Source organism: Pseudomonas canadensis (genome assembly GCF_030980095.1).
In the GTDB taxonomy this organism is placed as follows: Bacteria; Pseudomonadota; Gammaproteobacteria; order Pseudomonadales; family Pseudomonadaceae; genus Aquipseudomonas; species Aquipseudomonas canadensis.
On the sequence record NZ_CP133298.1, the window covers coordinates 403,659 to 461,329 of the forward strand.

At 61.8% G+C, this 57,671-nt stretch carries 52 protein-coding genes and 1 pseudogene (2 of these 53 cut by a window edge); 18 read left to right on the forward strand and 35 right to left on the reverse strand.

The window, feature by feature from the left end:
* The 3 genes in view from ubiB to ubiE are tightly spaced (each overlapping or abutting the next) and all read right to left on the reverse strand, a layout consistent with a single transcriptional unit that may run on beyond the window.
* Positions 1-1,127: the 5' portion of a ubiquinone biosynthesis regulatory protein kinase UbiB gene (ubiB, locus tag RB216_RS01830; RefSeq protein ID WP_028615403.1), read on the reverse strand. It extends 478 nt beyond the left edge of the window; the window shows 1,127 of its 1,605 coding nt (coding positions 1-1,127); it begins with the start codon at positions 1,125-1,127; its stop codon lies off the left edge, out of view.
* A complete protein-coding gene (locus RB216_RS01835; protein WP_028615404.1) occupies positions 1,124-1,747 on the reverse strand; it encodes a ubiquinone biosynthesis accessory factor UbiJ in 624 nt (207 codons plus the stop codon). Before RB216_RS01835 ends, ubiB begins: the two co-directional genes overlap by 4 nt.
* Positions 1,747-2,517, reverse strand: a complete 771-nt coding sequence (gene ubiE / locus RB216_RS01840) for a bifunctional demethylmenaquinone methyltransferase/2-methoxy-6-polyprenyl-1,4-benzoquinol methylase UbiE (RefSeq protein ID WP_016972732.1) — start codon at positions 2,515-2,517, stop codon at positions 1,747-1,749. The genes RB216_RS01835 and ubiE overlap by 1 nt, the downstream gene beginning before the upstream one ends.
* A 144-nt stretch (positions 2,518-2,661) precedes the next feature.
* Here ubiE and RB216_RS01845 point away from each other — a divergent pair, with 144 nt between their 5' ends.
* From RB216_RS01845 to RB216_RS01855, 3 genes are all read left to right on the forward strand, one after another.
* Positions 2,662-2,937, forward strand: a complete 276-nt coding sequence (locus RB216_RS01845; protein WP_028615405.1) for a polyhydroxyalkanoic acid system family protein — start codon at positions 2,662-2,664, stop codon at positions 2,935-2,937.
* A gap of 105 nt (positions 2,938-3,042) precedes the next feature.
* Complete coding sequence (locus RB216_RS01850) at positions 3,043-3,465, forward strand: phasin family protein (RefSeq protein ID WP_236317534.1); 423 nt, start codon at positions 3,043-3,045, stop codon at positions 3,463-3,465.
* A gap of 12 nt (positions 3,466-3,477) precedes the next feature.
* The gene (locus RB216_RS01855; RefSeq protein ID WP_308908250.1) at positions 3,478-4,443 is read left to right on the forward strand and encodes a phasin family protein; all 966 of its coding nucleotides are present in this window, start codon (positions 3,478-3,480) and stop codon (positions 4,441-4,443) included.
* 116 nt (positions 4,444-4,559) lie between these two features.
* Here the strand turns inward: RB216_RS01855 and RB216_RS01860 are convergent, their stop codons facing one another.
* The 10 genes from RB216_RS01860 to RB216_RS01905 all read right to left on the reverse strand — a co-directional run bounded on the left by RB216_RS01860 (position 4,560) and on the right by RB216_RS01905 (position 17,321).
* On the reverse strand, positions 4,560-5,180 hold the full coding sequence (locus RB216_RS01860; protein WP_028615408.1) for a TetR/AcrR family transcriptional regulator: 621 nt from the start codon (positions 5,178-5,180) through the stop codon (positions 4,560-4,562).
* A 27-nt stretch (positions 5,181-5,207) separates the two neighbouring features.
* Entirely contained in the window at positions 5,208-6,890 is a 1,683-nt protein-coding gene (gene phaC, locus RB216_RS01865; RefSeq protein WP_028615409.1) for a class II poly(R)-hydroxyalkanoic acid synthase, read from the reverse strand.
* An 89-nt stretch (positions 6,891-6,979) separates the two neighbouring features.
* Complete coding sequence (gene phaZ / locus RB216_RS01870; RefSeq protein WP_028615410.1) at positions 6,980-7,825, reverse strand: poly(3-hydroxyalkanoate) depolymerase; 846 nt, start codon at positions 7,823-7,825, stop codon at positions 6,980-6,982.
* Positions 7,826-7,990: 165 nt separating this feature from the next.
* Positions 7,991-9,670 carry a class II poly(R)-hydroxyalkanoic acid synthase gene (phaC, locus tag RB216_RS01875; protein WP_236317530.1) on the reverse strand — a complete coding sequence of 560 codons (1,680 nt, stop codon included), beginning with the start codon at positions 9,668-9,670 and terminating at the stop codon, positions 7,991-7,993.
* 249 nt (positions 9,671-9,919) lie between these two features.
* A complete protein-coding gene (locus RB216_RS01880; protein WP_028615412.1) occupies positions 9,920-10,297 on the reverse strand; it encodes a gamma-butyrobetaine hydroxylase family protein in 378 nt (125 codons plus the stop codon).
* A gap of 103 nt (positions 10,298-10,400) precedes the next feature.
* Complete coding sequence (gene hslU / locus RB216_RS01885) at positions 10,401-11,738, reverse strand: ATP-dependent protease ATPase subunit HslU (protein WP_308908251.1); 1,338 nt, start codon at positions 11,736-11,738, stop codon at positions 10,401-10,403.
* Positions 11,739-11,774: 36 nt separating this feature from the next.
* On the reverse strand, positions 11,775-12,305 hold the full coding sequence (gene hslV, locus RB216_RS01890) for an ATP-dependent protease subunit HslV (RefSeq protein ID WP_003171209.1): 531 nt from the start codon (positions 12,303-12,305) through the stop codon (positions 11,775-11,777).
* 246 nt (positions 12,306-12,551) lie between these two features.
* Complete coding sequence (locus RB216_RS01895) at positions 12,552-13,253, reverse strand: SPOR domain-containing protein (RefSeq protein WP_025858692.1); 702 nt, start codon at positions 13,251-13,253, stop codon at positions 12,552-12,554.
* Between the two features lies 1 nt (position 13,254).
* The gene (gene argS, locus RB216_RS01900; RefSeq protein WP_028615414.1) at positions 13,255-14,991 is read right to left on the reverse strand and encodes an arginine--tRNA ligase; all 1,737 of its coding nucleotides are present in this window, start codon (positions 14,989-14,991) and stop codon (positions 13,255-13,257) included.
* 110 nt (positions 14,992-15,101) lie between these two features.
* Complete coding sequence (locus RB216_RS01905; protein WP_308908252.1) at positions 15,102-17,321, reverse strand: primosomal protein N'; 2,220 nt, start codon at positions 17,319-17,321, stop codon at positions 15,102-15,104.
* Positions 17,322-17,536: 215 nt separating this feature from the next.
* On the opposite strand from RB216_RS01905, the gene rpmE reads away from it, so the two are divergent.
* The 3 genes from rpmE (at position 17,537) to RB216_RS01920 (ending at position 20,035) form a co-directional block, all read left to right on the forward strand.
* A complete protein-coding gene (gene rpmE, locus RB216_RS01910) occupies positions 17,537-17,755 on the forward strand; it encodes a 50S ribosomal protein L31 (RefSeq protein WP_010213765.1) in 219 nt (72 codons plus the stop codon).
* Between the two features lie 35 nt (positions 17,756-17,790).
* Positions 17,791-18,585, forward strand: coding sequence for a thermonuclease family protein (locus RB216_RS01915; protein WP_028615416.1), 795 nt, complete (start codon positions 17,791-17,793; stop codon positions 18,583-18,585).
* 181 nt (positions 18,586-18,766) lie between these two features.
* Positions 18,767-20,035 carry a malic enzyme-like NAD(P)-binding protein gene (locus tag RB216_RS01920; RefSeq protein ID WP_016979185.1) on the forward strand — a complete coding sequence of 423 codons (1,269 nt, stop codon included), beginning with the start codon at positions 18,767-18,769 and terminating at the stop codon, positions 20,033-20,035.
* 310 nt (positions 20,036-20,345) lie between these two features.
* On the opposite strand, the gene RB216_RS01925 is transcribed toward RB216_RS01920, so the two are convergent.
* A complete protein-coding gene (locus tag RB216_RS01925; RefSeq protein ID WP_372514792.1) occupies positions 20,346-22,805 on the reverse strand; it encodes a penicillin-binding protein 1A in 2,460 nt (819 codons plus the stop codon).
* Between the two features lie 220 nt (positions 22,806-23,025).
* Between RB216_RS01925 and pilM the strand changes: the two genes are divergently transcribed.
* From pilM to hemE, 10 genes and pseudogenes are all read left to right on the forward strand, one after another.
* Entirely contained in the window at positions 23,026-23,679 is a 654-nt protein-coding gene (pilM, locus tag RB216_RS01930; protein WP_308908866.1) for a type IV pilus biogenesis protein PilM, read from the forward strand.
* On the forward strand, positions 23,676-24,230 hold the full coding sequence (locus tag RB216_RS01935; protein ID WP_308908253.1) for a PilN domain-containing protein: 555 nt from the start codon (positions 23,676-23,678) through the stop codon (positions 24,228-24,230). The genes pilM and RB216_RS01935 overlap by 4 nt, the downstream gene beginning before the upstream one ends.
* A complete protein-coding gene (locus tag RB216_RS01940; protein ID WP_028615420.1) occupies positions 24,227-25,186 on the forward strand; it encodes a pilus assembly protein PilP in 960 nt (319 codons plus the stop codon). Before RB216_RS01935 ends, RB216_RS01940 begins: the two co-directional genes overlap by 4 nt.
* 138 nt (positions 25,187-25,324) lie before the next feature.
* Positions 25,325-26,581 (forward strand): annotated as a pseudogene (locus RB216_RS01945) (type IV pilus secretin PilQ); the annotation flags it as partial.
* Positions 26,582-26,585: 4 nt separating this feature from the next.
* The gene (aroK, locus tag RB216_RS01950; protein ID WP_028615422.1) at positions 26,586-27,104 is read left to right on the forward strand and encodes a shikimate kinase AroK; all 519 of its coding nucleotides are present in this window, start codon (positions 26,586-26,588) and stop codon (positions 27,102-27,104) included.
* A gap of 125 nt (positions 27,105-27,229) precedes the next feature.
* Entirely contained in the window at positions 27,230-28,330 is a 1,101-nt protein-coding gene (aroB, locus tag RB216_RS01955) for a 3-dehydroquinate synthase (RefSeq protein ID WP_028615423.1), read from the forward strand.
* A 10-nt stretch (positions 28,331-28,340) separates the two neighbouring features.
* Positions 28,341-29,918: an SPOR domain-containing protein gene (locus RB216_RS01960; protein ID WP_028615424.1), complete on the forward strand. Its 1,578-nt coding sequence runs from the start codon at positions 28,341-28,343 to the stop codon at positions 29,916-29,918.
* 352 nt (positions 29,919-30,270) lie between these two features.
* Positions 30,271-34,716, forward strand: a complete 4,446-nt coding sequence (gene gltB, locus RB216_RS01965; RefSeq protein ID WP_308908254.1) for a glutamate synthase large subunit — start codon at positions 30,271-30,273, stop codon at positions 34,714-34,716.
* Between the two features lie 32 nt (positions 34,717-34,748).
* Positions 34,749-36,167, forward strand: a complete 1,419-nt coding sequence (locus RB216_RS01970; protein ID WP_010213750.1) for a glutamate synthase small subunit GltD family protein — start codon at positions 34,749-34,751, stop codon at positions 36,165-36,167.
* Positions 36,168-36,364: 197 nt separating this feature from the next.
* Entirely contained in the window at positions 36,365-37,432 is a 1,068-nt protein-coding gene (hemE, locus tag RB216_RS01975) for a uroporphyrinogen decarboxylase (protein WP_028615426.1), read from the forward strand.
* Between the two features lie 119 nt (positions 37,433-37,551).
* Here hemE and RB216_RS01980 read toward each other — a convergent pair whose 3' ends face one another.
* Complete coding sequence (locus RB216_RS01980; protein ID WP_268964151.1) at positions 37,552-38,778, reverse strand: MFS transporter; 1,227 nt, start codon at positions 38,776-38,778, stop codon at positions 37,552-37,554.
* A 172-nt stretch (positions 38,779-38,950) separates the two neighbouring features.
* On the opposite strand from RB216_RS01980, the gene RB216_RS01985 reads away from it, so the two are divergent.
* Complete coding sequence (locus RB216_RS01985; protein ID WP_028615428.1) at positions 38,951-39,844, forward strand: LysR family transcriptional regulator; 894 nt, start codon at positions 38,951-38,953, stop codon at positions 39,842-39,844.
* An 87-nt stretch (positions 39,845-39,931) separates the two neighbouring features.
* Positions 39,932-40,318, forward strand: a complete 387-nt coding sequence (locus tag RB216_RS01990) for a type II toxin-antitoxin system PemK/MazF family toxin (RefSeq protein WP_028615429.1) — start codon at positions 39,932-39,934, stop codon at positions 40,316-40,318.
* 207 nt (positions 40,319-40,525) lie between these two features.
* Here the strand turns inward: RB216_RS01990 and RB216_RS01995 are convergent, their stop codons facing one another.
* The 20 genes in view from RB216_RS01995 to RB216_RS02090 are tightly spaced (at most 33 nt apart) and all read right to left on the reverse strand, a layout consistent with a single transcriptional unit that may run on beyond the window.
* Positions 40,526-40,969, reverse strand: a complete 444-nt coding sequence (locus RB216_RS01995) for a hypothetical protein (RefSeq protein ID WP_068937677.1) — start codon at positions 40,967-40,969, stop codon at positions 40,526-40,528.
* Between the two features lie 26 nt (positions 40,970-40,995).
* Complete coding sequence (locus tag RB216_RS02000; RefSeq protein ID WP_122685782.1) at positions 40,996-42,222, reverse strand: beta-ketoacyl-ACP synthase; 1,227 nt, start codon at positions 42,220-42,222, stop codon at positions 40,996-40,998.
* Positions 42,222-42,950, reverse strand: coding sequence for a 3-ketoacyl-ACP reductase FabG2 (locus tag RB216_RS02005; protein ID WP_028615432.1), 729 nt, complete (start codon positions 42,948-42,950; stop codon positions 42,222-42,224). Before RB216_RS02005 ends, RB216_RS02000 begins: the two co-directional genes overlap by 1 nt.
* A complete protein-coding gene (locus tag RB216_RS02010; protein ID WP_028615433.1) occupies positions 42,947-43,408 on the reverse strand; it encodes a hotdog family protein in 462 nt (153 codons plus the stop codon). Before RB216_RS02010 ends, RB216_RS02005 begins: the two co-directional genes overlap by 4 nt.
* The gene (locus RB216_RS02015; protein WP_068937675.1) at positions 43,405-44,571 is read right to left on the reverse strand and encodes a beta-ketoacyl-[acyl-carrier-protein] synthase family protein; all 1,167 of its coding nucleotides are present in this window, start codon (positions 44,569-44,571) and stop codon (positions 43,405-43,407) included. Before RB216_RS02015 ends, RB216_RS02010 begins: the two co-directional genes overlap by 4 nt.
* Positions 44,568-45,050, reverse strand: coding sequence for a hypothetical protein (locus RB216_RS02020; protein WP_028615435.1), 483 nt, complete (start codon positions 45,048-45,050; stop codon positions 44,568-44,570). The genes RB216_RS02015 and RB216_RS02020 overlap by 4 nt, the downstream gene beginning before the upstream one ends.
* Positions 45,047-45,781, reverse strand: coding sequence for a class I SAM-dependent methyltransferase (locus tag RB216_RS02025; RefSeq protein WP_028615436.1), 735 nt, complete (start codon positions 45,779-45,781; stop codon positions 45,047-45,049). The genes RB216_RS02020 and RB216_RS02025 overlap by 4 nt, the downstream gene beginning before the upstream one ends.
* Entirely contained in the window at positions 45,778-47,025 is a 1,248-nt protein-coding gene (locus RB216_RS02030; RefSeq protein WP_308908255.1) for an NAD(P)/FAD-dependent oxidoreductase, read from the reverse strand. Before RB216_RS02030 ends, RB216_RS02025 begins: the two co-directional genes overlap by 4 nt.
* Positions 47,026-47,058: 33 nt before the next feature.
* A complete protein-coding gene (locus RB216_RS02035; RefSeq protein ID WP_308908256.1) occupies positions 47,059-49,371 on the reverse strand; it encodes an MMPL family transporter in 2,313 nt (770 codons plus the stop codon).
* The gene (locus RB216_RS02040) at positions 49,361-50,044 is read right to left on the reverse strand and encodes an outer membrane lipoprotein carrier protein LolA (RefSeq protein ID WP_308908257.1); all 684 of its coding nucleotides are present in this window, start codon (positions 50,042-50,044) and stop codon (positions 49,361-49,363) included. The genes RB216_RS02035 and RB216_RS02040 overlap by 11 nt, the downstream gene beginning before the upstream one ends.
* Positions 50,041-50,466, reverse strand: a complete 426-nt coding sequence (locus tag RB216_RS02045) for an acyl-CoA thioesterase (protein WP_028615440.1) — start codon at positions 50,464-50,466, stop codon at positions 50,041-50,043. The genes RB216_RS02040 and RB216_RS02045 overlap by 4 nt, the downstream gene beginning before the upstream one ends.
* Positions 50,459-52,000: an HAL/PAL/TAL family ammonia-lyase gene (locus RB216_RS02050; protein WP_308908258.1), complete on the reverse strand. Its 1,542-nt coding sequence runs from the start codon at positions 51,998-52,000 to the stop codon at positions 50,459-50,461. Before RB216_RS02050 ends, RB216_RS02045 begins: the two co-directional genes overlap by 8 nt.
* Complete coding sequence (locus RB216_RS02055; protein WP_028615442.1) at positions 51,984-52,919, reverse strand: lysophospholipid acyltransferase family protein; 936 nt, start codon at positions 52,917-52,919, stop codon at positions 51,984-51,986. Before RB216_RS02055 ends, RB216_RS02050 begins: the two co-directional genes overlap by 17 nt.
* Positions 52,916-53,650 carry a glycosyltransferase family 2 protein gene (locus RB216_RS02060; RefSeq protein WP_308908259.1) on the reverse strand — a complete coding sequence of 245 codons (735 nt, stop codon included), beginning with the start codon at positions 53,648-53,650 and terminating at the stop codon, positions 52,916-52,918. The genes RB216_RS02055 and RB216_RS02060 overlap by 4 nt, the downstream gene beginning before the upstream one ends.
* Positions 53,643-55,313 carry an ApeI family dehydratase gene (locus RB216_RS02065; protein ID WP_308908260.1) on the reverse strand — a complete coding sequence of 557 codons (1,671 nt, stop codon included), beginning with the start codon at positions 55,311-55,313 and terminating at the stop codon, positions 53,643-53,645. The genes RB216_RS02060 and RB216_RS02065 overlap by 8 nt, the downstream gene beginning before the upstream one ends.
* Positions 55,310-55,855: a COG4648 family protein gene (locus RB216_RS02070; RefSeq protein WP_028615445.1), complete on the reverse strand. Its 546-nt coding sequence runs from the start codon at positions 55,853-55,855 to the stop codon at positions 55,310-55,312. The genes RB216_RS02065 and RB216_RS02070 overlap by 4 nt, the downstream gene beginning before the upstream one ends.
* The gene (locus RB216_RS02075) at positions 55,852-56,106 is read right to left on the reverse strand and encodes an acyl carrier protein (RefSeq protein ID WP_016979215.1); all 255 of its coding nucleotides are present in this window, start codon (positions 56,104-56,106) and stop codon (positions 55,852-55,854) included. The genes RB216_RS02070 and RB216_RS02075 overlap by 4 nt, the downstream gene beginning before the upstream one ends.
* Before the next feature lie 9 nt (positions 56,107-56,115).
* Entirely contained in the window at positions 56,116-56,385 is a 270-nt protein-coding gene (locus RB216_RS02080; protein WP_014716603.1) for a phosphopantetheine-binding protein, read from the reverse strand.
* Positions 56,363-57,175: a lysophospholipid acyltransferase family protein gene (locus RB216_RS02085; RefSeq protein WP_308908261.1), complete on the reverse strand. Its 813-nt coding sequence runs from the start codon at positions 57,173-57,175 to the stop codon at positions 56,363-56,365. Before RB216_RS02085 ends, RB216_RS02080 begins: the two co-directional genes overlap by 23 nt.
* Positions 57,151-57,671, reverse strand: partial view of a beta-ketoacyl synthase chain length factor gene (locus RB216_RS02090; protein ID WP_028615447.1) — the 3' portion only. It continues 199 nt past the right edge of the window; only the last 521 of its 720 coding nucleotides appear in the window; the start codon falls outside the window, past its right edge; the stop codon is at positions 57,151-57,153. The genes RB216_RS02085 and RB216_RS02090 overlap by 25 nt, the downstream gene beginning before the upstream one ends.

The following is a 57,671-nucleotide window of genomic DNA, read 5'->3' on the forward strand; positions in this document are numbered from 1 at the left end:
TTTAACGGTTTTTCAAAGATCGGCTCGCACACGGTACGGATCGCCGCTTCGAATTCGTTGAGCTTGGTTTCCGCCGGCACCCAGCCTGAATCAATGTGCAACTGCGCCACACGGCGATAGTCGCGCTTGAAGAAGGCGAACAAGTTGCGGGCCAGGTAGTCTTGGTCTTCGGGGGTCAGGCTGCCGACGATGCCGCAGTCGATCGCAATGTACTGCGGGCTCCACGGGTTCACGGTGCTGACAAAGATGTTACCGGGGTGCATGTCGGCGTGGAAGAAACTGTCGCGGAACACCTGGGTGAAGAAAATCTCCACGCCTCGCTCGGCGAGCATCTTCATGTCGGTGCGCTGGTCGGCCAGGGTCGCGAGGTCGGTGACCTGCACGCCGTAGATGCGCTCCATCACCAGCACTTTGGGGCGGCACCAGTCCCAGTAAACTTGGGGTACGTACAGCAGCGGCGAGCCTTCAAAGTTGCGCTTGAGCTGGCTGGCGTTGGCGGCTTCGCGCAGCAGGTCGAGTTCGTCGTAGATGGTCTTTTCGTAGTCGGCGACCACGTCTACCGGGTGCAGCAGCCGCGCATCGGCCGAGAAACGCTCGGCGGCGCGGGCGAGGATGAACAGCCACGCCAGGTCCTGGCCGATGATCGGCTTGAGACCCGGGCGAATCACCTTCACCACCACTTCTTCGCCGGTCTTGAGTTGCGCCGCGTGGACCTGGGCCACAGAGGCCGACGCGAGAGGCGCGACGTCGAAGCGGCTGAAGACTTCGCTGATTTTCTTGCCCAGTTGCTCTTCGATCAACGCCATTGACTGCTGCGAATCGAACGGCGGCACGCGGTCCTGCAGCAGCATCAGCTCGTCGGCGATGTCTTCAGGCAGCAAGTCGCGGCGGGTCGAGAGGATCTGCCCGAACTTGATGAAAATTGGCCCCAGATCCTGCAACGCCAGGCGCAGGCGCGCGCCACGGCTCAGCTCCAGCTTCTTGCGCGGCAACCAGCGCCACGGCAGCACATAGCGCACTGCCAGCAGGAACCACGGCAGGGGCAGGGCGAACAGCAGGTCATCGAGTTGGTAGCGGATTACGACGCGCTGGATACGAAACAAACGGCGGACGGCGAGCAGCTTCATGCGTTATCGCTTGGATCAAGGGAACGGCTTAGGCGCTCGAAGCGGGCCTCTAGGCGTTCCAGGTCGATTTTGGCCTTGTCGAGTTCACGAAAGCGCGCTTGCGCCTCACGTTCTCCGACCAGGGTGCGCGATTCTTCGCTCAGGTATTCGGCGAGGTTCTGGTTGAGGCTGGCAAACCCCTGCTGGTACCAGCGCGAACGGCTGCGCAGGTGCCCGCTGATCAACTGGGTGGCGACGGGGCCGATCCAGCGTGACAGCTCGTATTCCCAGTCCAGTTCCAGGTCCTGCAGCACGGCAGCCAGGTCCATCAGCACCGAGCTGTCGCCTTCCAGCTCCACTTCGGCGCTGTGCAGGATGGCGGTCTTGTTGCGGCTCAAGGCCAGGTGCAACAGGCTCGACGCCGGCGCACGCAGGGTGCAATCGGCGTCGGCGGCCCATTGGGCCGCGAGCATCAGGCCTTCATCGCTGGGCAGGATAAACAGCTGCAAGGCTGGGCTGCGGCAGTCGACGGCAATCACCTTGCCGTTGAGGTGCGCAAGCCGCGCCAGGGCGGTGCTGTCCAGGCGCAGCACACGGTTGAGGCCGTGTTCAACGCTGGCGAGAAGGCTGGCGAGCAGCATCAGGGCTTGATGCCGCGGTGCAGGGCGACGATACCCGAGGTCATGTTGTGGTAGGTCACGCGGTCGAAACCGGCTTCTACCATCATCGACTTCAGCGTTTCCTGGTCGGGGTGCATGCGAATCGATTCGGCCAGGTAGCGATAGCTGTCCGGGTCGTTGAGCACCAGTTTCCCTACCAGTGGCATAAAGGCAAACGAGTACGTGTCGTAGACCTTGGACATCACCGCGTTGGTCGGCTTGGAGAACTCCAGCACCAACAGGCGACCACCCGGCTTGAGCACGCGCAGCATCGAGCGGATCGCGTCTTCCTTGTGGGTGACGTTGCGCAAGCCGAAGGCGATCGTCACGCAGTCGAAATGGTTGTCCGGGAACGGCAGCTTTTCGGCGTCGGCCTGGACGAACTCGATATTGCCGGCCACGCCTTTATCCAGCAGGCGATCGCGACCGACCTTGAGCATCGAACTGTTGATGTCGGCCAATACGACTTGGCCAGTCGGGCCAACCAGCTTGGAAAACTTGGCCGCCAGGTCACCTGTGCCGCCGGCGATGTCCAGCACACGGTTGCCAGGGCGAACACCCGACAACTCGATGGTGAAGCGCTTCCACAGGCGGTGCATACCGCCCGACAGCACATCGTTCATCAGGTCGTACTTGGCCGCCACGGAGTGGAACACCTCAGCGACTTTTTCCGCTTTCTGGCTTTCCGGGACGTTCTTGAAGCCGAAGTGAGTGGTGGGTTCGGCATCGCTGCCTTTGCGCTGATCAGTCATATCGCTGTCACCAAAAGAGAATGCGGGACATGATAATCCCCAAGGCCTGCTTTGTCTTGGCAAGGCTGCAGGTAAGATGGGTGGTCACCGAGACCTTTTGCCGCATCGAAGGTATTCACGTCCCTATAAAGAGGAGTCATTGCAATGGCCCGTATAACCGTTGAGCGCGCACATTCCCTGGGTAAAGAAGGCGCGCGGGCAAAGGCCGACAAGTTGGCGCTCAAACTCAAAGAGCAATATGGCCTGGAGCCGTCATGGTCCGGCGATACCTTGAACCTCAAGCGTTCGGGGGTTAAGGGCGCGGTATTAGTCACTGAAGATTCGTTGCGCATCGATGTGGAACTGGGCCTGTTGATGTCGGCCATGAGTGGCACCATCAAGTCCGAAATCGAAAAAGCCCTGGATAAAGCCTTGGTGTGATCCGTCTGTTCTTAGGGTGCCGATTCTAATTTTACAGCCTACTTTGTGCCCAAGCCCTCAACTCCTGTGGGCCGTTCCTCCACCCTATTCTGCGTGAGGTGCACCATGGCCAAAGTTATCCTGAAGAAAAAAATCGACGCCCAGACCACTCCCCTGAGCGAGGTTAAATCCTACGCCCGCAAGATCTGGCTGGCAGGACTTGGTGCTTATGCCAAGGTCGGAAGCGAGGGCGGCGAGTACTTCAAAGAGCTGGTTAAGACCGGTCAACATGTTGAAAGTAAAGGTAAAAAAGTTGCAGTTGAACAACTTGAAGCCGCCAACAGTCAGATTGACCAAGTAAAGAGTAATGTCTCCGCCGTCAAAGGTCTGGTAGAAGTTCAGCTTGATAAAGTTGAAAAAGCTTTTGACACTCGTGTTGCCAGTGCCTTGAATCGAATCGGCATTGCGTCTAAACATGACGTTGAGACACTCTCTGCTAAGCTCGAAGAGCTGACGACATTGCTAGAACGTGTCGCGCGTAAACACTAAGGAGACATCGGGATGGCTGTTAAAAAGACTACTCAGAAAGAAGGCAGCTCGTGGGTCGGGGAAGTTGAAAAATATTCCCGTAAGATCTGGCTTGCTGGTTTAGGCGTGTACTCGAAGGTTAGCAGTGACGGCGGCAAATACTTCGAGACTTTGGTCAAGGACGGCGAGAAAGCCGAGAAGTTGACCAAAACCACGGTTGGTAAAAAAGTTGAAGCCGCCAAGGCAACTGCCGGCTCCGCCAAGTCGAGCATTTCTGACACGTGGGGCAAGTTGGAAGAAAGTTTCGACAAACGCCTCAACAGTGCCATTTCGCGACTGGGCGTGCCGAGTAAGGCAGAGTTGAAGACGCTGCACAGCAAGGTCGATACCTTGACCAAGCAAATCGAAAAACTCACCGGCGCTAAAGTGGCACCCGCGAAAACGGCTGCTGCAAAACCGGCGGCCAAGCCAGCGGCTAAAACCGCAGCGGCCAAACCGGCTGCGAAACCTGCGGCCAAGCCTCTGGTAAAAGCTGCCGCCAAGCCGGCTGCAAAACCCGCTGCCAAGGCTGCTGCTAAACCAGCCGCCAAGCCAGCTGCCAAAACCGCAGCAGCTAAACCGGCCGCCAAACCGGCTGCCAAACCAGTGGCTGCTAAAGCTGCTGCCAAGCCTGCCGCTAAGCCAGCCGCAAAACCTGCAGCCAAGGCCGCTGCCAAGCCAGCCGCCAAGCCTGCCGCCAAAACCGCTGCAGCAAAACCCGCTGCCAAACCTGCCGCCGCGAAACCAGCCGCCAAACCTGCTGCAGCCAAGCCAGCGGCAAAACCCGCTGCCGCGAAAAAGCCTGCTGTAGCGAAAAAACCAGCAGCACCCAAGCCTGCTGCTGCCGCCAAGCCTGCTACTGCGCCAACCGCTTCCACAGCCAATTCGGTTTCCGCACCGACCCCTGCTGTGACCCCGACTGCAACGCCGGCAACCCCGACGCCATCCAGTCAGTCCTGATTTTTCTCAGGATACAAAAAATGCCCGGCCTGCAAAGGTCGGGCATTTTTTATGGGGCTACTTTCAACGGCACACCACATCCAAATGTGGGAGCGAGCAAGCCCGCTCCCACAATTTCAGACGGTGTCATCCAGATATTTCAGCGCGAACTTCTCGGTTGCCAGTCGTGCCGGCGCCAGCAAATGCGGCGCCACCAGCATCATGATCTGGTAGACCACCACCTGCACCTCGCCTTCACGATCAAGAATCCGCTGGTAATCCAACGAAAACAGCAGCGTCATGGTGATCTGCTCCACCAGTTGCCCCAGGGCCTGGGTGCTGCTGGCCAACTGACCCGCCGCCTTCAGTCGCGCCAGCAAAGACGCCAGTGTCCGCTTGAGCGCCGTCAGCAAGTTGCGAATGCCCTTGGCCAGCTTCGGCAAACGTCCCGCCAGGTTCGACAAGTCCTGGAACAAGAACCGGTAATGCGCCATGCGCTCGACGATCAGGTGCAGGAACAGCCAGTAATCCTCGGCTTCCAGTTGCGCGTCCGCTGGTGGGTCGAGCAGGGGCGCCAGCTCATTCTGGAAACGCTCGAACAACCCGAGCACCAGCGGCTCCTTGCCATGAAAGTGGTAGTAGAGGTTGCCGGGGCTGATCCCCATTTCATTGGCCACCTCCATGGTCGACACATTCGGCTCGCCCTTCTGGTTGAACAACTGCAGGGCACATTCAAGGATACGATCGCGGGTCTTCATCCAGTCTTCTTAATGTGATCGTTGAGCTCAGCGCACGCGCACGTAGGTGCCGGGTGCCGCTTCCATCGGTGGGTAGTTCTGGTTGCCCAGGGCAGTAAGGGTTTCCCGTTGCACGCCCGAGCGCTGCTGGATCCACGCCAGCCACAGCGGCCACCAACTGCCGTCGACGTGATTGGCGTCGTAGTACCAGGCGCGCGGGTCGCTGCTCAGCTTGGGGTTTTCGACGTAGTTAGCCTTGGGGTTGCCCGGCGGGTTGAGGATGCTCTGGATATGCCCGCTGTTGGACAGCACGAAGCGCCGCTCGCCGCCCAGCAATTGGGTGGAGCGATACACCGCATCCCACGGCGTGATGTGGTCGTTGATGCCCGCCACGCTGAAGCTGTCTACCGTGACCTTCTGCAAATCGATCGGCGTGCCGCACACTTCCAGGCCACCGGGATGGCTCAGCGGGTTGTGTTTGAAGAAGTCCAGCAGGTCGCCATGCAGCGCTGCCGGCAGTCGCGTGTTGTCGTTGTTCCAGTACAGGATGTCGAAGGCCGGCGGTTCCTTGCCCAGCAGGTAGTTGTTGATCCAGTAGTTCCAGATCAGGTCATTGGGCCGCATCCACGCGAACACCTTGGCCATGTCGCGACCGTCCAGCACGCCTTGTTGATAGGACCGGCGCTTGGCGGCTTCCAGGGTCTGCTCGTCGGCGAACAGGGTGGCGGGGCTGTCGATCTGGCTGTCCAGCAGGCTCACCAGGTAACTGGCGCTGGAGATGCGGCGCAGCTGGCGCTTGGCTTGCAGGTGGCCTTGCAGCGCGGCGATGGTCAGGCCGCCGGCGCAGGCGCCCATCAGGTTGACTTCACGGGCACCGGTGATCGCGCGGCACACGTTGAGTGCTTCCTCCAACGCAGCGACGTAGGTGGACAAGCCCCATTCGCGATGCCGCACATCCGGGTTGCGCCAACTGACCATGAAGGTCTGCAGGCCGTTTTTCAGGGCGTACTGCACGAAGCTATTAGCGGGGCTCAAGTCGAAAATGTAGTACTTGTTGATTTGCGGCGGCACGATCAGCAGCGGCTTGGCGTATTGCTTTTCGCTCATGGGCTTGTACTGGATCAGCTCCAGCAGCTCATTGCGAAACACCACGGAGCCGGGGGTGGTGGCGACCGTCTTGCCGACTTCGAAGGCGTGCTTGCTCACCTGGCGCGGCAGGCCATTGTTGTGCAGCAGGTCTTCGAACAGGTTGGTCACACCGCGCACCACGCTGTTGCCGCCGGAGTTGAGCAGCTCCTTGATCGCCAGCGGGTTGAGCAGGGTGTTGGAAGGGGAGACCGCATCGTTGATCAACGAGAAAGCAAAATGCGCACGGGCGCGGTCATCGGCGCTCAGGTTGCTGTCATCGATCCAGTGACGGGTCTGCTTCTGCCAGCTCAGATAGGCTTGCAGGCTGCGCCGGTACAGTGGGTTGAGCTTCCAGGTGGGGTCGGTGAAGCGGCCGTCGTTGGGGTTGGGTTCGTGCACGGTTTCACCGAGCAGCACGCGACCCAGTTGACCGCTCAACGCCCAGGCATGCCGAACGGTATGCACCGGGTTGCGCAAGCCATGGGCGGCCACGCTGCGCAGGGTCGACAGCAGGTCTCGACCGCGCAGGCCGGTGATCGCATTTTGCGCATTGATGAACGCGGCAGGGGTTGGCGCCGGGTTCGTCACGGGTCTTTCTCGCATGAGCCAACACTCCTTCGTCAAGCCATCAAACAGGCACGCCAATTCAGAACCATAGCCGGTTCCTGGCAAGTTGCGCGGCGGTGTGGTCCTTACACGGCCGGTCGCGGGTGGATCACCGCGCGCATGCGCTCCTCTTCCAGAAACTTCATGATGATCGGCGCCACGGCCTCCGCCCGGGTGATCAGGAACAGGTGGCCGTCATCGATGATGTGCAACTGTGCGTTGGGAATGCGCCAGGCCAGCATGCGCATGTTGATCAGCGGGATCAGCGGGTCGTCGTCCCCCGCCAGCACCAGGGTGGGTTGGCGGATCTTGTGCAGCCAGTGGATGCTGGTCCAGCCCAGCCCGGCGAATAGCTGCCAGTAATAACCGAGCTTGCCAGCCGAACGCACTTTGCTCGCGTGTTCGGCGGCCAGTTGTGAGTCGCGGCGGAACGACCCCCCGTAGATCATCGGTGCAATGCGCACCACATGGGACGGTTGAATGTAACGGCGCGGACTTGCCATCAGCCACAACACTTTCGGTTTGCCCGGCACCATCACCGCACCTGCCGCCGTGGCCGCCAGGATCAGCTTCTTGCAGCGTTCCGGGTAGTCGTAGGCAAACTGCTGCGCCAACGCGCCGCCCCAGGACACGCCCACCGCGTTCACTTGGCCATAGTCCAGGTAATCGAGCATGCGTGCAGTGAGTTTGGCCAGACCGGGAAAGCGGTATGGCCGATTGGGCGTGGATGAACCGCCCACTCCGGGCACATCGAACGCGATCACTTCCAGGTCCGGGTCCAGCGCCTGGACGAACGGAAACACCAATTCAAGGTTGGCGCCGATGCCATTGAAGATCAGCAACGGCGTCAAGTGAGGCTTGCCCGGGCGCACCGCCGTGCGGATGGCCTGGCCATCCAGGTCGATGGTGCGGAAGATGAACGGTTGCGGCATGGGAAAGCCCTGTCAGGTGGTGCGTAAGTCTTATGGGCGATGCGATCCATGTGGGAGCTGGCTTGCCTGCGATGGCATTCTTTCCGCCAGCCCATCAACAACTGACCCGCCGCTATCGCAGGCAAGCCAGCTCCCACAGTGACTGCATTTCAACCAAACATCTGCTTAACGTTCATGTACATAAGTGCCCGGCGCAGCTTCCGCTGCTGCGTAGGTCTTATTGCCCAAACTTGTCGGCGCCTTCTTCAACTTGCCCGCCCGCTCCGCCTGCCACGCCTGCCAATGCAGCCACCACGAATCGGTGTGCTTGGTGGCATTCTCCTGCCAGTCCAGCGGTTTCGCCGACAGGCTGTCGCTGGTCTGGTAACGCGCCTTGGGGTTGCCCGGCGGGTTGAGGATGCTTTGGATATGTCCGCTGCTGGACAACACGAACTCGACCTTGCCACCAAACAACTGCGCCGACTTGTAGCACGACTGCCACGGTGTGATGTGGTCATTGGTGCCGGCCAGTGAGTAGATATCGGCGGTGACCTGCTTGAGGTCGATGGGCGTGCCGCACACTTCCAGTGCGTTGGCTCGCACCAACGGGTTGTTCTTGAACAGCTCGATCAGGTCGCCGTGGAAGGCCGCCGGCAAACGTGTGGTGTCGTTGTTCCAGAACAGGATGTCGAACACCGGCGGTTCGTTACCCAGCAGGTAGTTATTGACCCAGTAGTTCCAGATCAGGTCGTTGGGGCGCATCCAGGCGAACACCTTGGCCATGTCGCGGCCTTCCAGCACGCCGGCCTGGTAGGAATGGCGCTTGGCCGCTTCCAGGGTCTGTTCGTCGACGAACAGCGCTACTTGGGTGTCCAGCGTCGTGTCGAGCACGCTTACCAGCAGGGTCAGGGCGTTGACCTTCTTCTCCCCAAGCGCCGCGTAGTGGCCGAGCAGTGCCGTGCAGGTGATGCCGCCGGAACAGGCGCCGAGCATATTCACATCTTTGCTGCCGGTAATCGCCGTGACCACATCCACCGCTTCCTTGAGCGCCTCGATATAGGTCGACAGGCCCCACTCGCGCTGAGCCTTAGTCGGGTTGCGCCAACTGACGATAAAAGTTTGCTGGTTATTGCGCAGGCAGAAGCGCGCCAGGCTCTTCTCCGGGCTCAGGTCGAATACATAGAATTTGTTGATCTGCGGCGGCACCACCAGCAGCGGGCGTTCGTGCACCTGTTCGGTGATCGGCTTGTACTGGATCAGCTCCAGCACATCGTTGCGAAACACCACCGCGCCTTCGGTCGTGCCCAGGGTCTTGCCCACTTCAAAGGCGCCCATGTTGACCTGGCTCGGCATGCCGCCGTTATGCACCATGTCCTTGGCCAGGTGGGACAAGCCATCGAGCAGGCTCTTGCCGCCGGTCTCGAAGAAGCGTTTGACCGCCGCCGGGTTGGCCGCGCTGTTGGTGGGGGCCATGGCTTCGGTCATCAGGTTGATCACGAAGTGGCCGCGGCTGATGTCCTGTTCCGACAGGTTGCTGTCGCCGATCCAGTCGTGCAGTTCCTTGCGCCACGCCAGGTAGGTTTGCAGATAGCGTTTGTAGAGCGGGTTCTGGCTCCAGGCCGGGTCCTGGAAACGACGGTCGTCGCTTTCGGGCGCCAGCGCTGATTTGCCGAACATCACGTTCTTCAACTCGACGCCAAAATGCGCGACGTGCTTGACGCTGTGCAGCGGTTGTTTGATGGCTTGGGTCAGCACCATCTTCGCCGAGGCGAGTAAATCCTTTTTACGTAACGCGATGATCGGGTTGAGCCCCAGGGTGTTTTCCGAGGCCTGGCGTTTCAAGTCATCGTTGTTCTTGTTACTCATCTACGACGCTCCATTGTCCGAAAGACGAGTACCGGGGACCGCTGCGCACCCAGTTTCGATACACAACACAAGCCTGGTACTGCGACTCGGGTGACCGTTGATACCGCATCGTCAAATGCAGGGAACTTGCCAATTCCATTGGTTACCCGAGTTTAATTTTTTTCGCAAGCGGACCAGTCGTTGGTCACGCGACAGGGCATTCAAGCAGATGAAATTAGAAAATGCCCTCTAAAGAGCAAGAGGCCTGGTCTAGAGCATCAGCCGTACGACCGACTGATCCGGATCGCGGGTTTTGCCGGCTGCTTTGAGTTCAGCCAGATAATCGGCCCACAACGCGTCCTGACGCACGGCCAGTTGGTAGAGGTAGTCCCAGGTGAACAGTCCGCTGTCATGGCCGTCGTCGAAGGTCAATTTCAGTGCGTACTGGCCGGCGGCTTCTACCTTGATCAACTTCACGTTGAGCTTGCCGAATTGCAGGATGGGCTTGCCATGCCCCTGGACCTCGGCGGAAGGCGAGTGGGTGCGCAGCAGTTCGGCGGGGAGTTGGTACACCTCGTCGGGCCCGTAGGTGAGGCCGAGGGTGTTGGAGGTTTTGTGCAGGTTTACAGCGGTGGGAAATTTAGTCATGGCGGGGATCCGTGCAGATCATGTAGGAGCCCGGCTTGCCGGCGATGGCGTTCTCAAGAACGCATCGCCGGCAAGCCGGGCTCCTACAAGGGGTTCACATGACTTACAGGATATAACGAGACAAGTCTTCGTTCTGTGCCAATTCGCCCAAGTGGCTGTTGACGTATTCAGCGTCGATCTTGATCTCTTCGCCATTCTGCGCGCCAGCCAAATCGCCAGCACTGAAGGACACCTCCTCCAGCAGACGCTCCAGCAACGTGTGCAAACGACGGGCTCCGATGTTCTCGGTCTTCTCGTTGACCTGCCAGGCGACCTCCGCCAAGCGCTTGATGCCGTCCGGCTGGAACTCGATGCCCAGGCCTTCGGTTTTCAGCAGCTCACGGTATTGTTCGGTGAGCGACGCGTGTGGCTCGCTGAGGATGCGTTCGAAGTCGCCTGGGGTCAGCGCCTTGAGTTCCACGCGGATCGGCAGGCGGCCTTGCAGCTCCGGCACCAGGTCGCTTGGCTTGCTCAGGTGGAACGCACCGGAGGCGATAAACAGGATGTGGTCAGTCTTGACCATGCCCAACTTGGTGTTCACGGTGCAGCCTTCGATCAGCGGTAGCAGGTCGCGCTGTACGCCTTCGCGGGATACATCGACGCCGCCGGAGTTGCCGCGCTTGGCCACCTTGTCGATTTCGTCGATAAACACGATGCCGTGCTGCTCGACCGCTTCCAGGGCCTTGGCCTTGAGTTCTTCCTCATTCACCAGGCGCCCGGCTTCTTCGTCGCGCACCAGTTTCAAGGCTTCCTTCACCTTGAGCTTGCGGCTTTTCTTCTTGCCCTTGCCCATGTTGGCGAACAGGTTCTGCAACTGGCTGGTCATTTCCTCCATGCCAGGCGGGGCGGAGATATCGACACCGGAGACTTCGGCGACTTCGATCTCGATTTCCTTGTCGTCCAACTGGCCTTCACGCAGGCGCTTGCGGAACAGCTGGCGGGTGTTGGAATCCGAGGCCGGCGCGGCGTCTTCGTTGAAACCCATGCGTGCCGGTGGCAGCAGGGCGTCGAGGATGCGTTCTTCGGCGGCGTCTTCGGCGCGGTGGCTGACCTTGGTCACTTCCTGTTCGCGCAGCATCTTCAGAGCGGCATCGGCCAGGTCGCGGATGATCGACTCGACGTCGCGGCCCACGTAGCCCACTTCGGTGAACTTAGTGGCTTCGACCTTGATGAACGGTGCATTGGCCAACTTGGCCAGGCGACGGGCGATTTCGGTTTTACCGACGCCGGTAGGACCGATCATCAGGATGTTCTTAGGCGTCACTTCAACGCGCAGTTCTTCGGGCAGTTGCATCCGGCGCCAGCGGTTACGCAGCGCAATGGCTACGGCGCGCTTGGCATCGTCCTGGCCGATGATATGGCGGTTGAGTTCATGGACGATTTCGCGGGGAGTCATGGACATAGTGTTTGGCGGCCTCAAGCGGAATAAGCCTACGGCTTACTCGGCGAGGTCCTGCTCCTCAATGGTCTGGTTGTGATTGGTGAACACGCAGATATCACCGGCGATACCCAGGGCGGTCTCGACGATTTCGCGAGCCGACAGGTCGGTTTTCTTCAACAGTGCGCTGGCGGCCGCTTGGGCGTAGCCACCGCCGGAACCCATGGCGATCAGGCCATGCTCAGGCTCAACCACATCGCCGTTGCCGGTGATGATCAGGGAAGCGTCTTTGTTGGCGACGGCCAGCATGGCTTCCAGGCGGCTGAGGGAGCGGTCGGTGCGCCATTCTTTGGCGAGTTCAACCGCAGCGCGCACCAGGTGGCCCTGATGTTTCTCAAGTTGGCCTTCGAAGCGCTCGAAAAGGGTGAAGGCGTCGGCGGTAGCGCCGGCAAAGCCCGCGAGAACCTGGCCGTGGTACAGGCGGCGCACTTTCTTGGCGTTGCCTTTCATCACGGTATTACCCAGGGAAACCTGGCCGTCGCCGCCCATGACGACTTTGCCGTGGCGACGTACTGAAACGATGGTGGTCAAGGGGAGAGTCTCCACGCAGCGGGGCGAAAATGCCCTGATGGAAACTCATATGGGGGTGGCGGGGGGGATTTCAACCGCGAGGGCAGTGTGCGGACGAGTGGTGTTTATCTTTCTGACACGCCGCAAAACAAAATGTGGGAGCGGGCTTGCTCGCGAATGCGGTGGGTCAGTCGCCGAAAATACTGACTGAAATACCGCTTTCGCGAGCAAGCCCGCTCCCACATGGTGCCTGCTGTGCTCTTAGAGTCAGCGACTCTGGCGTTGTTGTAACAACAGGTTGCTAAAGCCCGCGCCAGCCAGTTGTTTCTGCGCCACAGTCAGCTGTTCTCGGTTGCTGAACGGCCCCACCAGCACGCGATACCAGGTCGCATCCTTCACCGTGCCGGACTCCACCGTCACCGACTGGCCCAGCAGAATAATCTGCGCCCGCACGCGATCCGCATCCGCCTGTTTCGGAAACGAACCCGCTTGCAGGAAGAACTTGGTCACCGGCGCGGCCTTGGTTTCGGCGACCGGCGGCGCTGGCGGCGGCGTAATGCCGGCCAGCGCGGCCTGGGCACGTGCCGTGTCGATTTTCGCCGCTTCGGCAGGGGTGACTGGCGTGGTCGGCACTTGTGGCGTCGGCAGGGTTTTCTCCGGCACGGCGTCAGGCGGCACGATCACTTCCGATTCCGGCAGCAGCGTGTAGAAGTCGTACTTCGGCTTCACGGGCGCGGTCGGGCTCGGCGCCGTCTTGTTGGCTTCGGCCATTTTCGTGGCCTTCTGCTGTTCCTGCTTGACCCGTTTGACGTCATCGCCCTTGCCGGGATCCAGCTTCATCAGGAACACGATAAACGCGCCGACGGTGAGGCCGATCGCCATCCACAACCAGCCCGGGATTGGTTTCTTCGCCGGGGCCTGGTAGCGGCTGGCGCCGCGCTTGGGTGCAGGTTTTTTCTTGGCGGCCAACTTACATACGCTCCAGAGTTTCCAGGCCCAACAGCTCGAGGCCTTGCTTGAGGGTCCGTCCAGCCAGTGCAGCCAAGCGCAGGCGGCTTTGCTTCTGGGCTTCGTCGTCGGCGGTCAGGATCGGGCAGTTCTCGTAGAAGCTGGAGAACAGGCCGGCGACTTCGTACAGGTAGGTGCACAGGATGTGCGGCGTGCCTTTCTCACCGACGCTGTTCAGTACTTCGCCGAACTGCGCCAGTTTGGCGGCCAGTTCCTGTTCGTGCGGGGCGTCCAGCACGATCTGGCCTTCAACTTCGCTGAAGTCCTTGCCCAGCTTGCGGAACACGCCAGCCACACGGGTGTAGGCGTACAGCAGGTACGGCGCGGTGTTGCCTTCGAAGTTGAGCATCAGGTCGAAGTTGAAGCTGTAGTCGCTGGTGCGGTGCTTGGACAGGTCGGCGTATTTGACCGCACCAATGCCCACCACGCGAGCGATGTTGCGCAGGTCGGCCTCGGCCAGCTCCGGGTTCTTTTCCTTCACCAGGGTGTAGGCACGTTCCTGCGCTTCGGTGAGCAGGTCGATCAGCTTCACGGTGCCGCCGTCACGGGTCTTGAACGGGCGGCCATCGGCGCCGTTCATGGTGCCGAAGCCCATGTGCTCCATGTGCATCGGGTGGGTGACGAAACCCGCGCGACGCGCCACTTCGAATACCTGCTGGAAGTGCAGCGCCTGGCGTTGGTCGACAAAATACAAGGCGCGATCGGCCTTGAGCACGCCGCTGCGGTAGCGCACGGCGGCCAGGTCGGTGGTGGCGTAGAGGTAGCCGCCATCGGCCTTGACGATGATCACCGGCAGCGGCTCGCCGTCGGCGGTCTTGAATTCTTCGAGGAACACGCACTGCGCGCCGTTGCTCTCCACCAGCAGGCCCTTGGCCTTGAGGTCGTTGACCACATTCATCAGGTCGTCGTTGTAAGCGCTTTCGCCCATCACGTCTGCCATGGTCAATTTGACGTTGAGCAGTTCGTAGATTTCCTGGCAGTGAGACAGGGAAATGTCACGGAAACGGTTCCACAGTGCCAGGCACTCGGCGTCACCGGCTTGTAGCTTGACCACCAGGCCACGGGCGCGGTCGGCGAATTCTTCGGATTCGTCGAAGCGCTTCTTGGCGGCGCGGTAGAAGTTTTCCAGGTCCGACAGCTCGTTGCTGGTGATCGGGTTTTCTTGCAGGTAAGCCATCAGCATGCCGAACTGAGTGCCCCAGTCGCCGACGTGGTTCTGACGGATCACGTCGTCGCCGAGGAACTCCAGGACCCGCGCCGCGCCGTCGCCAATGATGGTTGAGCGCAGGTGGCCGACGTGCATCTCTTTGGCCAGGTTCGGCGCCGATAGGTCGACGACCACGCGCTGCAGCGGGCCGGCCTTGCGCACGCCGATCTTGGCGTCGGCCAGCGCCGCATCCAGGCGCGAAGCCAGGGCCTGGGTGTTCTGGAAGAAGTTGATGAAGCCAGGGCCGGCGATTTCAGCCTTGGTGACACTCTCGTCGGCAGGCAGCGCGGCGATGATTTTCTCTGCCAGGTCGCGTGGCTTCATGCCCGCGGGTTTGGACAGCATCATCGCGATGTTGCTGGCGAAGTCACCGTGGGTTTTGTCGCGGGTGTTTTCCACCTGGATCGCCGGCGTCAGGCCTTCAGGCAACACACCTTCGTTGACGAGTTGGGTGAGGGCTTGTTGGATCAGCTGGCGAATGGTGTCTTTCATGGTGTTCTCTTTCGACCGCAAGCGGTGGCGCGCGATGCGCAGGTGGAAAAACTGGGCATTATCCGTGGCGAGGGCGGGCTTGCCAACCTTCGCGGGACCTATGGCCAGGCTTAATACAAATCTACCGGGTCTACATCCAGCGACCATCGCACTTGGCGACCGCTGGGCATTTGCTCCAGGGCAAGCAACCAGCTACTTAATAGCCGATGCAGCGGTGCGCGCGAGGTTGCCTGCAAGAGTAGCTGAGCACGATAACGCCCGGCGCGGCGCTCCATGGGGGCGGGCACCGGGCCGAGCAATTCGATGCCGCTCAGACCCAGTTCGCCGAGTAAACGTTCGGCGGCGCTGCATGCCTCATCCAGGAAACCTTCGGCCTGCCCCGGTTTATGGGCTTCGGCGCGCAACAGGGCCAAATGGGAAAAAGGCGGCAGGCCCGCGGCGCGACGTTCGCTCAGCGCCTGCTCGGCGAAGGCGAAGTAGCCTTGTTCGGTCAGCTGGATCAGCAGCGGATGGTCGGCCAAGTGGGTCTGGATGATCACCCGGCCCGGCTCTTCGGCGCGACCCGCACGGCCGGCGACCTGCACGATCAACTGCGCCATGCGCTCGCTGGCGCGAAAGTCCCCGGAAAACAGCCCGCCGTCGGCATCCAGGATCGACACCAGGGTCACCCGTGGGAAATGGTGCCCTTTGGCAAGCATCTGCGTGCCGATCAGGATGCACGGGTGGCCTTTCTGGATGGTGGCGAACAGCTGGTTCATCGCGTCTTTGCGCGAGGTGCTGTCGCGGTCGACCCGCAGCACCGGGTAATCCGGGAACAGAATGCCCAAGCGCTCTTCGGCCCGTTCGGTGCCGGCGCCCACCGGTCGCAGGTCGACTTTGCCGCACTGCGGGCAGTGGCGCGGTACACGTTCTACATGGCCACAGTGATGGCAGCGCAGCTCGCCGTAGCGCTGGTGCACGGTCATGCGCGCATCGCAGCGCTCGCACTCGGACATCCAGCCGCAGTCATGGCACAGCAGTGTCGGTGCAAAGCCGCGGCGGTTGAGAAACACCAAGACCTGTTGGCCGGCGGCGAGGGTCTGGCCGATGGCTTGTTGCATCGGCCCGGAAATACCGCTGTCCAGTGGACGGCTTTTGACGTCCAGGCGCAGGAATTTTGGCTGCTTGGCGCCGCCTGCACGCTCATTGAGGCGTAGGAGGCCGTAACGCCCCGTGTAGGCATTGTGCAAGCTCTCGAGTGATGGTGTGGCCGAGCCCAGCACAATCGGGATGTCTTCCTGGTGCGCACGCACCAGTGCCAGGTCGCGGGCGTGGTAACGCAAGCCTTCCTGCTGTTTATAGGAGCCGTCGTGCTCCTCGTCGATGATGATCAGCCCGGGATTCTTCATCGGGGTGAACAGCGCCGAGCGGGTGCCGATAATAATGTCGGCCTCGCCATCCCGTGCGGCCAGCCAGGATTCCAGGCGCTCACGGTCGTTGACGGCGGAGTGCACCAGGGCGATGCGCGCATTGAAGCGCTGTTCGAAGCGCGCCAGGGTCTGCGGGCCCAGGTTGATCTCGGGGATCAGTACCAGCGCCTGTTTGCCGGCCTGCAGAGTCTCGCGGATCAACTGCAGGTAGACTTCGGTCTTGCCGCTGCCGGTGACGCCGGCCAGGAGGAAGGCATGAAAACTGTCGAAACCTGCGCGAATGGCTTCATAGGCAGCGCGTTGCTCGGGGTTCAGCGGCAATTCCGGTTGGGCCAGCCAGTGTTCGTGGCGGGCATCGGGAGCGTGCTTGCGGATTTCCACCTGCACCAGGCCCTTGGCGAGCAACAGGTCGAGGCTGTCTTTGCTCAGCATCAGCTTGCTTAATAGCTGATGCGCCACGCCATGGGGATGCTGGGCCAGTGTCGCCAGGGCTTCACGCTGGCGCGGGGCGCGGGCGATACGCGGGTCGTCGAGACGCGCGCCGGGTGTCATCGACCAGAAACGTTCCTGACGCGCTTCGGCCAGTTCGCCCTGGCGCAACAGCACCGGCAGCGCCCAGCTCAACGTATCGCCAAGGCTGTGCTGGTAGTACTGGGCGGTCCACAGGCACAGTTTGAACAACGCCGGCGGCAGTGGCGGGGTGGCGTCGAGCATGGCCAGCGCGGGCTTGAGTTTTTCCGCAGGGACTTCGCTGTGATCCGCGACCTCTACCAATATGCCGATCATTTCCCGCCGACCAAACGGCACGCGCACGCGCATACCCGGCTGCAACTGTGCCCGCAGCACACCGGCCGGGGCCCGGTAATCGAACAGGCGGCGCAGGGGCGAGGGCAGGGCTAGGCGCAAAATGGCGTCGGGCACGCGGGGGGTCTCATATAAAGGCAGGCGGTGGCGCAGGGGCGGGAGCCTAGCAGACAGGGGAGGGCTTGGGTATGCCACGGTTTTCTGATGAAAGGCGGTTTTCAGCCGGATACGCGGCTTGCGCGATTAAAAAGGTCTGGTAGAATCCGCGGCCTAATTACGTGCGGTATTCGACAATAGTGTCGAGTGGCGGCACGCTAGCCCGAGGAAGTGCCATGAAAGCCGATATCCATCCAGCGTACGAAACCATCGAAGTCACCTGCAGCTGCGGCAACAAGTTCGAAACCCGTTCGAACCTGTGCAAGCCACTGGGTACTGACGTATGCAACGAGTGCCACCCGTTCTACACCGGTAAGCAGAAAACTCTGGACACCGGCGGCCGTGTACAGCGCTTCGCAGATCGCTTTGGTGCTTTCGGTGCCAAAAAGGCCTAAGGCCGATCAACTTGGGAGGCCGTTACGGTTTTTCCATGCTGATGAAAAAGGCGTCCCTTGTGGGCGCCTTTTTTGTGCCTGGAATTTGGCTCTCGGTTGCCCAGGCTCAGGGGGGCTGCCCTGCGCCGACCACGTTGGCCCGCGTGGAGGTGCAGCGCGTGGTGGATGGCGACACGGTGCGCCTCAAGGACGGCCGCAGTGTGCGGATGATCGGCCTCAATGCCCCCGAAACCGGCAAGAAGGGCCGTCCCGACGAGCCTTACGCGGTTGCGGCCCGCCAGCGTTTACAGGCATTGGTCGACGCGAGCGACGGCCGAGTCGGCTTGGTGCCTGGGCGCGAGAGCAAGGACCGCTACGGCCGCACGTTGGCCCACCTCTACGGCGCGGACGGCGAGAACCTTGAGGCGCAATTGCTGGCTGAAGGCCTGGGATTTCAGGTTGGAGTTGCGCCCAATACCGATCTTGTCGCCTGTCAGCAGGCCGCTGAAAACAGCGCACGAGATGCGCGGTTGGGCCTTTGGCGGCAATCGCCGGTACAAAACGTGGCGCAGCTCAAGCAGTCTGGCTTTGCTTTGGTCAGTGGCCAGGTGAGCAAGATCGAACGCAATCGCGGCGGAATCTGGATCGAAGTTCAGGGGGCAGTGGTATTACGCATTGCGCCCGACCTCGCCAAAAAATTCGACACCGCAGTGCTCAGTGGTCTGCAAGGCAAGACAATCGAAGCCCGTGGCTGGGTGCAGGATCGCGCCAACCGCGGCGGCCTGAAAAACGGGCAGGCACGCTGGATGCTGCCAGTGACCGACCCCGGCATGCTCAAATCGACGGATTAGGAAAAAATTGTAGACATTTTTTTAGTCGATTGTGAACAGTTGAGCCCTTGTATCCCGTGGCTCTTGGCCGAAAGTCGTAGCGCAGGGCCCTTGACACCTGTGACTGCCCAGTCTTGTAGGGACTTTGCGACACGCGTATCCTCGGCGGTCCGTCGACCAACAGTAAAAGCGGAATGCCGATATGTCTGATTTGAAAACTGCCGCTCTCGAATATCATGCCCATCCTCGTCCAGGAAAGCTGAGTGTAGAGCTCACCAAAGCCACTGCCACCGCTCGCGACCTGTCGCTGGCCTACAGCCCTGGTGTTGCCGAGCCCGTACGTGAAATCGCCCGCGACCCTGAACTGGCGTACAAGTACACCGGCAAAGGCAACCTGGTTGCAGTGATTTCCGATGGCACCGCGATTCTGGGCCTGGGCAACCTCGGCCCATTGGCTTCCAAGCCAGTCATGGAAGGTAAAGGCGTTCTGTTCAAGCGCTTTGCCGGCATCGACGTTTTCGACATCGAAGTCGATTCCGAAAGCCCGCAGGCTTTCATCGACACGGTCAAGCGCATTTCCATCACCTTCGGTGGCATCAACCTGGAAGACATCAAGGCGCCTGAGTGCTTCGAGATCGAAAAGGCCCTGATCGAACAGTGCGACATTCCGGTATTCCACGATGACCAGCACGGCACCGCGATCGTTACTGCGGCCGGCATGATCAACGCTCTGGAAATCGCTGGCAAAACTCTGGCCGACGCACAGATCGTCTGCCTGGGCGCCGGCGCTGCGGCCATCTCCTGCATGAAGTTGCTGGTGAGCATGGGCGCCAAGCTGGAAAACATCTTCATGGTCGACAGCAAGGGCGTGGTCCAGTCCGAGCGTACCGACCTGAACCAGTACAAGGCGATGTTTGCCCACGCGACCGACAAGCGCACCCTGGCTGACGCCCTCGACGGTGCAGACGTGTTCGTCGGCCTGTCCGGCCCGAACCTGCTGAGCGCTGAAGGCCTCAAATCCATGGCGGCCAACCCGATCGTGTTCGCCTGCTCCAACCCTGATCCAGAAATCTCTCCGGAACTGGCTCACGCCACCCGTAGCGACGTGATTATGGCGACCGGCCGTTCGGACTACCCGAACCAGGTCAACAACGTACTGGGTTTCCCGTTCATCTTCCGTGGTGCCCTGGACGTTCGCGCCAAGCGCATCAACGAAGAGATGAAAGTGGCTGCCGCCAACGCCCTGCGTGAACTGGCCAAGCTGCCGGTCCCTCAGGAAGTGTGCGACGCCTACGGCGGTATCAAGCTGGAATTCGGTCGTGAGTACATCATTCCGAAACCAATGGACAAGCGCCTGATCACCCTAATCTCCGATGCCGTGGCTAAAGCCGCTATCGAGACCGGCGTTGCTACCCTGCCGTATCCGAAGCACTACCCGCTGCAAAGCGTGGATGATGTGTTCAACGGCTAAGCCGTTGTAGCGCACCCACAAAAAAGCCCCGGCTCTCGCGAGTCGGGGCTTTTTTGTGGCGGATCTCTTTGTGCAGGGCAGGCTTGCTGTGCTGTTCAGGCTTGCTGTGGTGAGCAGGCCTTTGTGGTGAGTGGGCTTGTTGTGGTGAGCGGACTTGCCCCGCGCTGGGCTGCGAAGCAGCCCTAAAACCTGCCAACGCGTTTTAACTGGATGAATGCGATACTTGCATTAGGGCCGCTTCGCGCCCCAGCGCGGGGCAAGCCCGCTCACCACAAAAGCCCGTTCACCACGATAAGCCCTGGTTCCAACCTCAGAACAGGTCGATCGGCGCCGCCTCATCCGCTGGCAGCGGGCTGCCCGGCGCAACACCATTGCCCAGCTCGTTGACCGAAGGCGGCGTGTCTTCGCTCTTGAACAGTTCGAAGTACGCATTCGGCGTGCTTGGCGAGGCCGCGCGGCCACTCACCGGGTCGATACGCAAGCTAAGGATGCCTTCAGGCTCCGGCTGGGTGTGCGGCGGCTTGTCCTTCAGTGCCGCGCCCATGTAGCTCATCCAGATCGGCAGCGCGACAGTGCCACCAAACTCGCGGCGACCCAGGCTTTCCGGCTGGTCATAGCCGGTCCACACGGTGGTCACGTAATCGGCGTTGTAGCCGGAGAACCAGGCATCCTTGGATTCGTTGGTGGTACCGGTCTTGCCCGCAATATCCGGACGGCCCAGGGCCAGTGCGCGGCGGCCGGTACCCTTCTTGATCACGTCTTCCAGGATGCTGTTGAGGATGTAGGTGGTACGGCCATCCACGATGCGCTCGGCCACGGCGGGCGCCTGCGGTTCGGTTGCGGCAGCGTTGCCGGCAGGTGCGGTGCCTGGAGTCGGCTCAATGGTGATGCCGCCATTGCTCGGAGCCGCCAGTCCATCCGTCGCCGCCACGCCGTTGACCACATCACCCGGCACTCGCGGCGGGTTGGCGGTGAACAGGGTGTCGCCGTTACGGCTTTCAATCTTGTCGATCAGGTACGGCGCGATCTTGTAGCCGCCGTTGGCAAAGGTGCTCCAGCCGGTGGCGATTTCCATCGGCGTGAGGGTCGCGGTGCCCAGGGCCAGGGACAGGTTTGGCGGCAGGTCCGACTTGTTGAAGCCAAAGCGCGTCATGTAGTCGATGGTCTTGCCGACGCCCATGGCCTGCAGCAAGCGGATCGATACCAGGTTACGCGACTTGTACAGCGCCTCGCGGATACGGATCGGGCCGAGGAAGGTGTTGGTGTCGTTCTTCGGGCGCCACACCTTGTCCAGGTACTCATCGACAAACACGATCGGCGCATCGTTGACCAGGCTGGCGGCGGTGTAGCCGTTATCCAAGGCAGCGCTGTAGATGAACGGCTTGAAGCTCGAACCCGGCTGGCGCTTGGCCTGGGTGGCGCGGTTGTAATTGCTCTGCTCAAAGGCGAAGCCGCCGACCAGCGCGCGGATCGCACCGTTCTGCGGGTCCAGGGACACCAGGGCGCCTTGGGCCAGCGGCACTTGGCTGAACTTGAGGCTGTCGTCCTTCTGGCGTTGCACGCGGATCAAATCACCCACCTGGGCCACGTCAGACGGCTGCTTGGGCAGCGCACCCATACTGTTGGTGTTCAGGAACGGACGTGCCCATTTCATGCTGTCCCATGCCACATGGGCTTCGCCGGTGCGGGTCAGCACCTGCACGCCATCTTTCTTCACCTGGGTGACGATGGCCGGCTCAAGGCCACTGATTGCGCGTTGCTTGCCCAGCTCGGTGGTCCACGCGCTCAGCGTCTTGCCCGGCAGGCGCGACTCAGGGCCGCGGTAGCCGTGGCGCTGGTCGTAGGTGATCAGGCCGGAGTGCACCGAGTCATTGGCGATTTCCTGCAGGTTGCTCGGCACCGTGGTGGTCACCCGGAAACCTTCGGTATAGGCCTCGCTGCCATAGCGGCCGACCATCTCGGCGCGCGCCATTTCGGCGATATAAGGCGCGTTCACCTCCGGCGTCGGCACGTGGTAGCTGGCGTTCAGCGGTTCGGCGATGGCGCTTTCGTAAGCGGCCTGGTCGATCTTGCCCAGCTTGTACATGCGACCCAGGATCCAGTCGCGACGTTCTTTGCTGCGCGCCGGGTTGGCCAGTGGGTTGAAGCGTGAAGGGGCTTTGGGCAGGCCGGCAATCATGGCCATCTGCGCCAGGCTGGCGTCACGGATGGACTTGCCGTAGTAGACCTGGGACGCCGCCTCGATCCCGTAGGCACGGTTGCCCAGGTAGATCTTGTTGACGTACAGCTCAAGGATCTCGTCCTTGGTCAGCTGGCGTTCGATCTGCAGCGCCAGGAGGATCTCGGTGGCTTTACGCGAGAAGCTGCGCTCGCTGGTGAGGAAGAAGTTCTTCGCCACCTGCATGGTGATGGTGCTGCCGCCGGACTGAATGTGTCCGCTTTTTACCAGTTGTGTCGCCGCACGCACCAGGCTGCTGGGGTCGACGCCATAGTGGTTGGCAAAATTATCGTCTTCGGCCGACAGCAGGGCGCTGATGAAATTGGGCGGAATATCGGCAAAACGGATCGGTGTGCGGCGCATTTCGCCGAACTCCGCGATCAGTTTTTCATCGCTGCTGTAGACCCGCAAAGGAATCTGCAACTGGATACTTCTGAGGGCCTCTACGGAGGGCAAACCCGGACTAAGGTAGAGGTAGGCCCCGCTGAGCACGAGCAGCAGCCCGCAAACGATGGCGACAATGGAGTACCCGAAAAACTTCAGCAGACGAATCAAGGCTTTTGGATTTCCAGAGAAAAGAATGAGTTAGGCGTCGGGGCATGCATGGCAAACGATGGATCGACCCGAGCGGCAGATAAAAAGCGGAAAAAAACGCTGGGCATTAAAGCATTTTTCGACTTGGGACGTCATTCGCACCTGTTCGACAGTCGACCGAATGCATGGCGCCCAGCGGCAATCAGGCGGTATGACAGGCAAAGCTTTAGGGAGTTTTATGGGAAAGGGATTTTTCACGGGAAAAGCCGGCACCTTGCTGGGTGTCGACATCAATGACACGGCCATCCGCTTGATCGAGCTGGGCCGTTCACCTTCAGGCTACAACGTTCAAGGCTACGTCACGCAGGCACTGCCGGCGCAGGCGGTAGTCGACGGCACACTTTTTGATCTCGATGGCGTAGGGCGCGCCCTGCGCAGCGCGTGGTCGCGGTTGTCGACATCGGTTCGTGGTGCTGTCGCCGCTGTGTCCGGGCCCTCGGTGATCACGCGGATGATCGAGATGGACGCTGGGCTCTCAGATGATGAGATGACCTGGATGATCCAGATGGAGGCAGACCAGTACATTCCTTATCCGCTGGATGACGTCGCTATCGACTTTCAAGTGCGCGGGACAACGGCCCTGGATCCGAATCGGGTCGAGGTATTGCTGGCCGCATGCTTGAAGGAGCACGTAGAAGCCCGCGAGGCAGTTTTGGCCCTGGCGGGGCTGGTGCCGAAGGTGATCGATATCGAAGCGTTTGCATTGGCGCGCGCTTGCCGTCAGGATTTCGCCAGCTTCACGCCGAGCCATCGCGTCGATGGTGCACAATGGGCCGTGGATGCCCAGGGGATGGGAATTGCTTGCGGGTTGGCCCTGAGGAGTTTCGCTTGAAGACACGAATTAACCTACTGCCTTGGCGTCAGGCGCTGGCAGAGCGGCGACGCAAGTATCTACTGGCGGGCTTGCTGGTGTTCGCCTGTGCCGCGCTCGCGGCCGTGTGGCTGGCGGACCAGGTGATCGACCAGGCCATCGATCGCCAAGTAACCCGCAATGACCATCTGGGCAAGGAGGTCGTCGGCCTGGATTCACGTATCAAGACCATTGATGACCTGCAGGAGCAAAGCCAGCAATTGGCGCAACGCATGAAGGTCGTGCAGGACCTGCATGATGCCCGCTCGCCAGGTGCGCAGCTATTGGACCAACTGGCGCGCGCGGTCCCCGACGGCGTGCACCTGCATGAAGTGGTGGCCAAGGGCGATACGGTGAGTATCAGCGGCAGCGCTGAGTCCAGCCAGGACATCGCCCAATTGATGCGCCGCCTGGAAGCGGCGGAAGGTGCCCATTCCACGCAGTTGCAACATGTGCGAACGGATGGCGCGCGCGGCAACAATGAATTCCAACTGATGGTGCGTCAGGGAGAGTCCTCCGAGGCTCAACCTTGAGCCTGCCAAGGCTCAATCTTTCCGCACTCACTCACAACACCGCAAAATGGCCCCTACCTGGCAAGGCCCTGTTGGGCTGTGCGCTGGCGGGCGTGGTGTTTGTGGTGGGCGACCTTGTGTACCTGAGCCCCTCGCGGGAACGGTTGCTCCAGGTCGAGGCGCGGGAAGTGGCCCTGAAACAGCAAATCGCACAAAAGACTGGCCTGGCCGCCAGCCTTGAAGCGCGTACACAGCAGCTCCAACGGATGCAAGCGAAGGTCGATGAGCTTTTGCAGGCGTTGCCTGGCGAGTCCGAAATGCCTGGTTTATTGGAAGATATCGCGCGTCTGGCACTGGCCAACGGGTTGCTGGTCGAGAGCGTCACGCCGTTGGATGAGCAGTCTCAGCCGTTCTTTCACGAACAGCCTGTGCAAATCGGCGTCGCGGGGGCTTATCACGACCTGGCAATGTTCCTGACGGGCTTGGGTGGCTTGTCGCGAATCGCTACGGTGCACGATGTGGCCCTGCGACGTGATGGCAGGCTGTTGCGCCTTGACCTGCTGGCCAAGACTTACTGGCATGCGCAGGGTAGTGGGGCGCTTGTACGGCGACAGCTCTTTGTCTATGACTCGTCCGGGTTGCGTGATCCATTTCAACGGCTCGCGGTGCAGGTCGACCCTCTGAAAGGGCGACCGGTCCGGACGCCGGACCTTGCCCGGCCACGTGGCGTGCTGGAAAGCCTTGCGGTGGACCAGTTTGAAATGGTCGGCACGCTGTCCCGTGGGGTGCAGGTTTTTGCCTTGCTACGTGCGGCCTCCAAGGTGCACCGCCTGGCGGTCGGGGACTACCTGGGGCCGAACCATGGGCGGGTCACGGCCATTCATGAGCGCGCTATAGAACTGGTCGAACTGTTCCCCGATGGTCAGGGGGCATGGCTGGAGCGCCCGCGAACCCTGTTGTTAAACATCAACTCATAACGGAATCAAACAATGAAAAGGACTTTCTCGTCCTTCGGTGTGGCGCTATGGATAGCGTTCACGGCACCGATGGCTGCTGCTGTGCCCAATCGTGTGGATCTGATCCACTTGCCGCCTCCCGGCGTCGCCACACTGAGCGCCTACACAGGCGACAAGCTGACCCTCAACTTCCAGAGCATCGAGTTGCGCACGGCGTTGCAACAAATTGCTGATGTGGCGGGCCTCAATCTGGTTGCCAGTGACGATGTGCAAGGCTCGATCACCCTGCGCCTCAAAGAGGTGCCCTGGGACCAGGCGCTGGACCTGGTGCTGCAAGCCAAGGGCCTGGACAAGCGGGTGAAGGCCGGTGTGTTGCTGGTGGCGCCGGCTGAGGAGCTGGCTGCGCGTGAACTGCTCACGCTGGAATCGCGCAAGCAGATGGCCGAATTGGCACCGTTGCGCCGGGAACTGCTGCAAGTCAATTACGCCAAGGCGGCGGACCTGGCCAAGTTGTTCCAGTCGGTCACCGGCCTTGAGGGTGTGACCGAAGAGCGGGGTTCGGTGGCGGTGGATGATCGCACCAACAACATTATTGCCTACCAGACCGTTGAGCGGCTGGAGGAGCTGCGCCGGATCGTGGCGCAGCTGGATATTCCGGTACGCCAGGTGATGATCGAGGCGCGAATTGTCGAGGCCAATGTCGATTACGACAAAAGCCTGGGCGCGCGTTGGGGTGGGCGGCTCAATCGGGGCAACTGGGGCGCGGGGGGCATTCCGAAACCTCAGCCTGAAGGCGCGGAACCGCAGGAAAACCCACCCAGTTCACCCTTTGTGGACCTGGGATCACTCACCGGCACCTCGGGCCTGGGCATCGCCTTTATCACCGACAACCTGCTGCTGGACCTGGAGCTCACTGCCATGGAGAAAACCGGCAACGGCGAAATCGTCTCGCAACCCAAGGTGGTCACGTCCGACAAGGAAACCGCGCGTATCCTCAAGGGCACCGAGATTCCCTATCAGGAATCCAGCTCCAGTGGCGCCACGTCGGTTTCATTCAAGGAGGCCTCGCTGTCGCTGGAAGTCACCCCGCAAATCACCCCGGATGACCGCGTGATCATGGAGGTCAAGGTCACCAAGGATGAGCCCGACTACCTGAACAAACTCAACGACGTGCCGCCGATCAAGAAGAACGAGGTCAACGCCAAGGTGTTGGTCAAGGATGGTGAGACCATCGTCATCGGCGGGGTTTTCTCCAATACCCAAAGCAAAGTGGTAGATAAAGTGCCATTTTTAGGCGATGTGCCGTATCTTGGCCGCCTTTTCCGGCGCGATGTGCTGGCGGAGAAAAAATCCGAGCTGCTGGTATTCCTGACTCCGCGTATTATGAATAACCAGGCGATTGCTGTGAGTCGTTGATTCTGTGCGAAATTTGATTCTTGTAGGACCGATGGGGGCTGGAAAAAGCACCATCGGCCGTTTGCTGGCCAAAGAGCTGCGCCTGCCGTTCAAAGATTCCGACAAGGAAATTGAATTGCGCACGGGTGCCAATATCCCATGGATCTTCGATAAGGAAGGCGAACTGGGCTTTCGTGACCGCGAGCAGGCGATGATCGCCGAGCTGTGCGGCTGCGATGGCGTGGTATTGGCGACCGGCGGCGGCGCAGTGATGCGTGATGAAAACCGCCGCGCGTTGCATGCCGGTGGTCGGGTGGTCTATCTGCATGCCTCGGTCGAGCAGCAGGTGGGCCGCACCGCCCGCGATCGCAATCGCCCGTTGTTACGCACAGCCAACCCGGAGAAAACCCTGCGGGACCTGCTCACGCTGCGCGATCCGCTGTATCGGGAAATCGCCGATCTGGTGGTAGAAACCGATGAGCGGCCACCGCGGATGGTGGTTCTCGACATTCTTGAGCGCCTGCATCGGCTGCCACCCCGTTAAAGCCAGGCTCGAAATGCGCTATTCTCGGCGGCGCGCTATCACCCTGTGGGGTGTGGCGTAGAGCCATCAGGTGACGTCAGAACGTGATGTCATCGGTCGTCACTCCATCTCTAACGCGGGGACACATGCAGACACTTAAGGTCGATCTAGGCGAGCGCAGCTACCCGATCCATATTGGCGAAGGTCTGTTGGACCAGCCCGAGTTGCTCGCACCGCATATTGCCGGGCGGCAAGTGGCGATCATCTCCAACGAAACGGTCGCGCCGCTGTATCTTGAGCGTCTGAGCCGCAGCCTGTCGGCTTATTCGGTGATCTCCGTGATCCTGCCCGACGGCGAAGCCCACAAAAACTGGGAAACCCTGCAACTGATCTTTGATGGCCTGCTGACCGCACGTCATGACCGCCGCACCACCGTGATCGCCTTGGGCGGCGGTGTGATCGGCGACATGGCCGGCTTTGCAGCGGCCTGCTACCAGCGTGGCGTGGACTTTATCCAAGTGCCGACCACCTTGCTGTCCCAGGTCGATTCGTCGGTGGGCGGCAAGACCGGCATCAACCACCCGCTGGGCAAGAACATGGTGGGCGCGTTCTACCAGCCTCAAGCCGTGCTGATCGACACTGCGACCCTCAACACCTTGCCGCCGCGCGAGCTGTCGGCGGGCCTGGCGGAAGTCATCAAGTACGGGTTGATCTGCGACGAGCCGTTCCTGACCTGGTTGGAAGAACACGTGGATGCCCTGCGCAACCTCGACCAGGCGGCACTCACCGAAGCGATTTCGCGCTCCTGCGCCGCCAAGGCGCTGGTGGTGAATGCCGACGAACGGGAGTCTGGTGTACGCGCTACCCTGAACCTGGGCCACACCTTCGGCCATGCGATCGAAACTCACATGGGCTATGGTGTGTGGTTGCATGGGGAGGCCGTAGCTGCTGGCACGGTGATGGCGCTGGAGATGTCGCAGCGCCTGGGCTGGATCAGCGCCCAGGAGCGTGATCGTGGCATCCGCTTGTTCCAGCGCGCCGGTTTGCCGGTCATTCCGCCGGAGGAGATGACTGAGGCGGATTTCCTCGAACATATGGCAATAGACAAGAAAGTGATCGACGGTCGACTGCGACTGGTGCTGCTGCGTCATATGGGCGAAGCGGTGGTGACCGACGATTATCCGAAAGAGATTTTACAGGCCACGCTGGGAGCGGATTACCGCGCCCTGGCCCAGCTTAAAGGTTAATAAGATCCCGATGACTAGTTTGCATGCCGACGAGGCGTTCCTCGGCCATTACCAGTTAAGCCACGACCCTTTTGCTCCACGGGTGCCTGGCTTCAAATTTTTCCCGGCCCAGCGCAAGCCTGTGCTTGGCCAACTGCACCACCTCGCGCGCTACAGCCAACTGCTGCTGGTCGTGACCGGCCCGCTGGGCAGCGGCAAGACCTTGCTGCGCCAGGCCCTGGTGGCCAGCACCAACAAACAGTCGGTACAGAGTGTAGTGGTATCGGCCCGTGGTGCCGGTGATGCCGCAGGCGTGCTGCGCCAGGTCGCCCAGGCGCTGGACGTGGCCACTGCCGAGCCGAATGCGATCCTCAAGCAAGTGGTGCAACTGGGCCTGACCGGCCAGGAAGTCTACCTGCTGGTGGATGACGCCGAGCAGCTCGACGAATCCGCCCTGGAAGCGCTGCTGGCGCTGGCAGCCGGCACGCCGGAAGGTCGCCCGCACGTGTTCCTGTTTGGTGAGTCGTCGCTGATCGCCGAGCTCGAGCAGATCAGCGGTGACCAGGAGCTGTTCCACGTCATCGAGCTGCAGCCGTACGAAGAGGAAGAAACCCGCGAATACCTGGCTCAACGCCTTGAGGGCGCAGGGGCCGGTATCGAACTTTTCTCCGCTCAGCAGATCTCTGATATTCACGAAAGCTCCGACGGCTGGCCTGGCACCATCAACCAGGTTGCCCGCGATGCGATGATCGAAGCCATGATTGCCAGCCGCACTGCGGTCAAGCGTCCAAAGATGGGGTTCACTATGCCTAAGAAACACGTATTGGCTATTTCCGCCGTTGTCGTGGTCGCTGTCGCCGCCGCCTGGTTGATCCCAGGCCGCAGCAAGGCACCGACGACTGCCGGCGCGCCAACCGAACAGGCGCAGTTGCCACTGGGCAAACCCACGCCAAACGTCGAATTCGCCAACTCCGGCCAACCGACCAATCTGCCGATGGTCGGCCAACCGGTGATGCGTGGTCCGCTTGCCGAAGAAGCCGGTGGCATCTCCGAAGGCGACGACGGCGTGCCGGTGGAAGGCTCCAGCGCCACTCCACCAACCGTGACCACCACTGCGCCGCCTGCGGGCGTGCCAGCCGGTCAGCCGGCTGCGGTTGCCAAGCCGACCCCGACCCCGGCGCCGACCGTTGCCACCGCCAAACCTGCGCCTGCGCCTGTGACCAAGCCGGTCGCGCCTGCGCCAGTCGCCAAGCCAGCCCCGGCTCCGGCTGCCAAGCCTGCTGAAAAGCCGGCCGCCACCGTTGCCAAAGCCGGCGCCGCTGGCAGCAGCTGGTACGCCAGCCAGCCAACCGGCAACTTCGTGGTGCAGATTCTCGGCACCAGCTCCGAAGCCAACGCCCAGGCGTTCGTGAAAGAGCAGGGCGGCGAGTACCGTTATTTCAAGAAAGTGCTCAACGGCAAGCCTCTCTACGTGATCACCTACGGCAACTTCTCCAGCCGTGCAGCCGCCGATTCTGCGATCAAAACCTTGCCAGCGAAGGTCCAGGCTGGTAAACCTTGGCCTCGCACTGTTGCCAGCGTTCAACAAGAACTCGCAACAACTCGCTGAAGATTCGGCGGCCTTACCCAGGCCGCCCTCCCGGCACCTCAAAAAAATCCGCAAGTGCGTGCTGCCCTTACAGGCCGCGCGCTTTGTGGTGTCTGCGTCACGGTAGCTTTTGAGTCGTAGCGGTCAGAATTAAAAAAGTTTTGACTAGCACAGCATATCGCTTTAAACCTTTCATAAATGCGACATAGATTTGCGACATTTCGTCGCTAAATTTGTGAGCGTCTGTGTCGGTGTGTACAATGACCTCCCTTTTGCCCCCGCTAAGCCGGCGTACGTTCGGCGTGGAAGGTAACCGGTTGAATTGAAAAGAAATTTGCCTCGATATAAGAGGCAGCCTGGTGAGAAAGTGTCTATGAAAGCAGGTCTGTACCAACCCGATGAATTCAAGGATAACTGCGGTTTCGGCCTGATAGCCCATATGCAGGGCGAACCCAGTCATACCCTTTTGCAAACGGCCATCGAGGCCCTGACCTGCATGACCCACCGCGGTGGGATCAACGCCGACGGCAAGACCGGTGACGGTTGCGGCTTGCTGATTCAAAAGCCCGACCAGTTCCTGCGCGCTGTCGCAAAAGAGCAATTTGCGGTCGACCTGCCCAAGCAGTACGCCGTGGGCATGGTGTTTTTCAACCAGGATCCGGTCAAAGCCGAAGCCGCTCGCGAGAACATGAACCGCGAGATCCTGGCCGCCGGCCTGCAACTTGTCGGCTGGCGCAAAGTGCCGATCGACACCAGCGTACTTGGCCGCCTGGCCAACGAGCGCCTTCCGCAGATCGAGCAAGTGTTCATCGCAGGCGAGGGCCTTAGCGACCAGGACATGGCCATCAAGCTGTTCACCTCGCGTCGTCGTTCGTCGGTTTCCAATGCCGCCGACACCGACCACTACATCTGCAGCTTTTCCCACAAGACCATCATTTATAAAGGCCTGATGATGCCGGCGGACCTCACCGCCTTCTATCCAGACCTGAGCGATGAGCGCCTGCAAACCGCAATCTGCGTGTTCCACCAGCGCTTCTCCACCAACACCCTGCCGAAATGGCCGCTGGCCCAGCCATTCCGCTTCCTCGCCCACAACGGCGAGATCAACACCATCACTGGCAACCGCAACTGGGCCGTGGCCCGTCGCACCAAGTTCGCCAACGACTTGATGGACCTGGAAGAGCTCGGCCCGCTGGTCAACCGTGTGGGTTCCGACTCTTCCAGCATGGACAACATGCTCGAACTGATGGTCACCGGCGGCATCGACCTGTTCCGTGGCGTGCGTATGATCATTCCGCCAGCGTGGCAGAACGTCGAAACCATGGACCCGGATCTGCGTGCGTTCTACGAGTACAACTCGATGCACATGGAGCCGTGGGACGGCCCGGCCGGCGTGGTCATGACTGACGGTCGCTACGCGGTGTGCCTGCTCGACCGTAACGGTCTGCGCCCGGCGCGTTGGGTCACCACCACCAATGGCTTTATCACCCTCGCGTCGGAAATCGGCGTGTGGAACTACAAGCCCGAAGACGTGATTGCCAAAGGCCGCGTTGGCCCTGGCCAGATCCTCGCCGTCGACACCGAAACCGGTCAGATCCTCGACACCGACGCCATCGACAACCGCTTGAAGTCGCGTCACCCGTACAAGCAATGGCTGCGCAAGAACGCCCTGCGCATCCAGGCGACCATGGAAGACAACGACCACGGTTCGGCGTTCTACGACGTCGACCAGCTCAAGCAATACATGAAGATGTATCAGGTCACGTTCGAAGAGCGCGACCAGGTGCTGCGTCCGCTCGGCGAGCAAGGCTACGAGGCGGTCGGTTCCATGGGCGATGACACGCCGATGGCCGTACTGTCCCAGCGCGTGCGCACGCCGTACGACTACTTCCGCCAGCAGTTCGCCCAGGTGACCAACCCACCGATCGACCCGCTGCGCGAAGCCATCGTGATGTCCCTGGAAGTGTGCCTCGGTGCCGAGCGCAACATCTTCCAGGAATCGCCTGAGCACGCCTCCCGCGTGATCCTCAGCTCGCCGGTTATTTCCCCGGCCAAGTGGCGTTCGTTGATGACCCTGGACCGCCCAGGCTTCGACCGCCAGATCATCGACCTGAACTACGACGAGAGCCTCGGCCTTGAAGCTGCTGTGCGCAACGTCGCGGACCAGGCCGAAGAGGCCGTGCGCGCCGGTCGTACCCAGATCGTATTGACCGACCGTCACATCGCGCCTGGCAAGCTGCCGATCCACGCTTCGCTGGCCACCGGCGCGGTGCATCACCGCCTGACCGAGAAAGGCCTGCGCTGCGATTCCAACATCCTCGTGGAAACCGCCACCGCCCGCGACCCGCATCACTTTGCGGTGCTGATCGGTTTCGGCGCCTCGGCGGTGTACCCGTTCCTCGCGTACGAAGTGCTGGGCGACCTGATCCGCACCGGTGAAGTGCTGGGCGACCTCTATGAGGTGTTCAAGAACTACCGTAAAGGCATCACCAAGGGTCTGTTGAAGATCCTGTCGAAGATGGGTATTTCCACCGTCACCTCGTACCGCGGCGCACAGTTGTTCGAAGCCATCGGCCTGTCCGAAGAGGTGTGCGACCTGAGCTTCCGTGGCGTGCCAAGCCGTATCAAGGGCGCGCGTTTCGTCGACATCGAAGCCGAGCAGAAAGCGTTGGCAGCCGAAGCATGGAGTGCGCGCAAGCCAATCCAGCAAGGCGGCCTGCTCAAGTTCGTGCACGGTGGCGAATACCACGCGTACAACCCGGACGTGGTCAACACCCTGCAAGCTGCTGTGCAGCAGGGCGACTACGCCAAGTTCAAGGAATACACCTCGCTGGTGGACAATCGCCCGGTGTCGATGATCCGCGACCTGTTCAAGGTGAAGACCCTGGACACGCCGATGGACATCAGCGAAGTCGAGCCGCTGGAGTCGATCCTCAAGCGCTTCGACTCCGCCGGTATCTCCCTGGGCGCCTTGTCGCCCGAGGCTCACGAAGCCCTGGCCGAAGCCATGAACCGCCTGGGTGCGCGTTCCAACTCCGGCGAAGGCGGTGAAGACCCGGCGCGCTACGGCACCATCAAGAGCTCGAAAATCAAGCAGGTCGCGACGGGTCGTTTCGGTGTGACGCCGGAATACCTGGTCAACGCCGAAGTGCTGCAGATCAAGGTGGCCCAGGGCGCCAAGCCCGGTGAGGGCGGCCAACTGCCAGGTGGTAAGGTCAATGGTTTGATCGCCAAGCTGCGTTACGCAGTGCCGGGCGTGACGCTGATTTCGCCACCGCCGCACCACGACATTTATTCGATTGAAGATTTGTCGCAGCTGATTTTCGACCTGAAACAAGTCAACCCGCAGGCGCTGGTCTCGGTGAAACTGGTAGCAGAAGCCGGCGTGGGCACCATCGCCGCCGGTGTGGCCAAGGCCTATGCCGACCTGATCACCATCTCCGGCTACGACGGTGGCACCGGCGCTTCGCCGCTGACCTCCATCAAGTACGCGGGCGCACCGTGGGAGCTCGGCCTGGCCGAGACCCACCAGACCCTGCGTGGCAACGACCTGCGCGGCAAAGTACGGGTGCAGACCGACGGCGGCCTGAAAACCGGCCTCGATGTGATCAAGGCCGCGATCCTCGGCGCCGAAAGTTTCGGCTTCGGCACCGCGCCAATGATCGCCCTGGGCTGCAAATACCTGCGCATCTGCCACCTGAACAACTGCGCCACCGGCGTCGCCACTCAGAACGAGAAGCTGCGCAAAGATCACTACATCGGCACCGTCGACATGGTGGTGAACTTCTTCACCTACGTCGCCGAAGAAACCCGTGAATGGCTGGCCAAGCTGGGCGTGCGTTCTCTTGAAGAGCTGATCGGTCGCACCGACCTGTTGGAAATCCTTGAAGGCCAGACCGCCAAGCAACATCACCTGGACCTGACGCCGCTGTTGGGCAGCGATCACATTCCGGTCGACAAACCGCAGTTCTGCGGCGTCGAGCGCAACCCGCCCTTCGACAAAGGCCTGCTGGCCGAGAAGATGGTGGAAATCGCCGGTTCGTCGATCAACGATGCCAGCGGTGGCGAATTCGCCCTGGATATCTGCAACTGCGACCGTTCCATCGGCGCCCGCATCTCCGGCGAAATCGCGCGCAAGCACGGCAACCAGGGCATGGCGAAAGCGCCGATCACTTTCCGCTTCAAAGGCACTGCGGGCCAGAGCTTTGGCGTGTGGAACGCCGGTGGCCTGCACATGTACCTGGAAGGCGACGCCAACGACTACGTGGGCAAGGGCATGACCGGCGGCAAGCTGGTGATCGTTCCGCCTAAAGGCAGCGTCTACAAGACCCAGGACAGTGCCATCATCGGCAACACCTGCTTGTACGGCGCCACCGGTGGCAAGCTGTTCGCCGCCGGTACTGCCGGTGAGCGTTTCGCCGTGCGCAACTCCGGTGCCCACACCGTGGTGGAAGGCACTGGCGATCACTGCTGTGAGTACATGACCGGGGGCTTTGTCGCGGTACTGGGCAAGACCGGTTACAACTTCGGTTCGGGCATGACCGGCGGTTTCGCCTACGTGCTCGACCAGGACAACACCTTCGTCGACAAGGTCAACCACGAGTTGGTCGAGATCCAGCGGATCAGCGGCGAAGCCATGGAGTCCTACCGGAACCACTTGCAGCACGTGCTGGACGAGTACGTCGAGGAGACCGGCAGCGAATGGGGTCGTAACCTCGCCGAAAACCTCGATGATTACCTGCGTCGTTTCTGGCTGGTCAAGCCCAAGGCTGCCAACCTGAAATCGTTGCTTTCCAGCATCCGTGCCAACCCGCAGTGATATGCGCCTGAAGAGTTTGATGAGGTTTTAACATGGCTGAACGTCTGAATAACGACTTCCAGTTCATCGATGTCGGGCGCAAAGATCCGAAGAAGAAACTGTTGCGTCAACGCAAGAAAGAGTTCGTGGAAATCTACGAACCCTTCAAACCCCAGCACTCGGCCGACCAGGCCCACCGTTGCCTGGGGTGCGGTAACCCGTATTGCGAATGGAAGTGCCCGGTGCACAACTTCATTCCCAACTGGCTGAAGCTGGTGGCCGAGGGCAACATCCTCGCCGCTGCCGAACTGTCGCACCAGACCAACACCCTGCCGGAAGTGTGCGGCCGGGTGTGCCCGCAAGACCGTCTGTGCGAGGGTGCCTGCACCCTTAACGACGGCTTTGGCGCGGTGACCATCGGTTCGGTGGAGAAGTACATCACTGACACCGCGTTCGCCATGGGCTGGCGTCCCGATATGTCCAAGGTCAAGCCGACTGGCAAGCGCGTCGCCATCATCGGCGCCGGCCCTGCCGGCCTGGGCTGCGCCGACGTATTGGTGCGCGGCGGCGTGACCCCGGTGGTGTTCGACAAGAACCCGGAAATCGGCGGCCTGCTGACCTTCGGTATCCCCGAGTTCAAGCTGGAAAAAACCGTCCTGAGCAACCGTCGTGAAGTGTTCACCGGCATGGGCATCGAGTTCCGCCTGAACACCGAGATCGGCAAAGACGTGACCATGGAGCAACTGCTCGAAGAATACGATGCGGTGTTCATGGGCATGGGCACCTACACCTACATGAAGGGCGGCTTTGCCGGTGAGGATCTGCCGGGCGTTTACGACGCGTTGGATTTCCTGATCGCCAACGTGAATCGCAACCTGGGCTTTGAAAAGTCGCCGGAAGATTTCGTCGACATGAAAGGCAAGAAGGTCGTGGTGCTGGGCGGTGGTGACACCGCGATGGACTGCAACCGCACCTCGATCCGCCAGGGCGCCAAATCGGTGACTTGTGCCTATCGTCGTGACGAAGCCAACATGCCCGGCTCGCGCAAAGAGGTGAAGAACGCCAAGGAAGAAGGTGTGAAATTCCTCTACAACCGCCAGCCGATCGCGATTGTCGGTGAAGACCGCGTCGAAGGCGTGAAGGTGGTCGAGACCCGTCTCGGCGAACCGGACGCCCGTGGTCGTCGCAGCCCCGAGCCGATCCCGGGTTCCGAAGAGATCATTCCGGCTGACGCCGTGGTCATCGCCTTCGGTTTCCGTCCAAGCCCGGCGCCGTGGTTCGAACAGTTCCAGATCCAGACCGACAGCCAGGGCCGCGTCGTGGCCCCGGAACAAGGCCAGTACAAGCATCAGACCAGCAACCCGAAAATCTTCGCCGGTGGCGACATGGTGCGCGGTTCCGACCTGGTGGTAACCGCGATCTTCGAAGGCCGCAATGCCGCCGAAGGCATCCTGGATTACCTGCAAGTCTGATCACCGCAGCCCTGTAGGAGCCGGCTTGCCGGCGATGGCGATCTTGAGGACGCCATCGCCGGCAAGCCGGCTCCTACAGGTCGGGGTTACTCCGTTCTCCGCGACAAATTGACCCGATAGACAAAAGGCACGGCGCATTCCGTGCCTTTTGCGTCTGGCTCTGAGAAAATGCCCGCACTTTTTTTGCGGATGCCGACATGACTGCCCTCAAGAACGACCGTTTCCTTCGTGCCCTGCTCAAGCAACCTGTGGACGTCACCCCTGTGTGGATGATGCGCCAAGCCGGTCGCTACCTGCCGGAATACCGCGCCAGTCGCGCCAACGCCGGCGACTTCATGAGCCTGTGCATGAACCCGGAGTTCGCCTGCGAAGTCACGATGCAGCCGCTGGACCGCTACCCACAACTGGACGCGGCCATCCTCTTCTCCGACATCCTCACCATCCCTGACGCCATGGGCCAAGGCCTGTACTTCGAAACCGGCGAAGGCCCACGTTTCAAGAAAGTCGTCAGCACCCTGGCCGATATCGAAGCGCTGCCGATCCCCGATCCGCACAAAGACCTCGGTTACGTGATGGACGCCGTCAGCACCATCCGCCGCGAGCTTAACGGCCGCGTGCCGCTGATCGGCTTCTCCGGCAGCCCCTGGACCCTGGCCACCTACATGGTCGAAGGCGGCTCGTCGAAAGACTTCCGCAAGACCAAGGCCATGCTCTATGACAACCCACAGGCCATGCACCTGCTGCTGGATAAGCTGGCGCAGTCGGTCACGTCCTACCTCAACGGCCAGATCATGGCCGGCGCGCAAGCCGTGCAGATCTTCGACACCTGGGGCGGCAACCTGTCGGCGGCAGCGTACCAGGAGTTCTCCCTGGCCTACATGCGCAAAATCGTCAACGGCCTGATCCGTGAACACGAAGGCCGCAAAGTGCCGGTAATCATGTTCACCAAGGGTGGCGGCCTGTGGCTGGAAAGCATTGCCGACGCCGGTGCCGACGCCCTGGGCCTGGACTGGACCTGCGACATTGGCGAAGCTCGCCAGCGCGTGGGCAACCGCGTCGCGCTGCAAGGCAACATGGACCCGACGGTGCTGTACGCCAAGCCGGAAGCCATCCGCACCGAAGTTGGCCGCATCCTCGCCAGCTACGGCAAAGGCACCGGGCATGTGTTCAACCTCGGCCATGGCATCACCCCGGAAGTGAACCCGGAGCACGCTGGTGCATTCCTGCGCGCGGTGCATGAGTTGTCGGCGCAGTATCACGAATAACACGCAAAACAAATGTGGGAGGGGGCTTGCCCCCGATGGCGGTGTACCAGTCAGTACAACTATGACTGATCTACCCTCATCGGGGGCAAGCCCCCTCCCACATTAAAAGCCAGAGAAACTCAGGCCTTCGCTTGCCCCAACGGCGGCAACTTCGCCAGCTTCAACGCCACCAGCAACGCGCCAATCAACAGCGCCACAATAAACGCCCCGATCCCATTCCACCCGGCAAAGTGCCAGAAGAACCCACCCGCCGTCCCGGCAATACTCGACCCTACGTAGTAGCAGAACAGGTACAGCGATGACGCTTGCCCCTTGGCCTTCACCGCGCGGCGGCCGATCCAGCTGCTGGCCACCGAGTGGGCGCCGAAGAAGCCGAAGGTGAAGATCAGCATGCCCGGCACCACCAGCCACAGGGGGGTGAACAGGGTCAGGGCCATGCCGGCCAGCATCAGCACGATGGTGCCCCACAGCACGCGACGGCGGCCGAGGCGGTCGGCCAGGGAGCCGATTTTCGCCGAGCTGTAGATGCCCGAGAGGTACACCAGCGACAGCAGGCCGACCACCGCTTGGCTGAGGTCGTAGGGATCGGCCAGCAGGCGATAGCCGATGTAGTTGAACATGGTCACGAACGCCCCCATCAGCAGGAACGCTTCGAGGAACAACCAGGGCAGGCCCGCGTCCTTGAAGTGCATGACGAAGCCATCCACCAGGCTGCGCGGCTTGAGGCTGGTGGCGCGGAAGTTGCGCGATTCGGGGAGGATTTTCCAGAACACCGTGGCGGCGATCAGCGCCAGGGCGCCGATAATCAGCATGGCGGTGTGCCAACTGACGAAGTCGATCAACACGCCGATGATCAGCCGCCCGCTCATGCCGCCAATCGCGTTACCGCCGATGTACAAGCCCATGGCCAGGCCGATGTGCTGCGGGTGGATCTCTTCGCTCAGGTAGGTCATGGCTACGGCGGCCAGGCCGCTGAGCGACAGACCCACCAGTGCACGCATCAGCAGGATGCCTTCCCAGGTCGGCATAAGGCCGCTGGCGATGGTCGCCAGCGCGGCGCAGAACAACGCGGAGACCATCACCGGCTTGCGCCCCAGGCGGTCGGAAATCGGTCCGGTGATCAACAAACCGCACGCCAGCATCGCCGTGGCCACCGACAGGATCAGGCTGCTTTGTGCCGCATTGATGGAAAACTCTTGGGACAGCGCCGGCATCATCGGCTGCACGCAATACAGCAGCGCAAAAGTGGCGAACCCGCCGGAAAACAACGCCAGCACCGTGCGCATGAACATCGGCGTGCCTTTTTCGATGTACGCGTCATTGAGCTGGGCCACCACCTCATCCAGGGCGGTGGGCGGTACGTCTTGAGCGAGTGGAGCAACAGCAGCTTTCACGGGGACCTCGGGGAGGAAGAGCGTGCCAGGACAGGCAATGCAAAAAAGAATATAGCTCCCTAATGATTCTTTCCAATATATTGTTCGACCTGTTTGATAGCTTTAACGACCTAATGAGGCTCCCATGGAATTGCGTCACTTGCGGTACTTCATCGCCGTCGCCGAAGAACTGCATTTCGGCCGGGCCGCGCAGGTGCTGGGCATCTCGCAACCGCCGCTGAGCCAGCAGATCCAGGCGCTGGAGCAGGAAGTGGGGGCGCGGTTGTTTGAGCGTACCAATCGTCGGGTCGAACTGAGTGAAGCGGGGCGGTTGTTCCTGCAAGAGGCGCGATTGGTGTTGGCACAGGTCGACAAGGCGGCGGACGTAGCGCGCCGTGCGCAGTTGGGTGAGCTGGGCGAACTGAAGATTGGCTTCACCTCGTCGGCGCCGTTCAATTCCAGCATTCCCCAGGCGATCTTTGCGTTTCGCCAGGCGTTCCCGGCGGTGCATCTGAACCTGCAGGAGATGAGCAGCACCGAAGTGGCTGAGTCGCTGGTGGATGAGTCTATCCAAGTGGGCCTGATGCGGCCGCTGCCATTGCCGGATTCGCTGAGTGTGGTCGAGTTGATGCGTGAGCCGCTGGTGGCGGTGCTGAATGCTGGTCACCCGTTGGTGGCGGGCAGCGAGCGTGGTTTGCACCTGGCGCAATTGGCACAGGAGCCGTTTGTGTTTTTCCCGCGCACTTACGGCAGCGGCCTCTATGCCCAGTTGCTCAACCTGGCGCGTGATGCCGGCTTCAGCCCGCACTTTGCCCAGGAGGCCGGGGAGGCGATGACCATCATCGGCCTAGTGGCGGCGGGCTTGGGCGTGTCGGTACTGCCGGCGTCCTACCAGCGCATTCGGATCGATGGCGTGGTGTATCGCACGCTGCTGGATCAGGAGGCGATGACGGCGGTGTGGCTGGTGCAACGCAAGGGCGCGCAGACGCCGATGGCAGAGGCGTTTGTGGAGTTGTTGACGCGCAAGGCCTTGGTGTAGACGTGCTCACATATCAGGTAACGCAAGCTGCTTAGCGATTCGCGGGACAGTTATGCAGAATCGCTTTTTCTCAAGCGAGTGATATGGATGGCACTTCTCTATCAGCCCAAGGAGGGCAGCGTGTTGATTTGTGACTTTCGAGGCTATGAGGTCCCGGAAATCATAAAGATCCGCCCGGTCATTGTGATACGCAAGCACCGAACCAATAAGTTGTTGGTGACGGTTGTGCCGTTGAGTACTACTGCGCCGCAGACGGTTTTGGATCACCACTGCCAGCTTGATAGTCATCTTCAAGGAGCAAGCCCTATCTGTTGGGCGAAATGTGACATTGTGGCAACCGTCAGCTTGGGAAGGCTCGACCGAATCAAAAGCAAAGATCGTCATGGCAAACGAACTTACAAAATCGCTGAGCTCACTTCTGATCAGCTTCTAGCAATAAAGGCGGCGGTGCGCAGCGCGTTGGGGTTGCGCTGAGGGATGAACGGCACTTTGCCACAGGTTGCCGTAAAGTTGTTTTCAGGCATACTGCCCACGTTCCCGAAAGGGGCTTGTGAGACTCTGAGGATCCTGGGCAACCAGCAATCGCAGAGCCAGGCAGGAAGCGGCGATGACAAGCCAACCTGTTTGTGAAGAGGGCGCCGAAAGGCGCCCTTTGTCGTTTCTGTAGAGCCTGAATTCGTTTTACTTGGTGGTGCCGGTTTGCTCAAACAACTGCGCCGCCGTCCCCGCCTCATTCACGCCATTGCTGCGCAACCCCGCCATGATGTCGCTGTCCAGATTGTTCACCCAACGGTTGTAGTTGCGATGGATCTTGCCGTCCTTGTAGCCCAGGGCGCGGCTATCGCGGTAGGTGATGGCGTAGCTGTTGCGGGTGTAGCGGATGTCGATGGCTGCGTAATACTGGTTACGCACGTTGATCTCGGCCTGTACCAGCTGCGGGCTCAGGCGTTGTACCGTCCACTCGCGTTTTTGCAGGGCGTTGACGATCACCGCTTTCATTTTTTCTTCGCTGACCTGGGCGTCGGCTGGCAGGTTGTGCTGGGTGTTGAGGATCGGCTTGCTGGTGCAACCGGCGGTGACCAACAGGGCCAGGGTGATCAGGGTGACGCGTAGCAAGGAAGACATTCCGTATTCTCCAATCGATTTGAAAGTCAGGACCAGCGGCGGAAGATCAGCGAGGTGTTGACGCCGCCAAAGGCAAAGTTGTTGTTCATCACGTAGTCGTGGTGCATCTCGCGGAATTCACCTTGCAGGTAATCCAGCTCGCCGCATTGCGGGTCGACCGAATCCAGGTTGAAGGTGTGCACGTATTGGTCGCGGTTCATCATCTCGATGCTGAACCACGACTCCAGCGCGCCGCACGCGCCCAAGGTGTGGCCGAGAAAGCTCTTTTGTGAGCTGATGGGCATGCGGCTGCCGAACAGGCTGCTGGTCGCCAGTGTTTCGGCGATATCGCCCTGGTCGGTGGCGGTGCCGTGACCGTTCACGTAGCCGATTGCGGATGGCTCAAGCCCGGCATCTTCCAGGGCCAGTTCCATCGCGCGGCGCATGGTTTTCTGCTCTGGGCGGGTAGTGTGCTGGCCGTCGGCGTTGCTGCCGAAGCCCACCAGCTCGGCGTGGATATGCGCACCGCGTGCCAACGCGTGCTCCAGTTCCTCCAACACCAGCATGCCGCCGCCTTCACCGATCACCAGACCGTCACGACCACTGTCATAGGGACGTGGACTGGTCTGAGGCGCATCGTTCTTGAGGCTGGTGGCGTAAAGCGCATCGAATACCATGGCCTCAGTGGGGCACAGCTCCTCGGCGCCGCCGGCGAGCATCAACGGCAGGCGGCCGAACTTGATTGCTTCATAGGCATAACCGATGCCTTGGCTGCCGCTGGTGCAAGCGCTGGACGTGGGGATCAGCCGCCCGGTCAGGCCAAAGAAGATGCTGATATTCGCCGCCGTGGTGTGCGGCATCATGCGCACGTAGGAGTTGGCATTCAGCCCCTCGGCCACCGAGTTCAGCAGCATGTTGCCGAACGCCTTGATCTCGTCGGTGCTGCCGGTGGACGAGCCACAGGCCACGCCCATGCGCCCGTCCTTGATTGACTCATCGCCGAGCAAGCCCGCGTCCTGCAACGCCTGCTCTGCCGCCCACACCGCAAGGCGCGACACCCGGCCCATGCTGCGCAGTTGTTTGCGCGTCCAGTGTGCGGGCACGACAAAATCGTCGATCGGCCCGGCTAGGCGCGTGTTCAGTTCGGTAAAGCGGTCCCACTCGTCCATGCGCCGGATGCCGCTGCGGTTGGCGCGGAAGTTGGCGGCGATGGTGTCCCAATCGCTGCCCAGGGAGGTCATGCCGGCCATGCCGGTGACGACGACGCGTTTCATCAGCACAGGCCTCCATTCACGGCCAGGACCTGGCGCGTGATGTAGCTAGCCTCGGCCGACATCAGGAAATTCACCGCGCCGGCCACCTCTTCCGGCGTGCCCATGCGCTGCGCCGGGATCATCTTCATCAGTTCTTCCACCGGCACGTTCTCATCCAGCATGGCGGTGTCGATCAAGCCCGGAGCGACGCAATTGACAGTAATCTTGCGCTTGCCCAGCTCGATGGCCAGGGCCTTGGCTGCACCGATCAAACCGGCTTTCGAGGCGCTGTAATTGACCTGGCCACGGTTGCCGATCAGCCCGGAAACCGAGGTGATGCACACGATGCGGCCGGCCGCGCGACGACGAATCATCGGCATCATCACCGGGTGCAACACGTTGTAGAAACCGTCGAGGTTGGTGCGCATCACCACGTCCCAGTCGTCGTCCGACAAGGCCGGGAAGGCGCCGTCTCGGGTCAGGCCGGCGTTGAGCACCACGCCGTAATAGGCGCCGTGTTGCTCAACGTCAGCTTCGAGGATTTCCTTGCACGCAGCACGATCCGCCACATCGAATTGCAGCACCCGCGCCTTGCGGCCCAGGGCTTCAACCTCGGCCTGCACTGCATCGGCGTCGCTACGGCCACTGCGGCAATGCAGCACGATGTCATGCCCGGCCTGAGCCAGGCGCAGTGCGATGGCGCGGCCGATGCCACGGCTGGAGCCGGTGACCAGTACGGATTCAGTCATGGCGTTACGTCCTTCGATTCATCTAAATAGTTGGCCGCCTGGGGCGGTCGAAATACATTCAAGCGGGCGCTGGCCTGGATCCCGTCGCCGGTCAGGTGGCATTCGAACACACCCATGCCATTGTCGTCTTCCAAAGAGCGCAGGCCGTGGATCGCCAGCTCGGCGCCGACCGGGAAGTGTTCCACATTGCACTCGAACTTGCGTGTGCCGAGCAGGAAGCCCAGTTCCACCGCTTCACCTTTCTGGCGCGCGCGGCAACCGGCGTAGGCGGCGACGCTTTGCGCCATCAACTCGATGCCGACCCAGGCCGGCAGGCTGCCGTCCGGGCGGTTGAACAGGCCGCCGGGTTTGACCGTGACGCGGGTGTGGATCTGCTCTTCATCGAACGACAACACCTGATCGATCAGGATCATGTCGCCCGCATGGGGCAGCAGTTCAGCGAGTGGCCAATCGATCATGGGGCCTCTCCGATAATCAGGCTGACGTTGTTGCCGCCGAAGGCAAACGAATTGCTCATCAGGCAGCGCTTTCCTAGGGTTTCTGCGGCCTGCGCCCACTGCAAGGCGGGCAGGGCCGGGTCGGCCTGGCCGTCCCACACGTGGGGTGGGACGCGGTTGTGAGCCAGGCTCAACCAACAGAACGCCGCTTCCAGCGCCCCGGCTGCGCCCAGGGTGTGACCGCTCATGGGTTTGGTCGATGAGCAGGCCACGCCGTGCGGGAACAGGCTGGCGACGGCCAGGCTTTCCATGGCGTCGTTATGTTGGGTGGCGGTGCCGTGCAAGTTCAGGTAACCGATCTGCTCGGGCTGCAATCGGGCGCTGGCCAAGGCCTTGCGCATTGACTGCAACGCGCCTTTGCCGGTGGGCTCGGGCGCGGAGATATGGTGCGCATCGCAACTGGCGCCGCTGCCCAGCAGGGCGATGGGCGCGGGTTCCTTGCTCATCACAAACAGCACGGCCGCTTCGCCGATGTTGATGCCGTTGCGGTTCATCGAGAACGGATTGCAGCGCTCGTTCGACACCGCTTCCAATGAGCTGAAACCGTTGAGTGTCAGCTTGCACAGGCTGTCGACGCCGCCGCAGATCACTGCATCGCACACGCCCAGGTCCAGCAGGCGCTGGGCACTCATCAAGGCACGGGCGCTGGAGGTGCAGGCGGTGGAGATCACATAGGCCGGGCCACTCAGTTGCAGCCAGTCGGCGAGGAAATTCGCCGGAGCGCTGAGTTCCTGCTGCTGGTAGTCGTAGTCGCCGGGGAACTGGTGTTCCCGCAAAAAGTGCGCGATGCCCCGACTGGCTTCGTCGATGCCCGAGGTGCTGGTGCCGAGCACAACGCCGACCCGTGACGCGCCGTAGGTGTGGATCGCCTGTCGGATATCGCCTTCGATCTGCAACGCCGCTTCCAGCAGCAACTGGTTATTGCGGCTGCTTTGCTGGCCCAACTCGGGCGGGATGATTGCCAAGTCGCCTTTCACGGCGCCCACCGGCAATACGCGCTCCGGCACCCAGCCGCTTTCAGGGCGCATGCCGGAGCAGTCCCCGGCAAACAGGCTGCGGCTGACCTCGTCCTGGCCGCGGCCAAGGGCGCAGATCACGCCCAGGGCGTTGAGGTAAGCGCTCATCGAGCGGCTCCAAGCGGTGTGATGCGGTAACTCAAGGGCTGGCCGGCCATGTTCACGCTGAAGACCTCGGACGATTGATACACGATCTGCCAATGCCCCGGCAGGGTGCGCGTCAGGTCCATGGCCTGGGCGCTGGGGTAGAGCGCGCGCACGTCATCGGCCGACGTCAGGGCAAACAGCAACGCGGCAAACAGCTCGCGCGCCTGGGGATTGGGCGGCAGCAAGCCGTCGGCCTGCCACTCGCCATCGATCAGTTTTTGTCGGGCCTGGGGAATGCCCAGCGGGTCCATCATCGACCAGCGAATGCCGCCGCTTTCGCGCTGGATCACCAACAGCCAGTCCTGGCTCTGGCCGTCGGCCAGGCGCTGCACATGCAATTGCAGCGGCAAGGCCAGGGTTGGAGTTTTCTCCGGCAGCGGCGGCTGGCTGGCGCAGGCGCTCAGCAGCAACAGGCAGCCGATCAACAGCATGCGCATCATGGGGCTGCGCTCGTTAAGGGTTTGCGTGCCACGCAGTTGACCAGGGTTTCCTCGCGCTGCCCCACCGGCGGCGCCTTGCGCAGGCCCCAGCGTTCCAGCAGGCCGAAATCGCTGGAGCGGCTCCACCACAAGTACGGGTACGAGATGTTCTGCGGACCGAATTCAAAGCCCTGCTCGCGGAGCATATCCAGGTACTCATCGGCGCTTTTCTGCACATGCATCGGGTGGCGGAACAGCCAGCGAATCACCCAGGTGTCGATATAGGCTTCGGTGGATTCTGCAAACAGCAGATAACCGCCCGGCTTGAGCACACGGTAGAACTCCTTGAGCGCGCGGTGCTGCTCGACCAGGTGGTGAAAGGTCTGGTGGCAGAACAGGATATCGACGCTTTCGTCCGGCACTTGCAAGGTGGCGCAGTCGCTGCCGATCAGCTCGATGGCCAAGCCTTGGCGCTGAGCTTCTTCGCGGCTCAGTTCCAGGCTGTGCGGGTCGGCATCCAGGCCGATCAGGCGCTCGGGAGCGAACACCTGCTGCAAGTATTGGAACGATTTGCCTTGGCCGCAACCGGCGTCCAGCAGTACCGGGGCCTCGGGCAACGGGTCGGTAAACAGGCTGCGCAGGTCGTTGATCGCCACGCGCAGCACATGGTGCTGCCAGGTGTGGCTGCGCAGGAACCAGAAGCCGAACCTGGTTTCTTCGACGTAGTTCTTACTTAAGTACTGACTGCTCATACCGGCTCACTCGCACAAATCTCCGACAACATCCGCAACCGCCGCTTGGGCTCGCTGACAAACGGGTTGCGCTCATCCCACGCGTAGCCGGCGAGGATCGAGCTGATCATCCGGCGAATCTCCGACGAGCTGTCCGGGTGGTAGATCACATCCTGGAACGTCCCGGCGTACCAGCCTTCGACGTAGCAGCGGAAGGTGTCCACGCCGCGTTTCAAGGGCACGGCAAACTCGTTCTCCCAGTCCACGGTTTCGCCCTTGAGCTGACGGTGCAACACAGCGGCCGCCATGCTCGCTGAACGCATGGCGATGGTCACCCCGGAAGAAAACACCGGGTCGAGGAATTCCGCCGCATTGCCCAGCAGCGCGAAGCCCGGTCCGTGCAGGGTTTTGACGTTGGCTGCGTAGCCACCGAGGGTGCGCGCCGGGGTGTCCCACACGGCGTTTTGCAGCACGCCGGCAAGGCTCGGGGTTTCGGCGATAAAGCCGCGCAGGCAGGCGTCGAGGTCGCCATCGCGACCGTCGAAATGCTCCTTGGCCGCGACTACGCCCACCGAACAACGCCCGTTGCTGAACGGAATGGTCCAGAACCAGATGTCACGCTGGGTCGGATGGGTGGTCACCAGAATCTTGGTGCGATCAAAGCCGGGATGTTCGATGCGGTCTTCGACGTGGGTGAACACGGCTTGGCGTACGGGGAAGTCGGACGGCAGATCCAGATCCAGCAGACGCGGCAGCACGCGGCCATAGCCGCTGGCGTCGAGTACGAACTTGGCCTTGAGGTGGTAGTCGCTGCCGTTCTCAAGGCGCACATGCAGGTAGCGGCTCTCGCCGCTGAAATCCACGCCGACGATAGTTTCGCCGTAGCGGATCTCCACACCTTGCTTGGCGGCCTGATCGGCCAGCAACTTGTCGAACTCGCCGCGCTGCACCTGGAAGGTGGTCGGCTTGCCGTTGCTGAAAGTGTCACTGAAATCAAATGCGCTGTAGCGCTCGCCCCAGGCGAACGCGGCGCCGGTTTTCACCTGGAACCCTGCGGCCTGTACGGCGTCGAGCATGCCGGCTTCTTCGATGAAATCGATGCAGTGCGACAGCAGGCTTTCGCCGATCGAGAACCGTGGGAAATGCTGGCGCTCGATGATCAATACATCATGCCCTTTGCGCTTTAACAGCGCGGCGGCGATGGCCCCGGACGGACCGGCACCGATCACCACCACCTGGCGACGTTCCATTTCAACTGTGGGCACGAGGGCTCCTTGCCACATTGGCGATAATCACATTCATAAGGCGTGCTTCTGTTGCCCGGCCCAGGGTGCCAGCATAAAGCTGAATGCCAGCCCCAGGCTGACCGATAAGCCGAAATTACTCACTGCCGGTGTACTGGACACCGCAAGCAGTCCAAACGACAGCCAGGTCGTCAACGCTGCCAACAAGGTGCCCAAGAGACTGACCGCAGGGCCGCCGATTTGCTCGCGCATCAGGATCGCGTAGTCGACGCTGATGGCCGTGACCAGTAGCAGGCCGAACAGACTGAACAGTGTCAGCGGCTGGCCCAGCCATCCAAGGCTGGCCAGGCTGCACAGGGCCGCCAGCAGCGGCAGCGCGACGATACGCAAGGCACCGCCGAAGCCGAACGGCAGGATCAGCAACAGTACGATCAACACGCAGGACATCAACTTCAGTTCAGCGGCGCTGATCTGTGTGTCGGCGAACACCCGGTTCAAGTCGGCCAGGCGGTCCACCAGTTGCACACCGGGTAAGTCCAGCGCCTGCACACGTAGCAAGGCGGGGTTGTTCAAGCCTTGCAGGCTGACCATGGCCGCCACGCCGCCATCGACCTTACCGAGCCACAGCGTGCGCCAAGGCTCGGCCATCGGGCCGGCCAGCGCAGCGTCGATATCTTGGGTAGGCAGCGCTTGCAGGTGCGCGACTTCGGCTTGCAGGGCGCTGGCGGGTACGCCGAGGTCGAGCAGCGGCTGCCAGTGTTGTGGCAGGTTGTTCAGCGCATCACGCAGTTGCTGTTGCTCGGCGGGCTGGCTGACCAGTTGATTGAGCGCCAGGTAGCCCTGGAGCTTGTCCATATTCACCAATTGATCCAGGCGCTGCGCCAACGCGCTCTGACGCTCTAGCAACTGTTGCTGGTTGTCCGCCCGCACCAGGAAGAACTGGCTGGTGGGCTGGAACCCGGTGATCCGCGCCACGGCCTGCGCTTCTTGCAGTAATTGTGGCGGCGCGCCGATCCATTGGCGGATATCGTTTTTGCTGTTCAGGTGCCACAGGCCACCGGCGCAAAACAGCAGCAGCAAGGCCAGCAGCACCGGGCTCGGCACGCGCTTGAGCAATGAGGCGCGTAGCAGCCACAGGCATTGCGCGATGCGCAGCGGCCATTGTGCCGGGCGCAACTCGACGCCCTTGAGCAGCGCCGGCAACAGGCACACGGCGGACAGGTAGGCGCCGACCAAGCCTGCGGCTGAGAAGATGGCGATTTGCGTCAACGCCGGGAACGGCGTCCAGGCCAGCGCCAAGTAACCGATACAGCTGGTCGCCAGGCTCAAGCTCAAGCCCGGCAAGGTGATGCGCAACGCCGGCCAACTGCGCCACGGGCTCATGCTCCAGCTTTTCGACAAGTAGTGCAGCGGGTAATCCACCGCCACGCCGATCAGGCTGGAACCCAGCACCAGCGTCATCACGTGCATATGGCCGAACAGTGCCACACAGGCCACCGCGCCAAACAGCATGCCCACCAGCACCGGTACAAAGGCCAGCAACACGCGCCAGCGGCGGAAGGCGAGCAACAGCAACAGCAGGATGCCGATGGTTGCGCCGCCGCCGACCCAGGTGATTTCGCGCGTGGCTTGCTGCTGACCATTGGCGGCGTAGAGCAAGCCGCTGGCGGCGAGTAGTTGCGCGCCGTGTTCGCTGGCTTGCGCGCGACTCGCCTGAAGCAGGTCCGCCACTTGCAGCGGCAGGTTCATGTCGAAGGCATTGCCGGTGGTGCGCGCACGCAGCAGCACCCAGCTCTTGCCGTCGGCATCGGCGATCAACGCGCCGCTGCCGATATCCAACTGCACCGAGCCGTGTTGCGGCTGGCTGTTCTGGATGCGCCCGGTGAGGCCCAGCCAGTCATCCTGGCTGGGCACCAGGCTGAAGCCGCTAAAGGGGTCGAACAGCGCTTGCACGCGCTGTTGGATAAACGCGTCGGGCTGTTCGATCAATTGCTCGCGGTCCTTGGCCGAGAGCATCGCCAGGCGCCCGCGCAGCAGTTGCTCGCGCAGTGCCGGCAAGTCGGCTTGCAGGTTCCACTGCACTTTTTCAAACAGCCCACTGGCCTGCCAGCGCTCGCCCAATTGTTGGGCGACTGCCACGGCTTGCTGGCGGTCGGCATGGCCCACCAGCACCAGCATCTCGCGGTTCAGCGGTTCCTGCATGCGCTGTTCGGCTTGCTGTTCCAGGGCGTCCGGCGTGTTGCCCGGTACCAGTTCCATCAGGTTGGCCGACAACGGCGCGCCATGGCGCCACTGCCAGCCGGCCAGGGCCAGCACGGCCACCAGCAGGATCAGGAACAGGCGCGGCAGCAGGCGCTCACTGGGCAAAGTCGTGTTGCTCCGCTTCGCTCAGGGGTTGGCCGGCGGTGCTGTCCTGCATGCGCAACACAGTGCTGTCGCCTTGGGTTTCCAACAGTTCGATGGTCTGCACCAAGTCACCGCCGTCGATGTTGATCTGGGTGAAAACCTGCTTGAGCAACAGTGAGCGCGGGATCAGCGTGAGCTTCCATTGCTTCGCCTCGCCTTGCAGTTGCAATTCGAAGTCACGCTGCAAGCCGCTGCTGTCGCCCTGGAGCACGGCGAGGAACAGGCGATTCTGCTCAGCGCCGGCGCTCTTGTTCGGCAGCAGTTGCCAACCATTGGCGTCACGCCGGGCGATACCGTGGGCGCTGATCCGGTAGTCCTGTTGCAGTGGGGTTTTCAGCAGCCACAGCAGGCCGTGGTCCTTGGCGAGGACGAAGGTGCCTTTGCTGACCAAGGGCTGGGGCAGGGCGCGCAGGTGTTTTTCCTGGGTGAAGCTGCCGTGGATCACTGAGGGTTTTGCAAGCTGGTCGCTCAGCTGCTGCAAGTCAAAAGCATGGGCACAGAAGCTCAGCAACAACCCGATCCCTGTAGGAGCGAGCTTGCTCGCGAAAAACCTGAGGGCGCTGCGCAGTGTCAGGCAGCCCGCGTTATCGTTGACGATTTTCGCCGGCAAGCCGGCTCCTACAGGGGGTCTCATTTCAGGGCCCTTTCGACGGCGTCGGTGAATACTTTGGGGGAGGCCAACTGCATCTCGCGGCTGGCGATTTCCACCGCCACCTGCACGGTGCTGGCGCGGGTCAGGCGCTCGCCGCTGGCGAGGTCAGTGATCAGGTAATTGACCTTCAAACGGTTCTCCCACTCCACCAGGCTGGCGCGCACGTTGAGGGTCTGGCCGAACACCGCGCCACGCACGTAGCGCAGCTGCATGTCGATCACCGGCCAGGCGTAGCCGGATTCGAGCATTGCCGTGTAGTTATGCCCGATCTTGTCCAGCAGCGCGCAGCGCGCCACTTCCAGGTACTTCACGTAATGCCCGTGCCACACCACGTTCATGGTGTCGACGTCAAAAAACGGCACGAGGATTTCAGTGTCGCAATGCAGCACGCCCTGGCTACGCATGCAGCCTCCAGTGTTGCTCGGCAATGCGTTGCAGGCAAAGGCGCAACTCGCCTTCGAGGGCGCGGTCTTCGATGACGGGTGGGAAGTCCTTGGCCAGATCGTCGTGCATCGCCGCCAATGCGGGTGGCAACGGTCGCGCATCCTCAGCCTGGGCCCGCAGCCAGACACCCTGATTGGCGGCGAGCAGCGTGGCGGCGGCGACCTGTTCGGTCAGCTCCAACACACGGATCGCATCGCGGGCGGCGATGGTGCCCATGCTCACTTTGTCCTGGTTGTGGCACTCGGTGGAGCGTGAGAACACGCTGGCCGGCATCGTATTTTTCAAGGCTTCGGCGGTCCAGGCGCTGGTGCCGATCTGCACGGCCTTGAAGCCGTGGTTGATCATGGCGCGATCAGCCGGCGCGCCGGACAGGTTGCTCGGCAGGCCGTGGTTGTAACGCACGTCCACCAGCAGCGCGAGCTGGCGGTCGAGCAGGTCGGCGACGTTGGCGACCAGGGTCTTGAGGCTGTCCATGGCGAAGGCGATATGCCCGCCGTAGAAATGCCCACCGTGCAGCACGCGCTCTTCTTCAGCGTCGATGATCGGGTTGTCGTTGGCGCTGTTCAGTTCGATCTCGATAAACGAACGCAGCCAGTTCAGGCTGTCAGCCAGCACGCCAAGGACGTGGGGAGCACAGCGCAGCGAGTAACGGTCTTGCAGGCGATGCAACGGCGCGGTCGGCGCGTCGATGGCCAGGTCCTTGCGCAGCCAGGCGGCGACTTGCATCTGCCCAGGGTGCGGCTTGGCGGCGAACAGGCGTTCGTCGAAGTGTTCCGGGTTGCCCTGCAGCGCCACCACGTTCAGCGCAGTGATGCGCGTGGCCAGTTGCAGCAGGTAGTCGGCGCGGGCGAAGGCCAGGCAGGCCAAGCCGGTCATCACGGCGGTGCCGTTCATCAGCGCCAGGGCTTCTTTCGGACGCAACACCAGCGGCTCCCAGCTCAGTTCGCGGTGCACGTCGGCCGCCTGGCGCCGTTCGCCACGGAACATCACTTCCCGTTCGCCGGACAGGGTCGCGGCCACGTAGGACAGCGGGGTCAGATCACCGCTGGCGCCCACCGAGCCTTCTTCCGGGATCAGCGGCAGCACATCGTGTTCAAGGAAGGCGTGCAGGCGTTCCAGCAACTCCACGCGCACCCCGGACACGCCATGGCACAGCGACTGCAATCGAGCCGCCAGCACCGCGCGGGTGGCCTGGGCGTCGAGCAACTTGCCCAAGCCGCAACCGTGGAAGGTGTACAGATGACGCGGCAGCGCTTCGACGTGCTGCAACGGCACCGCCACCACGCACGAGTCGCCGTAGCCGGTGGTCACGCCGTAGATCACGCCTTCCTTGTCCAGCAGCGAGTCGAGGAACTGCGCGCCCTTGGCAATGCGCTGGCGATACGCGGCGTCGCCCTGCAAGTGGGTCGGCGCCTGACGGTTGGCCAGGGCCAACACGTCTTCGATGCGCAAAGCGCGTTCGCCAAAGGTTACCGGCTCAAGATGCGTCGTCATCGGTCTTCCAGAAAGGGTAAAAGTTGAACCATTGTTGGGGCGCTTCCAGGCAGAACTGGCCCAGCCGTGCAGCGTAGCGCGCGGTCCACAGGGCTATGACCTGCTCGCGGGTGTTGCGCTTCCATTCGATCATTTCGGCGAAAGGCTCAATGCTCAGGCGATAGCGGCCTGTGTGCTTGAGGCACATCAGCAGGTTCACCGGGCATTTGAGCAGGCCGGCCAGCAGCCACGGGCCTTGGGGGAAGGCCGCGTCATGGCCGAGGAAATCCACGCGCACCGTGCGCCCGCCGTGCAGCGGCACGCGGTCGCCGGCAATGGCAAGCCATTCGCCGTCGTCCAGGCGCTGGCTGAGCAGCAACATGGTAGCCGGGTCCAACTCGCTGACCTGGATCAGACGCAAGTGGGTCGCCCCGGCTTCGCCCAGCAGGCGATTGAATTGCTCGGCGTGCTTGGTGTGCACCAGTACGTTCATGGTGACCTGCTCGCCAATCTCGGCGAGCGCGCGGCACACTTCCAGGTTGCCCAGGTGTGCGCCCACCAGCATCTGCCCGCGCTCGCCGCGCAGTTGCCCGCGCAATTGCGCCGGATCGTTGATCTCGATCTGCTCCAGGCGCAGCTTGCCGTTCCACACGTCGAGCTTGTCGAGCAGCGAGTCGGCAAACGCCATGAACTGGCCGAAGACTTTCCACTGGCTGGGGCGCAGTTCGTCGCGCCCGCTCCAGTCGGCCAGGCGCTGCTGGTACTGCCAGGCGCTCTGGCGCGCGGTGCGGCCGAACAGGAAGAAGTACAACACGATGCCGTACAGCAGCGGGCTCAGCAGCCGACGGCCAAGGACCTTGGCGGCGAATGCCGTGAGCTTCATCAGCCAATAGCTGCCGCGCTCCTCGCGGTCGGCCCAGTGCTTGGTGCTGTCACTCATGCCTGCCACCGTCGCCACAGGATCATCGGCGCGCGCACCAACATGCCGAAGAACAACCGGGTGTGCATGGCGGAGATGCGTACGTTGTCGCGGAACAGCCGGAAGTGCGACAGGCCGTCAGCCGGGTAATGCACCTGGGTTGGCAGCCAGCGCATCGGCTGGTTGCGCCAAGCCAGGCGCACCAGGATGTCGGAGTCGAAATCCATGCGTGTGCCGATGTAGGCCGAGTCCATCAGTGCTAGCACCGGGGGCAGCGGGTATACGCGAAAGCCGCACATGGAGTCGCGGATCTGCAGCGACAAGGTGTTGATCCATACCCACACGTGGGTCAGGTAGCGCGCGTACAGGCGGCCTTTGGGCACGCTGTCGTCGTATTCGGGGTAGCCGCAGATAACGGCATCGGGATGCCGGCGTGAGGTGTCGAGGAAGGTCTCGACTTCGCGCAGGTCATGTTGGCCGTCGGCGTCGACTTGCAAGGCATGGCTGAAGCCCTGGCGTGCAGCTTCGCGGAAACCGGCCATGACGGCACCGCCCTTGCCCTTATTGCTGGGCAAGGTCAGCAGGGTGACGTTATCCAGCGTCGCCAATTGCGCCAGTACGGCCGCGCAGGCGGGGCTGCTGCCGTCGTCGACCAGCAGGCAGGGCAGGCCGCTGTCCAGTAGGCTGCGGACCACGGCCGGTACGGCGGCTTCGTGGTTGTAGACCGGGATCAGGGCGCAGGGGTTATGCATGCGCGGGCTCCAGTTGAATCCGGCCACTGGAACACGCCGCAACGCCATTGCGGTAGGCGAAGTACAACTTGCCGCGTTGCGCATCAAAGCGCAGGTGCAGTTCGATCGCATCGCCAGGGCGCACCAATTGCTGGAACTTGAGCACTTCCATGCCAGCAAAGGTCGGCGGCAGATCGAGCAGTTGCTGGCCCAGTTTGAAGGCCCATTCCACCTGTACCACCCCCGGCAGCACCGGCGTGACCGGGAAGTGTCCGCTGAAATAGGCCAGGTCTGGCGGCACGCTCAGTTGCAAGGTCCATTCGCCGTCGGCTTCAACCTGCTCCAGCACTTCCGGCGCCTTCGGGCGGGCCGCCAGCAGCAGCGCCTCGATATCGGCCTGGGGCAGTTTGCCTTGGCTGTTCAGGGGCAACTGTCTCAACAACCGCCAGCGGCGCGGCAACGCCAGGGCTTCGCAATGTTGGCTCAGATGCTGGCGCAGGGTCTGGGTGAGCGTGCGTCGTCCCTGATTGCGCAAGGCATGCAGCCCCTCGACGCTCAGCACCACCAGCGCGCCGAGTGACGCGCGGTTTTCCTGCACCACGCCCAGGCGGGTTTCCGCGACCCAGGGGTGGTCCATCAATGCGTGTTCCAGCATGGGCAGTGAGATGCGTTTTTCTTCCAGCTTGACGATGCGATCCAGGCGGCCGAGCAACTCGAAACGGCCATCGGCATGGATGCGTGCCGCGTCGGCGGTTTGCTCGACATGCCCCTCAGGCAGGTAAGGCGAGGCGATGCGCAGGGCGCCGTCGGCGTCCTGGCTCAGTTGCACGTCGGCAAACGGCTGCCACGGCTGCGCACCCTGGCGCCAGGCAATGCCACCGGTTTCCGAGCTGCCGAGGATCTCGGTCGGCCATTGTTGCAAGCGGTCGTACAGGCTGCCGGCGGCTTCTACGGGCAGCGCGCCGCCGGATGAAAATACCCGCGACACCTGGCTCAGCGTCGGCCAGTCAAGGTTGTCGCCCATGCGCTTGAGCAGCGCCGGGCTGGCGACCCAGGCAAAGTGCGCGTGCTCGCGGCTGGCGCGCTGCATGTCTTCAGGGAAGGCCAGTTGCTTGCGCACAAAGGTGCGGCCGGCGCACAGCGGCCACAGCACGCGGAACAACAAGCCGTAGATATGCTGGGTTGCGACGCTGCCGATGATGCAGGCGTCCTTGAGGCTAGGGCCCCACAGGGTTTCCAGGGCCTCGACTTCGTTGGCCAGTTGGCGCAGGTTTTTGTCGATGCGCTTGGGTTCGCCGCTGGAGCCGGAGGTGCACAGGCTCAGTTGGCAAGCGTCCAGATCGAATGCCGCAGCGCTCAGTGGCGCCTGGTACAACGCGTCCAGGTCTGTCGTTTCGGTCAGCCAGGCATCGACGGCCTCATCCCAGCGTTGGCGGGTCTGAGGTTGCAAGTCGGCGGGCAGCAGCACGCTGACTCCGGCCCGCCACGCGCCCAGCAGGGCAATCGCCAGCAGGCCGGCGTCTTCCAGGTACACGGCCAGGCGCTGGATACCGCGCGCTTGCAGGCCTGCGGCCAGGCTCAGGGAATGCTCCCATAATTGGGCATGATTCATTGCAGGTTCGGTGGTGACCGGACGCTGTTCCAGCGGCTCAAGCAGCAAGTGCTCAAGTTTCAACCCATTCATACGCGGCCTCGAACCCTTTGTCGTACCAGCCATTCCACGGCAAACAACAGCCCCATCAGCCCGTAGGCGATCAGGCCGTTGTACAACGTCCACCAGCTCAGCGGCGCCCACAGGGTGAGGGCGGCGGCGAGCAGGCCATTACACAGAAAAAACACGCTCCACACCACGGTGACCTGGCGGGTATACACGATGGCATGCGGGGGCAGCACCGGGTCGGTCATGCGCGCCAGGCGCTCGACCATCGGCGGGCCGTATTTGAGACTCAAGCCGAACAACGCCAACATGAACCCACTGACCAGGCTCGGGTACCAGCGCAGCAAGTGCGGGTTATCGAACCAGGCCAGCAGCAGGCAAAACAAGATCACCGCCAGCGCCATCCAGCGGCTGCCGGGGCGTCGCGCACCGGTCAGTGCACGCAATAGCCACAGGCTGCCCAGCAGCAGGCCGAATTGCCACGGGGCGAAGTGTTCGGTGCCGTAATACACCGCAAAGGGGTACAGCAGCCCCGCCAACAACAGGCCAAGGCCGATCAGCCGGCTCATGCGGCAGGCGTGACCAGACGGTACACCGCCTCAACCACGTCGTTCACGGTGCGCACGGCCTTGAACTCTTCGGCGGCGATCTTCTTGCCGGTCTGGCGCTTGATATGGTCGATCAAGTCGACGGCATCGATGCTGTCGATTTCCAGGTCCTGGTACAGGTTGGCGTCAAGGGTGACGCGTTCCGGCGGCAGTTCAAACAGTTCCACCAAGGCGTCGCGCAGGGTGTTGAAAATATCGTCACGAGTTTGCATGGTCCGGTCTCAAGCTGCCTGTCTGGCCGTGACGAACGCCGCAAGGCTGGCCACGTTGGTGAAGTGATTGCGGGTGTCCTTGGCGTCGGCATCGATCTTGATGCCGTACTTTTTCTGGATCGCCAGGCCCAGTTCCAGGGCGTCTACCGAATCCAGGCCGAGGCCTTCGCCGAACAGGGTTTGCTCGCTGCCGATGTCGTCGACGCTGATGTCTTCCAGGCCCAGGGCCTCGATGATCAGCGTCTTTATGTCGTGCTCAAGGCGGTGTTGGTCGCTCATCTTCGGCGAGCTCCTTAATAAAATAGTGATGCAGGTAATCGTTGAGCTTGCGTGAGGCCTGGGGCGCGGGGCCCAGTGTTGCGAACGCCTGTGGTTCTATATCGGCACCCACGCGCAAACTGAAGTGCACGCGGCATTTTGGGATGCGATACCAGGGTTCGGCCTTGGTCAGCGTGGTGGGGCTGACCTTGATCACCACGGGGGTGATGATTGTCGCACCGCGCAGCGCAATGGCGGCGGCGCCGCGATGAAAGGCAGGCGCCGCGCCGGGTGTGGTGCGGGTTCCTTCGGGAAAGATGATCAGGGTCTGGCCGCTGCGCAGGGCATCCGCCGCCGCATCGAGCATCTCGGCACTGCCGTCGTTGCTGATATAGCCCGCGTCGCGCACCGGCCCACGGGTGAAGGGGTTCTGCCACAGGCTCTGCTTGACCACGCAGTTGGCCTGGCGCACCAGGCCGATCAGGAACACCACGTCGATCAAGGACGGGTGGTTGGCGATGATCATCTGGCCAGGGCGGCCGAGTTTTTCCGCGCCTTCGACACTGTAGGTGAGCACGCCGGCGCGCTGCATCAGGCGAATAAAGAACCAGAACAGCCAACTGATCGTGTGACGGGCGCGGCTGCGGTGTTTTGCAGCGTCCCCTGGCAGACAACTGAGCAGCGGGAACACCAGTAAACGCAGGCACAGCCCACCGAAGCCGAACAGCGCGAAGCTGGCGGCGGTGGCGAACAGGCGCCAATAGTAGGCGTCCCGTGGTTTCTCGTTCAGGGCTTGCGTTGCCAGTTCCATACACGGTTCTTCCAGGCATGTTGGCAGGCGACCTGTTCGGTGAGCAGGGTGCGCAGCAGGTTCAGGGCGTGGGGCCACTGGGTTTGAGTGGGTTGGACAGTGCCGGTACCGAGTTCCAGTTGCCACTCGTCGCCCGGTGTCAGCAACAGGCCGAGGGCGTAGGGGAACGGCACGTCGTGGATCCAGCTGGCGTAGGCTTCGGGCGGCTGTTCTTCAGTGATCACCAGCAATACGGCCGGGGCACCTTCGTTGAGCAGCGCGGCGGCTTCGAGCATGCCATGTTCCAAACCGTCGCCCGCGGCGGCGAGGGCAGTCATTTCGCTGGTTTCATTGCGCAGGATCGACCACAGGCCAATTACCGCGTTATGCACCGACAGGCTGAACTGGGTGGGCGACAGTGGCTGGTCGTTGGCCAGGTCGCTGAGGATGTCGAGGGTGCGCGGGGTCTCGCCATGCCGGGAGATAAACACCAGCGGCAGGTCCTGCAAACCCTCGG

Coding starts and splice junctions, on each gene's coding strand:
- RB216_RS01835 (WP_028615404.1), bottom strand. CDS start 1,747: ATGCTGCTCGCCAGCCTTCTCGCCAGCGTTGAACACGGCCTCAACCGT.
- ubiE (WP_016972732.1), bottom strand. CDS start 2,517: ATGACTGATCAGCGCAAAGGCAGCGATGCCGAACCCACCACTCACTTC.
- RB216_RS01845 (WP_028615405.1), top strand. CDS start 2,662: ATGGCCCGTATAACCGTTGAGCGCGCACATTCCCTGGGTAAAGAAGGC.
- RB216_RS01850 (WP_236317534.1), top strand. CDS start 3,043: ATGGCCAAAGTTATCCTGAAGAAAAAAATCGACGCCCAGACCACTCCC.
- RB216_RS01855 (WP_308908250.1), top strand. CDS start 3,478: ATGGCTGTTAAAAAGACTACTCAGAAAGAAGGCAGCTCGTGGGTCGGG.
- RB216_RS01860 (WP_028615408.1), bottom strand. CDS start 5,180: ATGAAGACCCGCGATCGTATCCTTGAATGTGCCCTGCAGTTGTTCAAC.
- phaC (WP_028615409.1), bottom strand. CDS start 6,890: ATGCGAGAAAGACCCGTGACGAACCCGGCGCCAACCCCTGCCGCGTTC.
- phaZ (WP_028615410.1), bottom strand. CDS start 7,825: ATGCCGCAACCGTTCATCTTCCGCACCATCGACCTGGATGGCCAGGCC.
- phaC (WP_236317530.1), bottom strand. CDS start 9,670: ATGAGTAACAAGAACAACGATGACTTGAAACGCCAGGCCTCGGAAAAC.
- RB216_RS01880 (WP_028615412.1), bottom strand. CDS start 10,297: ATGACTAAATTTCCCACCGCTGTAAACCTGCACAAAACCTCCAACACC.
- hslU (WP_308908251.1), bottom strand. CDS start 11,738: ATGTCCATGACTCCCCGCGAAATCGTCCATGAACTCAACCGCCATATC.
- argS (WP_028615414.1), bottom strand. CDS start 14,991: ATGAAAGACACCATTCGCCAGCTGATCCAACAAGCCCTCACCCAACTC.
- rpmE (WP_010213765.1), top strand. CDS start 17,537: ATGAAAGCCGATATCCATCCAGCGTACGAAACCATCGAAGTCACCTGC.
- RB216_RS01915 (WP_028615416.1), top strand. CDS start 17,791: ATGCTGATGAAAAAGGCGTCCCTTGTGGGCGCCTTTTTTGTGCCTGGA.
- RB216_RS01920 (WP_016979185.1), top strand. CDS start 18,767: ATGTCTGATTTGAAAACTGCCGCTCTCGAATATCATGCCCATCCTCGT.
- pilM (WP_308908866.1), top strand. CDS start 23,026: ATGGGAAAGGGATTTTTCACGGGAAAAGCCGGCACCTTGCTGGGTGTC.
- aroB (WP_028615423.1), top strand. CDS start 27,230: ATGCAGACACTTAAGGTCGATCTAGGCGAGCGCAGCTACCCGATCCAT.
- RB216_RS01960 (WP_028615424.1), top strand. CDS start 28,341: ATGACTAGTTTGCATGCCGACGAGGCGTTCCTCGGCCATTACCAGTTA.
- gltB (WP_308908254.1), top strand. CDS start 30,271: ATGAAAGCAGGTCTGTACCAACCCGATGAATTCAAGGATAACTGCGGT.
- RB216_RS01970 (WP_010213750.1), top strand. CDS start 34,749: ATGGCTGAACGTCTGAATAACGACTTCCAGTTCATCGATGTCGGGCGC.
- hemE (WP_028615426.1), top strand. CDS start 36,365: ATGACTGCCCTCAAGAACGACCGTTTCCTTCGTGCCCTGCTCAAGCAA.
- RB216_RS01985 (WP_028615428.1), top strand. CDS start 38,951: ATGGAATTGCGTCACTTGCGGTACTTCATCGCCGTCGCCGAAGAACTG.
- RB216_RS01990 (WP_028615429.1), top strand. CDS start 39,932: ATGGCACTTCTCTATCAGCCCAAGGAGGGCAGCGTGTTGATTTGTGAC.
- RB216_RS01995 (WP_068937677.1), bottom strand. CDS start 40,969: ATGTCTTCCTTGCTACGCGTCACCCTGATCACCCTGGCCCTGTTGGTC.
- RB216_RS02000 (WP_122685782.1), bottom strand. CDS start 42,222: ATGAAACGCGTCGTCGTCACCGGCATGGCCGGCATGACCTCCCTGGGC.
- RB216_RS02005 (WP_028615432.1), bottom strand. CDS start 42,950: ATGACTGAATCCGTACTGGTCACCGGCTCCAGCCGTGGCATCGGCCGC.
- RB216_RS02010 (WP_028615433.1), bottom strand. CDS start 43,408: ATGATCGATTGGCCACTCGCTGAACTGCTGCCCCATGCGGGCGACATG.
- RB216_RS02015 (WP_068937675.1), bottom strand. CDS start 44,571: ATGAGCGCTTACCTCAACGCCCTGGGCGTGATCTGCGCCCTTGGCCGC.
- RB216_RS02020 (WP_028615435.1), bottom strand. CDS start 45,050: ATGATGCGCATGCTGTTGATCGGCTGCCTGTTGCTGCTGAGCGCCTGC.
- RB216_RS02025 (WP_028615436.1), bottom strand. CDS start 45,781: ATGAGCAGTCAGTACTTAAGTAAGAACTACGTCGAAGAAACCAGGTTC.
- RB216_RS02040 (WP_308908257.1), bottom strand. CDS start 50,044: ATGAGACCCCCTGTAGGAGCCGGCTTGCCGGCGAAAATCGTCAACGAT.
- RB216_RS02045 (WP_028615440.1), bottom strand. CDS start 50,466: ATGCGTAGCCAGGGCGTGCTGCATTGCGACACTGAAATCCTCGTGCCG.
- RB216_RS02050 (WP_308908258.1), bottom strand. CDS start 52,000: ATGACGACGCATCTTGAGCCGGTAACCTTTGGCGAACGCGCTTTGCGC.
- RB216_RS02055 (WP_028615442.1), bottom strand. CDS start 52,919: ATGAGTGACAGCACCAAGCACTGGGCCGACCGCGAGGAGCGCGGCAGC.
- RB216_RS02060 (WP_308908259.1), bottom strand. CDS start 53,650: ATGCATAACCCCTGCGCCCTGATCCCGGTCTACAACCACGAAGCCGCC.
- RB216_RS02065 (WP_308908260.1), bottom strand. CDS start 55,313: ATGAATGGGTTGAAACTTGAGCACTTGCTGCTTGAGCCGCTGGAACAG.
- RB216_RS02070 (WP_028615445.1), bottom strand. CDS start 55,855: ATGAGCCGGCTGATCGGCCTTGGCCTGTTGTTGGCGGGGCTGCTGTAC.
- RB216_RS02075 (WP_016979215.1), bottom strand. CDS start 56,106: ATGCAAACTCGTGACGATATTTTCAACACCCTGCGCGACGCCTTGGTG.
- RB216_RS02080 (WP_014716603.1), bottom strand. CDS start 56,385: ATGAGCGACCAACACCGCCTTGAGCACGACATAAAGACGCTGATCATC.
- RB216_RS02085 (WP_308908261.1), bottom strand. CDS start 57,175: ATGGAACTGGCAACGCAAGCCCTGAACGAGAAACCACGGGACGCCTAC.